Annotated in this window: 49 protein-coding genes, 1 tRNA gene and 1 pseudogene; 18 read left to right on the top strand and 33 right to left on the bottom strand. The window is 41.8% G+C overall.

Annotated features, from left to right (window positions below):
- Window positions 1–253: 253 nt before the first annotated feature.
- A complete protein-coding gene (gene fdxB, locus V7K44_RS12355; protein WP_069068483.1) occupies window positions 254–547 on the bottom strand; it encodes a ferredoxin III, nif-specific in 294 nt (97 codons plus the stop codon).
- 1,199 nt (window positions 548–1,746) lie between these two features.
- Here fdxB and V7K44_RS12350 point away from each other — a divergent pair.
- On the top strand, window positions 1,747–3,336 hold the full coding sequence (locus V7K44_RS12350; protein WP_334931778.1) for a helix-turn-helix domain-containing protein: 1,590 nt from the start codon (window positions 1,747–1,749) through the stop codon (window positions 3,334–3,336).
- Between the two features lie 222 nt (window positions 3,337–3,558).
- On the opposite strand, the gene V7K44_RS12345 is transcribed toward V7K44_RS12350, so the two are convergent.
- Entirely contained in the window at window positions 3,559–4,536 is a 978-nt protein-coding gene (locus tag V7K44_RS12345) for a sucrase ferredoxin (protein WP_334931777.1), read from the bottom strand.
- Between the two features lie 1,101 nt (window positions 4,537–5,637).
- Between V7K44_RS12345 and V7K44_RS12340 the strand changes: the two genes are divergently transcribed.
- From V7K44_RS12340 to V7K44_RS12330, 3 genes are all read left to right on the top strand, one after another.
- A complete protein-coding gene (locus tag V7K44_RS12340) occupies window positions 5,638–6,390 on the top strand; it encodes a Mut7-C RNAse domain-containing protein (RefSeq protein ID WP_334932017.1) in 753 nt (250 codons plus the stop codon).
- Window positions 6,391–7,365: an ROK family protein gene (locus V7K44_RS12335; protein WP_334931776.1), complete on the top strand. Its 975-nt coding sequence runs from the start codon at window positions 6,391–6,393 to the stop codon at window positions 7,363–7,365.
- A gap of 280 nt (window positions 7,366–7,645) precedes the next feature.
- Entirely contained in the window at window positions 7,646–9,328 is a 1,683-nt protein-coding gene (locus tag V7K44_RS12330; protein WP_334931775.1) for a right-handed parallel beta-helix repeat-containing protein, read from the top strand.
- 66 nt (window positions 9,329–9,394) lie between these two features.
- Here the strand turns inward: V7K44_RS12330 and V7K44_RS12325 are convergent, their stop codons facing one another.
- The 13 genes from V7K44_RS12325 to V7K44_RS12265 all read right to left on the bottom strand — a co-directional run bounded on the left by V7K44_RS12325 (window position 9,395) and on the right by V7K44_RS12265 (window position 20,691).
- Window positions 9,395–10,120 (bottom strand): hypothetical protein, encoded by a 726-nt coding sequence (locus tag V7K44_RS12325; RefSeq protein ID WP_334931774.1) that lies wholly within the window; start codon window positions 10,118–10,120, stop codon window positions 9,395–9,397.
- Between the two features lie 18 nt (window positions 10,121–10,138).
- Entirely contained in the window at window positions 10,139–10,516 is a 378-nt protein-coding gene (locus V7K44_RS12320; RefSeq protein WP_334931772.1) for a hypothetical protein, read from the bottom strand.
- A gap of 224 nt (window positions 10,517–10,740) precedes the next feature.
- Window positions 10,741–11,331, bottom strand: coding sequence for a Uma2 family endonuclease (locus V7K44_RS12315; protein WP_334931771.1), 591 nt, complete (start codon window positions 11,329–11,331; stop codon window positions 10,741–10,743).
- A gap of 52 nt (window positions 11,332–11,383) precedes the next feature.
- The gene (gene proB, locus V7K44_RS12310) at window positions 11,384–12,493 is read right to left on the bottom strand and encodes a glutamate 5-kinase (RefSeq protein ID WP_334931769.1); all 1,110 of its coding nucleotides are present in this window, start codon (window positions 12,491–12,493) and stop codon (window positions 11,384–11,386) included.
- 356 nt (window positions 12,494–12,849) lie between these two features.
- Window positions 12,850–13,389 (bottom strand): YqeG family HAD IIIA-type phosphatase, encoded by a 540-nt coding sequence (locus tag V7K44_RS12305; protein WP_069068441.1) that lies wholly within the window; start codon window positions 13,387–13,389, stop codon window positions 12,850–12,852.
- Between the two features lie 54 nt (window positions 13,390–13,443).
- The gene (locus tag V7K44_RS12300) at window positions 13,444–14,070 is read right to left on the bottom strand and encodes a hypothetical protein (RefSeq protein WP_334931767.1); all 627 of its coding nucleotides are present in this window, start codon (window positions 14,068–14,070) and stop codon (window positions 13,444–13,446) included.
- Window positions 14,071–14,297: 227 nt separating this feature from the next.
- Complete coding sequence (locus tag V7K44_RS12295; RefSeq protein WP_334931765.1) at window positions 14,298–14,870, bottom strand: DUF3727 domain-containing protein; 573 nt, start codon at window positions 14,868–14,870, stop codon at window positions 14,298–14,300.
- Window positions 14,871–15,013: 143 nt separating this feature from the next.
- On the bottom strand, window positions 15,014–15,511 hold the full coding sequence (gene ruvX, locus V7K44_RS12290; RefSeq protein WP_334931763.1) for a Holliday junction resolvase RuvX: 498 nt from the start codon (window positions 15,509–15,511) through the stop codon (window positions 15,014–15,016).
- Window positions 15,492–16,748, bottom strand: coding sequence for a GNAT family N-acetyltransferase (locus tag V7K44_RS12285; RefSeq protein ID WP_334931761.1), 1,257 nt, complete (start codon window positions 16,746–16,748; stop codon window positions 15,492–15,494). Before V7K44_RS12285 ends, ruvX begins: the two co-directional genes overlap by 20 nt.
- A 209-nt stretch (window positions 16,749–16,957) precedes the next feature.
- Entirely contained in the window at window positions 16,958–17,164 is a 207-nt protein-coding gene (locus tag V7K44_RS12280; RefSeq protein WP_334932015.1) for a hypothetical protein, read from the bottom strand.
- Window positions 17,165–17,288: 124 nt separating this feature from the next.
- Entirely contained in the window at window positions 17,289–17,780 is a 492-nt protein-coding gene (locus V7K44_RS12275) for a hypothetical protein (protein ID WP_334932013.1), read from the bottom strand.
- A 122-nt stretch (window positions 17,781–17,902) separates the two neighbouring features.
- A complete protein-coding gene (locus V7K44_RS12270; protein WP_334931759.1) occupies window positions 17,903–20,044 on the bottom strand; it encodes a pentapeptide repeat-containing protein in 2,142 nt (713 codons plus the stop codon).
- A 308-nt stretch (window positions 20,045–20,352) separates the two neighbouring features.
- The gene (locus V7K44_RS12265) at window positions 20,353–20,691 is read right to left on the bottom strand and encodes a hypothetical protein (RefSeq protein ID WP_334931757.1); all 339 of its coding nucleotides are present in this window, start codon (window positions 20,689–20,691) and stop codon (window positions 20,353–20,355) included.
- A gap of 298 nt (window positions 20,692–20,989) precedes the next feature.
- Here V7K44_RS12265 and V7K44_RS12260 point away from each other — a divergent pair, with 298 nt between their 5' ends.
- Window positions 20,990–21,427 (top strand): hypothetical protein, encoded by a 438-nt coding sequence (locus tag V7K44_RS12260; protein ID WP_334931755.1) that lies wholly within the window; start codon window positions 20,990–20,992, stop codon window positions 21,425–21,427.
- Window positions 21,428–21,462: 35 nt separating this feature from the next.
- Here V7K44_RS12260 and V7K44_RS12255 read toward each other — a convergent pair whose 3' ends face one another.
- The 6 genes from V7K44_RS12255 to petB all read right to left on the bottom strand — a co-directional run bounded on the left by V7K44_RS12255 (window position 21,463) and on the right by petB (window position 27,110).
- Window positions 21,463–21,834 carry a hypothetical protein gene (locus V7K44_RS12255; protein ID WP_334931749.1) on the bottom strand — a complete coding sequence of 124 codons (372 nt, stop codon included), beginning with the start codon at window positions 21,832–21,834 and terminating at the stop codon, window positions 21,463–21,465.
- A gap of 84 nt (window positions 21,835–21,918) precedes the next feature.
- Window positions 21,919–23,100: a glycosyltransferase gene (locus V7K44_RS12250; RefSeq protein WP_334931747.1), complete on the bottom strand. Its 1,182-nt coding sequence runs from the start codon at window positions 23,098–23,100 to the stop codon at window positions 21,919–21,921.
- A 10-nt stretch (window positions 23,101–23,110) separates the two neighbouring features.
- The gene (locus V7K44_RS12245; protein ID WP_334931745.1) at window positions 23,111–24,100 is read right to left on the bottom strand and encodes a GDP-mannose 4,6-dehydratase; all 990 of its coding nucleotides are present in this window, start codon (window positions 24,098–24,100) and stop codon (window positions 23,111–23,113) included.
- Window positions 24,101–24,624: 524 nt separating this feature from the next.
- Window positions 24,625–25,068 carry an ATP-binding protein gene (locus tag V7K44_RS12240; RefSeq protein ID WP_094352726.1) on the bottom strand — a complete coding sequence of 148 codons (444 nt, stop codon included), beginning with the start codon at window positions 25,066–25,068 and terminating at the stop codon, window positions 24,625–24,627.
- Between the two features lie 658 nt (window positions 25,069–25,726).
- Window positions 25,727–26,209: a cytochrome b6-f complex subunit IV gene (gene petD / locus V7K44_RS12235; RefSeq protein ID WP_094352635.1), complete on the bottom strand. Its 483-nt coding sequence runs from the start codon at window positions 26,207–26,209 to the stop codon at window positions 25,727–25,729.
- 253 nt (window positions 26,210–26,462) lie between these two features.
- A complete protein-coding gene (petB, locus tag V7K44_RS12230) occupies window positions 26,463–27,110 on the bottom strand; it encodes a cytochrome b6 (protein ID WP_099102529.1) in 648 nt (215 codons plus the stop codon).
- 407 nt (window positions 27,111–27,517) lie between these two features.
- Here petB and ctpA point away from each other — a divergent pair, with 407 nt between their 5' ends.
- On the top strand, window positions 27,518–28,762 hold the full coding sequence (ctpA, locus tag V7K44_RS12225) for a carboxyl-terminal processing protease CtpA (RefSeq protein WP_334931743.1): 1,245 nt from the start codon (window positions 27,518–27,520) through the stop codon (window positions 28,760–28,762).
- A gap of 266 nt (window positions 28,763–29,028) precedes the next feature.
- On the opposite strand, the gene V7K44_RS12220 is transcribed toward ctpA, so the two are convergent.
- Entirely contained in the window at window positions 29,029–29,412 is a 384-nt protein-coding gene (locus V7K44_RS12220) for a hypothetical protein (protein ID WP_334931741.1), read from the bottom strand.
- 78 nt (window positions 29,413–29,490) lie between these two features.
- Window positions 29,491–35,877 (bottom strand): ATP-binding sensor histidine kinase, encoded by a 6,387-nt coding sequence (locus V7K44_RS12215; RefSeq protein WP_334931739.1) that lies wholly within the window; start codon window positions 35,875–35,877, stop codon window positions 29,491–29,493.
- Window positions 35,878–36,349: 472 nt separating this feature from the next.
- Here V7K44_RS12215 and V7K44_RS33185 point away from each other — a divergent pair.
- Window positions 36,350–36,483: pseudogene (locus V7K44_RS33185) on the top strand (IS701 family transposase); the annotation flags it as partial.
- A gap of 106 nt (window positions 36,484–36,589) precedes the next feature.
- Here the strand turns inward: V7K44_RS33185 and ylqF are convergent.
- From ylqF to V7K44_RS12190, 5 genes are all read right to left on the bottom strand, one after another.
- Window positions 36,590–37,471 carry a ribosome biogenesis GTPase YlqF gene (gene ylqF, locus V7K44_RS12210; RefSeq protein WP_334931738.1) on the bottom strand — a complete coding sequence of 294 codons (882 nt, stop codon included), beginning with the start codon at window positions 37,469–37,471 and terminating at the stop codon, window positions 36,590–36,592.
- 31 nt (window positions 37,472–37,502) lie between these two features.
- Complete coding sequence (locus tag V7K44_RS12205) at window positions 37,503–37,913, bottom strand: VOC family protein (RefSeq protein ID WP_334931735.1); 411 nt, start codon at window positions 37,911–37,913, stop codon at window positions 37,503–37,505.
- A gap of 99 nt (window positions 37,914–38,012) precedes the next feature.
- The gene (locus V7K44_RS12200; protein ID WP_334931733.1) at window positions 38,013–38,591 is read right to left on the bottom strand and encodes a Uma2 family endonuclease; all 579 of its coding nucleotides are present in this window, start codon (window positions 38,589–38,591) and stop codon (window positions 38,013–38,015) included.
- Between the two features lie 329 nt (window positions 38,592–38,920).
- Window positions 38,921–38,993: transfer RNA gene (locus V7K44_RS12195), tRNA-Arg, on the bottom strand.
- Window positions 38,994–39,037: 44 nt separating this feature from the next.
- Complete coding sequence (locus V7K44_RS12190) at window positions 39,038–40,225, bottom strand: murein hydrolase activator EnvC family protein (protein WP_334931731.1); 1,188 nt, start codon at window positions 40,223–40,225, stop codon at window positions 39,038–39,040.
- Between the two features lie 159 nt (window positions 40,226–40,384).
- Between V7K44_RS12190 and V7K44_RS12185 the strand changes: the two genes are divergently transcribed.
- Window positions 40,385–40,672 carry a hypothetical protein gene (locus V7K44_RS12185; protein ID WP_322694718.1) on the top strand — a complete coding sequence of 96 codons (288 nt, stop codon included), beginning with the start codon at window positions 40,385–40,387 and terminating at the stop codon, window positions 40,670–40,672.
- Between the two features lie 99 nt (window positions 40,673–40,771).
- Here V7K44_RS12185 and trmFO read toward each other — a convergent pair whose 3' ends face one another.
- The gene (gene trmFO, locus V7K44_RS12180; RefSeq protein WP_334931727.1) at window positions 40,772–42,088 is read right to left on the bottom strand and encodes an FADH(2)-oxidizing methylenetetrahydrofolate--tRNA-(uracil(54)-C(5))-methyltransferase TrmFO; all 1,317 of its coding nucleotides are present in this window, start codon (window positions 42,086–42,088) and stop codon (window positions 40,772–40,774) included.
- Window positions 42,089–42,452: 364 nt separating this feature from the next.
- On the opposite strand from trmFO, the gene V7K44_RS12175 reads away from it, so the two are divergent.
- From V7K44_RS12175 to V7K44_RS12165, 3 genes are all read left to right on the top strand, one after another.
- Window positions 42,453–42,707 (top strand): hypothetical protein, encoded by a 255-nt coding sequence (locus V7K44_RS12175; RefSeq protein ID WP_334931725.1) that lies wholly within the window; start codon window positions 42,453–42,455, stop codon window positions 42,705–42,707.
- Between the two features lie 454 nt (window positions 42,708–43,161).
- Window positions 43,162–44,433, top strand: coding sequence for a ribulose bisphosphate carboxylase small subunit (locus V7K44_RS12170; RefSeq protein WP_334931723.1), 1,272 nt, complete (start codon window positions 43,162–43,164; stop codon window positions 44,431–44,433).
- A 161-nt stretch (window positions 44,434–44,594) separates the two neighbouring features.
- Window positions 44,595–44,840, top strand: a complete 246-nt coding sequence (locus tag V7K44_RS12165; protein WP_334931721.1) for a helix-turn-helix domain-containing protein — start codon at window positions 44,595–44,597, stop codon at window positions 44,838–44,840.
- 165 nt (window positions 44,841–45,005) lie between these two features.
- Here the strand turns inward: V7K44_RS12165 and V7K44_RS12160 are convergent, their stop codons facing one another.
- From V7K44_RS12160 to V7K44_RS12150, 3 genes are all read right to left on the bottom strand, one after another.
- On the bottom strand, window positions 45,006–45,935 hold the full coding sequence (locus tag V7K44_RS12160) for a DUF4351 domain-containing protein (RefSeq protein ID WP_334931719.1): 930 nt from the start codon (window positions 45,933–45,935) through the stop codon (window positions 45,006–45,008).
- Window positions 45,936–46,109: 174 nt separating this feature from the next.
- Window positions 46,110–46,859, bottom strand: coding sequence for a hypothetical protein (locus V7K44_RS12155; protein WP_334931717.1), 750 nt, complete (start codon window positions 46,857–46,859; stop codon window positions 46,110–46,112).
- 362 nt (window positions 46,860–47,221) lie between these two features.
- On the bottom strand, window positions 47,222–47,617 hold the full coding sequence (locus V7K44_RS12150; RefSeq protein ID WP_334931715.1) for a hypothetical protein: 396 nt from the start codon (window positions 47,615–47,617) through the stop codon (window positions 47,222–47,224).
- A gap of 1,142 nt (window positions 47,618–48,759) precedes the next feature.
- Here V7K44_RS12150 and V7K44_RS12145 point away from each other — a divergent pair.
- From V7K44_RS12145 to V7K44_RS12135, 3 genes are read left to right on the top strand one after another with little or no spacing between them, the layout of a single operon-like run.
- On the top strand, window positions 48,760–49,857 hold the full coding sequence (locus tag V7K44_RS12145) for a Gfo/Idh/MocA family protein (RefSeq protein ID WP_334932011.1): 1,098 nt from the start codon (window positions 48,760–48,762) through the stop codon (window positions 49,855–49,857).
- Window positions 49,858–49,864: 7 nt separating this feature from the next.
- Entirely contained in the window at window positions 49,865–50,110 is a 246-nt protein-coding gene (locus V7K44_RS12140) for an HNH endonuclease (protein WP_334931713.1), read from the top strand.
- A gap of 38 nt (window positions 50,111–50,148) precedes the next feature.
- Window positions 50,149–50,394, top strand: coding sequence for a hypothetical protein (locus V7K44_RS12135; RefSeq protein WP_334931711.1), 246 nt, complete (start codon window positions 50,149–50,151; stop codon window positions 50,392–50,394).
- Window positions 50,395–50,643: 249 nt separating this feature from the next.
- Here the strand turns inward: V7K44_RS12135 and V7K44_RS12130 are convergent, their stop codons facing one another.
- Window positions 50,644–53,361 (bottom strand): DUF3536 domain-containing protein, encoded by a 2,718-nt coding sequence (locus V7K44_RS12130; protein WP_334931709.1) that lies wholly within the window; start codon window positions 53,359–53,361, stop codon window positions 50,644–50,646.
- 583 nt (window positions 53,362–53,944) lie between these two features.
- On the opposite strand from V7K44_RS12130, the gene cax reads away from it, so the two are divergent.
- The 4 genes from cax to V7K44_RS12110 all read left to right on the top strand — a co-directional run bounded on the left by cax (window position 53,945) and on the right by V7K44_RS12110 (window position 57,527).
- Window positions 53,945–55,036, top strand: coding sequence for a calcium/proton exchanger (cax, locus tag V7K44_RS12125; protein WP_334931707.1), 1,092 nt, complete (start codon window positions 53,945–53,947; stop codon window positions 55,034–55,036).
- 453 nt (window positions 55,037–55,489) lie between these two features.
- A complete protein-coding gene (locus V7K44_RS12120) occupies window positions 55,490–56,632 on the top strand; it encodes a serine/threonine-protein kinase (RefSeq protein WP_334931705.1) in 1,143 nt (380 codons plus the stop codon).
- 64 nt (window positions 56,633–56,696) lie between these two features.
- Window positions 56,697–57,185, top strand: coding sequence for a hypothetical protein (locus V7K44_RS12115; RefSeq protein ID WP_334931703.1), 489 nt, complete (start codon window positions 56,697–56,699; stop codon window positions 57,183–57,185).
- A gap of 12 nt (window positions 57,186–57,197) precedes the next feature.
- On the top strand, window positions 57,198–57,527 hold the full coding sequence (locus V7K44_RS12110; RefSeq protein WP_334931701.1) for a hypothetical protein: 330 nt from the start codon (window positions 57,198–57,200) through the stop codon (window positions 57,525–57,527).
- Window positions 57,528–57,671 lie beyond the last annotated feature (144 nt).

Raw genomic sequence — 57,671 nt, 5'->3', positions numbered from 1 at the left:
CCCCCTGCTTTCAGAAAAGCTAGTTGTTCCAAGGGGCACTGTTAGTCCTAATATTGATTAGGCTATATTAGCAGCAAGTTTAAATTTGTTAATAGCGAACAATTTACGATTTACGGATTTGTTTACTGTAAACTTTTGATTGATTCCAGTAAATATTTAATATTCCCCTCAAGTTACCTTGCCTAGCGCCTTGGCGCTGATTAAAAACAGTGCCTCCTTGAATTAACAACAATTTTGACTAACTCCAAAAACCTTAATTGTTTAATACAACATGGGTGTAGCAATTCTTGGGGCAAATCCGCGAACAAGCTTCACAACCAATACAATTTTCTGGAGAAGTAACTGCCATTACTTTTCGTTCAATTTCTTCATCATCTTCATCTTCCACAAATTCGCCTTCTTCATTGAGTGCTTTCAATCCAAGCACATTGTAGCCGCATACTTTAACGCATCTGCCACAGCCGATACATTTATCTTTGTCAATTTCCTGAGCAAATTTTGGTGTCCAAGCCTTACCGCCAAATGTCAAACCTGTTAGTTGTGCCATGAATAAATCCTCGACAATTTTGCCTGTCAATCTGTTTGTGCATTAATCATCATACTATCCTAATCTTTGATTCTTTTGTATTCAAAACTTACTTTTATATCATCAAATTTCGATGACTTTGAACACAATCCTAAATTGTTTTTTATTTCAAATTGTAGATGAAAATTATTGCCAATAATTATTATAAATCTTTCTCATTCCTCGTTCCTATGCTCTGCATGGGAATGCCTTCATCAAGTCTCTGACTCAATATCTGACTGGAGGCAGCAGCCCACAATCAGCCATTTACATACAGAGCATAAATAAAAAGTTGAGGATTTGAAACCTCTACAGGTGACTAGGGACTTCCAAATAAAAAAATATGCAATTAACTCTTGTGGGGTGGGTATCTCGCCCGCCCTATGGACTGAGCGCTCATGTTGCCCACCCCACAATATTGGATAATTTATTTCTTGGAGCTTCCCTAAAAGTTCATCTATATGTGGTTTAGAACTGCCGATTTAACTATTATTTCCAGCAAATGCAACTATATCTATAAGAGTAATGATATTCTTTTGCAAATATTTTTAGATTTAAGCAAATAATTTCATATAAACAGTATACATATATACCAGACTAGATGTTCATCGGTTACATTTCGATATCTGCAATATGTAGTTTATAAAGCAACAATTTTAAAGTTATTTTGATTCAAATATTTAGATAAATGGTGACAAAAGCAATATTATTACTTGACCTGAATAAACAGAATTAATTTATGAAGGAACTGTAAACTTTATGGCAGAATATTGTCATACATTAAATATTAAAATTGTTAACAAATCAGATGAAGTGCAATTTTCAGAGGCTTATTTTTTTCATAGAAAGACTTTGGATAAGGTTTTCTGGTCAAATCTAAATTGTTCATCAAATACGTAATTAAATAAATGTTAAGATTTTTTTCTAAGCTCGACACGAACAAATTAATCATTTTTTTCATGAAATGTATAGTTAATAAGAAGTTTTATTAGGTCTGCTTTTAAAGCCTTAAATAGCTTCCAATTGGATACAAAGCCAAATATGGATGTGGGAAGTAAATGTGGTGAGAAAAGATTATTCTCGCCAGAAGAATAATGTGGTAGCGAGTCATGAATAAACAGGACTCATCCAGGGGAGACCTGATACAAACATCTCAACGATTAGAGTGGGAAAAGAGCCAAATGCCTTATACAATTCCTAACAACAGTTGCGTTGGATGTGACAACTGCCGCCCCCAATGTCCTACGGGTGCAATCAGAATAGAGGACAATGAATACTGGATTGATCCTGGTCTTTGTAATAATTGTGAGGGCTATTATTCCGAACCGCAATGTGTAATAGCTTGTCCAACTAATTCTCCCATTCCTTGGCAGTCTAAAAAGGGAAGATGCAAAGTTGAACCAAGAGATGCTAGCAGCTTAGACTTGTTTTCTAATGGTAAGAATAATCCATTTGCTTCAGCGATCGCAATTTGGGAAGCTTGTAATGTATTAGCGCAGCGCACATCCCTACATTGGGAAACCGATGAAGAAGGCTACATCAGTTACAGCCGACAAGTCAATCAAGGCCGAGGTGCGATCGCATTTCATATCCAAGATCCCTTCAAAGTGAACGACAAGGCCACAGATATAGCAGCAATTGAGGGGCTTGACATCAGAGCCGCTTGCATACATCTAATTTTTGCAGCTTATGCTACAGCTTTAGAACAACCTTGGGAGCAAGAATTTGCGATCGATGAGCGCCAAATCGAGAAATATTTGGGGATGGAGAAACGCAAAGATTTAAGCAAAGCTGCCAAGCTAGCTTTAATGAAAAATATTGTCCAGCAAGCTTGCTCCCTAATTATCTCCATTGACTGGCCCCAACAAGGCCGAATTAATGGATTCTCTCTTGTCGGCAGTCGCTTATGGCACTTAGTAGATATTCAGCACCACTTCCAAGAAGACAATCTCGGATGCAAATATCTTATTGGGCTAACTTTTAAAGTAAAAGCAGGTTTATGGGCGCAATATTTCTTAAACAAACAAGCGTGTAAAGAGCGAACCGCATTCTATCAATACGGCAGTCTCCCCAAAACGCTACTAACCACAGTCATGAGTATTTGGCAGCAACATGAAGGCGCAGTTCGACTAATGCTGTGGTTGCTGTTTAAAACTAAAATGGGCAAGGAACAACGCATTACCATTCCTACACTGCTGCGTATTGCTTACGGTGAAGAAAAAGTCGCTCTTGCATCCAGACAACGAGAAGAACGCAAACGTCTGCTGCGAACCTTTGAAAGCGATTTAGAAATTCTCAATCACTATGGAATGAAACCGCTTTTCGATCCAGTTACTTACCCACCAGAAATTCAACCTTTGTGGGCAAAATTAATCGATCTTCCCGAAGATCCAGATGAAGCATTAGAATTTTGGACTAATGACGGTGGTGCTGAAACTCGCCTCACAGACACAGGCCCCCGTGGTAAATGGAATCTGCTAATGAATGCGCGGATTTTGGCTTTTGAACTCCCACCAGAATGGGAACAGCAAATCTCAGAATCGGAAAAAAAGAAAACAAGAACTGCCAAAGCCAAAAGGAAGCCCAAAGCTACAAACGATTTGCTAGGCGAACAAATTTTGCAAGCGCGAAAAAACTTAAATCTCTCCCAAAGAGAATTGGCAAAACTCACAGGTAAAAGCCAAAGCTGGATTCGAGATATTGAAAATGGTCGTTTAAAAGCCAAATTAGAAGATCAAGTACTGTTACGAAAAGTCTTAAATATGGCTTAATCTTGATTCAATATTTGCAATTTAAACGCACAGGGGCGCAGATATTTTATTACGAATTTGTGCAGCATTATACTAAACACAGTATTTAATTAATTCGTAGCGAACTAAACTTAGTAATACTCTGCGTCCCTCTGCACTTCCCTTTGCGTGACGGCAGTCGCTACAACGGCGGGAACCCCCGCAACGCGCTGCCTCCCCTCTGCGTTTAAAAATTTTCCCTTTCTATGTACTATAACTAATTACCTTACTAGAGGCAATCCAAAGACTACCAACAGCATATTTAGTAACTACCAACTCTCGTGTAGCATTGCACGAACTCTTCAGTTGTTGAGTCTTGGTTTCATCTTTCACAAGTTTAGCCTGATAAGTGTAGAGAGAACCACAAGGTTGTTCAAAACTAATTTCAGCCAATATAGTATTATTGTCTAAACTTTGCTCTAAAATTTTGCCTGCAACTTTGTAATTAAACCAATCCCACCCTTTATAAAGAATTAACTCTCTTTCCAAAACCTGAAGTGCAGCAGGCAGAATTCCCCAGCCTCGATAGACTTGATGTAAACATTGAATATCGCCAGTACGAGTTAAAATCGATCTAAATGAATCTCGATCGAGACGACCGTAATATCTTCCCTCTGGCAAGTCTATGATTGTTGGTGCAAACCGATGTCCACCAAAGTGCGATGATTTCCAAATTCGCACATTCTCTAAGCACAAATCAGCATTACTCGCTGTCACATAGAAGTAAAAAGGAGCGCCATATCTCGCACAACACTTATCATGGCTACCGTGGGTACAAACTAAAATATCTCTAGTTGTACTAGTTTCTACTTCCAAATTAGAATCGATACCCCATATCCATTTTTGGACAACTCCTGCTACTTGCTCAATATTTGCTAGCTTAAACTCTTGCTTATGGTATCCATTACTTAGCCCCTCTTCTTTTTGATAAATCAAAAGCGTAGTGTGATTTACCTTGTGTGATACATCATTAGCAATTAATAGGAATCTAATCGGTAGTTTAGCACGCTTCACTTCTTCTACCAAAATCCTCAAATTTTGGGGTACCCATTTCGAGTTAAAGGCTTCTGATGTCCAAGGTAAAGGACACTCAACTAAAATATAAGTTTGATAATTGGTGGCACTACCAATAACATCTTCTCCTACTTGCCGTGAATCATCAGAACAAAAAAAAGTATTCATCTCGCTGTACTCATTAGCGTATTTTATGGACAAAAGGTATTACAAAATACAATTGTGTTCTTAGCTACAATATCCTTGGCTAAAGGAGATAAAAAAGAACAATATTCATTTCCTAGTTAAAACTAGGTAGCCACTTTATAACATCATTATTGATCGAGGTCTTTCCGGTTAATAAATTCTCCACAATAAAGATAAACAGTGTCAAGATAGATTTTTCCGTATCAGTGGCGTTAATTTTGTATCTAGTTTTATTGTTATTTGGTATTTCATAAATTTTCATTTGCGGAAACTCAGTTTTTATGAACTTGGTTCCTTTGGCAAAATCAAATATATTAAACCTGCTATATAGACGCAAAGCAACTTGGAGAGTTAGCGATGATTAACTTGCTGACAATATCGATGTAGCTGACACTACAATCAAAAATATTCCTAGCAGCAACCTAGTTATTTAAAGTTTTGCCAAAACTATCTACATAGCTAGTTACATATCCTGTTTTTACACATAAAAATATAATTTTGTGCTACCTTGTGAAAAATTTATTCCTAAAGATAGATGCGGAAATATTTAATCAGCAGAAAAGGCTTTAGTAAGCCAACACTGTTTTAAGACTTCTTCCACACTATCTGCTTTTAATGTATTTATCGATCTAGACATATTGCAAATAATTCTCAATAAGTATAGAAAAATAAAAACAATCAAATTGGAGGCAAATGCTTTATTGCCTCGGATTCCATGTGCCATAAGTTAATAATCAAAAGTAGTGACTAATTACTAGCAACGTCACTGACATCAACAATTAACAAATTTGGTATTTAGCGTTTTACCTAATCTAACTTCCTGAAGTTAGTGTCAGGGTTTGATGATAGGCGTCTGCTTTGACTGTAACTGAAGTCAATAAGAAATGCAAGTATTTAAGAATCTTTATGACTTCTTTACAGTTTTTTGTCTCTAGGATCTTTGTTAAATGAAGATGAACAGGTATTTCATAGTATAGCCCACTACAACAAGCATTGATAGTTTCAATATAATAGATAAAGTTTTGCAATTGTGACAAATTGTTGCTAGTAAAGGCGCACTTATTAGTCCAAATATCTGTAGCTATGGCGATCGCATATTTTTACTTTCATGCAGAATTGAATCATTTTTTACCACGGCATCACAAACAGATGAGAATCTCTCATTTGTTTGAGGAAAAAGCCTCAATTAAGGACATGATTGAGTCGTTGGGTGTCCCTCATCCAGAGGTAGATTCTATAAACGTTAATGGTGAATATGTAAATTTTTCTTACATAGTTTCTGATGGAGACACTATCAATGTTTATCCAATTTCAGCTAGGAATGTTATTATACCAAGCATTTCTGTTCTGCCAAAACCTCTCAGTATTATCCGCTTTGTTTTAGATATTCATTTGGGGAAGCTTGCGACATCTTTACGACTTTTAGGTTTTGATACTTTATATCGTAATGACTACGAGGATGAGAAATTAGCCCAAATATCCTATACTCAAGCGCGGATTCTCTTGACTCGTGATAAAGGTCTATTGATGCGTAGTTTGGTAACGTATGGGTATTATGTTAGAAACACTAACTCTGAACAACAAATCCTAGAAGTACTGCAACGCTTCGACTTGTTTGAATTAATCTCACCATTTAAACGGTGTTTGCGTTGCAATGGATTATTAGAATCTGTAGATAAACAATCCATTATTGAACAAGTGCCAGAAAAGGTGCGATTGCAGATTGATGAATTCCAACGTTGCCAAGACTGCCATCGTATTTATTGGAAAGGTTCCCATTATGAGCGATTGCAACAGTTTATTGACGAAGTGTTGAACTCAAGAAAAGGTGAGTGAATGACATTAATTTTAGCTCTTGATTTTGGCGGAACTAAGCTGGCGGCAGCATTGGTAAATGTTGGTTCAAGAAAGTGGTTGCGTTATGAACGTCGTCTATCGCCAGTAGGTGCAAATGCTAGCACTGACTTGGAAATTATGCGATCGCTAATTTACTCTTTGCTACAAGACGCAAAACCTGCTGCGATCGGTATTAGCTTTGGCGGCCCAGTTGACGCTTCCACGGGAACGGTGCGACTATCTCATCATGTGGCTGGATGGGAAAATATTCCTCTCAAAGCTTTGTTGGAAGAGGAGTTTGGCGTTCCTATTGATGTAGATAATGACGCGAATATTGCTGCTTTGGGAGAACATCGCTTTGGTGCGGGACAGGGATACGATAGCCTGTTTTATATTACTGTCAGTACTGGCGTGGGTGGTGGTTGGATACTCAACGGCCAGCCTTGGCGGGGTGCTGGTGGGATGGCTGGCGAAATTGGACATATCGTTGTAGATCCGGCTGGGCCAGTTTGTTTATGTGGTAAGCGGGGATGTGTGGAACGTTTGGCTTCAGGGCCTTATATGGCGCAAAATGTTAGGGAAATTTTGGAACTCGAACCGCAGAGGCGCGGAGGACTTAGAGATGGAGAGATTTTGAGGGGTTTGGTGGGGAATAATTTAACGTTGCTGACGGGACAGTTGGTAAGTGAGGCGGCGGCGGCTGGTGATGATTTGGCGAAGGAAGTTTTACACAAGGCTGCTTGGGCGCTGGGTGTGGGTATTGGTAATGTGGCGAATTTGATGAATCCGCAGCGCTTTGTGTTGGGAGGTGGTGTAACGAAGGCGGGTGAGGATTTTTGGCGGGTGGTGCGTCAGGTGGCGCGGGAGACGGCTTTACCGGAGGTTGATTTTGAAGTTGTGCCTGCGGTACTGGGGGATGATGCGCCATTGTGGGGGGGTGTGGCGATCGCTTCTATGACAATCCCGAATTTGTAAATGAGTGACGTGTGGAATGCATAAGTGCAAACAGAACTGGGTAGAAAATGTAAATTTAGGCGAATAAATCTTAATACTCAGGTGAAAGATGGAATGGTAAGTTTTTTACAGTTTATCTATCGATAGGTACTAGACAAAAATTTCCAAGTAGCCTTTTTTCCTGCTTCCAGAGACGAAAAAGATTTCGCCGCCGTAGTATTTCTTACGGTAGAAAACATTCTATTCTCATTTCTTTGCTCCCTTCCGTCCATCCATCGCCTTTCCCTCCCTCCTTTGAGTAATGATAAAGACTCTACGCTCCCTTCTTTCCTACGCAGCTTTAGCTACTATTGTTTTAGTAGCTGTAGTCACAACCCATTTAGCAACTACGCAGAAAACTGTGGCTGCCCAATCTACCACGAGCTTGTACGTCTACGTATCTCCCACGGGAAGCGATACTGGAGGCGATGGATCGCTAGGCAAGCCATTGAGGACGTTGGCGTATGCAGCAAAACAAGTTCAACCGAATCAAAACTACACGATTTATTTGAACCCAGGCGTCTACAGGGAAACGGAAGCGACGGTACTTCCACCGGGAGTGAATATCGAGGGAGCAGGTGAATCAAAGGTGACTATTACTAGCAACGGTGCTATTCCGGCTCCAGGAGTAAATACTGGCAGCAGTGACTGGAGTCTTTGGCATTATGGAAGCATTATTCAGCTTGTCTCGCCTAGCTACTCCGGCTCGAACCCTCGGTACGGATCTCCTTCCGAGATGATTGAAGCGACAGACGGCAATCAGACGTTAGGCGGCTTCACCATAGATGGGAACGGCAAAACCATCAAAGCCGGTATCTGGGTAGAAAATCGTAACAATGTGACTACGCATAATGTCACATTCAAAAACTTCCAGCACAGTGGTGCAGTTTTTACCCGTGGCAATATGTGGTGGTACGTCCCGCTTCCAGAGGGAAAGTGGATGAAGAACACAACGATACATGATTGCACATTTATCAACTCCGCAGCGGATGGAGTATCGGGAGCATCTACCGGGAACTTGAGACTTGGAGGGCTAGATGGCGCTGACATCTACAACATTACTATCCGAGAAAATAAAGGATACGGCATAAAGTTCATGCATGTAGGTCATATACGTAACGTGAAGATTCACGATTGCGACATCCAGGTTCCAGAAGTTGATTCGCAGTGGAGCGAGGATGCTTCCATTGAACTTTGGAATTTGAGTTATGGAAACGAAATCTACAATGTTAACTGTAATACGTGGTTATCGATGGTCAATCATTCAATAATGAATGAATACCAGCCGACAGCTACACGCCCAAGCAATCTCAAGATACGAAACTTACGAATAAAAGATATTGACGGACACAGTGTTAAGGAGTCAATCGAAGTTGCCTTGAGCGGAGTGGAGATATCCGACTCCTACTTTCAGGATAAGGGCTTCGGTATTGCGATCTGGGGAGGAAAAGCATGGGGCGGAAGTATAGAAAATCACGACATCAATATCCACAATAATATTTTCGCAAATGTCGCTCGTAAAGTTCAATTTGGTTTCGGGAACAGTGCTGCCGTCTTCATTCCCGATCCAGCTTCCAACATCAAGATTCACAACAACGTGTTGGATACTTTAGGGAATAGCCTACAAATCAACTCCGCAGACAGGATATCGATCAAAAATAATGTGTTCTTGAACTCTCAAGGAGACGATGTGCAAGGAGGTAAGAACATTGTTTTCACTAATAATCTCCGCAGAAATACGAACCCAGCAAAGCCAACTTGGCAGATCCAATTCGCGGTTAATGCGACAAACATCCAGGGAGATCCAAAATTTACAGGCACGGGCGATCGTTGGAACTCTTACTACAAGCCGACTTCGCCACGCAGTCTTGTGGTGGATAGAGGAACTGATGTTGGACTTCCTTACTCCGGTTCGGCACCTGACATCGCTCGATGGGAGTGGTAAGGAACGTTGATTTAATAAAATCCAAATTTTGGGATCGGAGTATAGCAAGCAATAAAAAATAGCAAATTACCTTCTCGGTTTTCGCCTGTAATGCCCATTTAAATTCACCAGCTTACCATTTCTCTCATAAGGCCCGATATATACATAATCACTTGTATTAGAAATTGTCTTATACTCTTTTGGCGTAATTCTTTCCTTTGTTGCCCTTCTTAGAGGCTTTGGTGGTTTTTTTTGCAGAGGTGGGTATAGTGGAATTCGTTGTACCGATTTTTGAGATGGCGGTTGAGATAAGTTTCTCAGAGGAGGTTGTGCTTCTTTTTTCGGCGGCGTGTATGGGGGAGTTGCTTGTGCTGGTTTTGGAGATTGTGGTTGAGATGAGCTTTGAAAAGGTGTCTTTGTTTGTTGATTAACCCGTTGTTTGAATTTAGCGGCAGAAGTAGCTCTGATGTTACTGACTTTATATCTTAGTTGATAAAAAACAGGAAACTGATTTGTAATCTCAGGGTTTCTGTGAGCGAATTTCCCAAGTAAATCTTGAGCCAAAGCTGAGGTTGCAATTACCTTTTGAAGTTTGTATGTATCCTCAACAGCATTTAAATCTGCTAGTTTTTCACAGGAAAATTCATAAAATAGACCGAAGCTACCGGCTAATCCTCCAAACACCACCATAGCCCAGTACAATTGAGCGAGTTGTCCCAAAGTTATATAACCGACCATACACAAAATAGCTAGTGTCCAACTCCAGTCAACTATTTCTTTAATCCGTTGAAAATGCTGGCGCAGTGATAACATTTAAGAATACTGAAAAAGTTAACTATTAGGCTTAGACTTATTTTGGGGTACTAAGCATTTCAAGAAAATAGGTTTAGGTCTATCTGGGTTACTTTTCAAATTTAAGTCTTGCTTATAAGGCTCACAAGAATTTTTATATATGCGAACTTTAACGTAATCTGTAGTTGGTATTTGAACTCGGAAAGCGCCTAAATTATCAGTTGTATCTGTATCAGATCCACCTTCAGATTCCATTATTACTTTTGCTCCAACTATAGGAACTTGAGTTGCTTCATCGAAAACGCTAACTTTTACACTGCTTGAATCTAGTACTGTAGAAGGTTTATTTTCAGCGCTTTCTTTATTTGAGCCATTCAGTTCTGGAACGTGAGTTGCAGCACCATAGCCTATAGTCAACAAGAGAAATCCTGTAAGAGCGTACCAAATAGGTTTCGGTATATTACTCAGATCCATATAGTTGGCAGATGCGGATGTGTATTGATTAGCAAAGTTAAATTCTAAACATACTCATACTACCGCACGGCATGAATAGTTTATAGAGTCTTCACGAAACAAGCCCGTCTGTGAAAAACTGGTTAAGAATATGCTGAATTTGAAAAATCACTAGTCGTTTTACCTGACTATTGCTGCTGAATACCCTGGCGAAACTCTCTAATCGCTTCCAAGGGAGACGATAACAAAACACAACGATTGAGCAGGGATAAATCTAATTCTACTAATAGCTCACTTTGAACAACTTTCTCATATTCTTGTTCTCGTAAGCAGTAAACTTCAATTGTGCCATCTTCCCAAAACCAAACTTCCGGGACTCCCATTAATTTGTACTTCTGTAACTTTATGGGACTACCGCTAGTGATGACTACTTCAATACAGAGGTCTGGTATAGGTTTGTCCGTTCCAAAGCAATAAGATAAATCTGCTTGGTATTCTACTATCTCAGGAATAACCTGGCTAAAACTCCCACTGGGAAAAAATTCAATACCCTGTTCCACAAAATACTGTCCTAGGAGTAAACCAGTTAAACACTTAATCGCATCATGCGGCTTACCAATACTCACAATTTCTAAAATTCCCTGACAATAAAACAACCGCACACCTGGTACATTTTCAAAGCTAGCTTGAATCGCTTTAAACTGTTGCCAACTTAACCCATGTCGAAAGAAGCGTTGTTCTTCTGGTAAGTTAACAGCATTTTCTAACGTTTGAGTCATAATATTTTTTACTCTCTGAGTTAATAGTCACAAAATTTATCTAATTTTTATTTTAGGTCAAAACCAAATTATCCCGATGAATAACGGTTTCTGCCCCGGCATAGCCTAAAATTGTGGAAATTTCTCGTGAATGACAGCCGCGAATCTTTTGCAATTCATTGCTATTGTAATTTACAAGTCCTCTGGCAATTTCATTACCGTTGGTGTCACACAATAACACGGCATCCTGTGTATCAAACTCTCCTTCTACTAGCTTAATTCCCGCTGCTAATAACGATTTTCCTGCTAGAGAAATTGCCGCGATCGCACCTTCATCTAAATACAATTTACCCGCAGGTACAAGTCCGTAAGCTATCCAACGTTTACGCGCCGAAGTTGGTTCTGGTTGCGGTTCAAAATGCGTCCCAATCAGTTCACCTTGGATAATTTTTTCGATATTCCGGGGAAATCGCCCTTGGGTAATTACGGTACGTACTCCCGCCGTAATGGCAATCCTGGCAGCCGAAATTTTTGTCGTCATCCCACCAGTACCCCACTGGGAACCTTGGGAACCTGTTTGTATTTGTAATTGAGCTAATTCTTTAATGCTACTAACTAAAGCGATCGGTCGCGCATCGGGTACGGAACGCGGATCGGCTGAGTACAATCTATCAACATCGGTGAGCAAAAATAGCCAATCTGCTTCTACTAAGCTGGCAACCAATGCTGAAAGGGTATCATTATCACCAAATTTTAGTTCGTCTATTGCTACAGTATCATTTTCATTGACTATGGGGATCACCCCCAGTCCCAGTAATTCCTGAAAAGTATTGTAGGCGTTGAGATAGCGGCTGCGCTGTACTAAGTCACTGCGTGTCAATAATACTTGAGCGATCGCCTGTTGCAAAGTAGTAAATAAATCATCGTATATCCGAATTAACCTACCTTGTCCAACTGCTGCTACAGCCTGTTTCAGTGCGATCGCTTTAGGACGTTCAGTTAAACCCAACCGCGCACAACCCACGCCCACAGCGCCAGAAGAAACCAAAATCACCCGATGTCCTTGGCGTCTTAAATTGCAGAGTGTTTCCGCCAAGGTAGCAATAGTAGAAAGTGCTAATTGTCCCGTTTCTGGTTGAGTTAGGCTAGAAGTACCGATTTTGACAACAATTGTTAATGACATCTTTGAATTTTAGATTTTAGATTTTAGATTTTAGATTACAGATTAGACATCTTGCATAAGTTTCTTTAGACCCCTATCCGAAAGCACACGCCATCCATGTGAACAGACTAAAGCCTATGGAAACACCTAAAGAAGTCTATTTTAGATTCAATCCAAAATCCCAAATCTAAAATCCAAAATTGTAAAGCGCCAATCCCTCTATAGTGAAGGTTGACGCTTTACGGAAGTATATTTACTTAGTATGAGTTAGGATCTTTTTTGGCTGACCCCATGTTATTAATACTTATGATCCCCGATTTTTTGGTTCAAATATGATTCCTTAACTATTTCTTTAGATTTACTTTCCTGACGATTTCTTAACTTTTGTGAATCTTGGTTTTCTTGGGGGTAATAGAGGCTCCCAAAATTTCAGATATCCAAACTTCAAAGTTGCGGACGGGATGAGAGCGCAGAGCTGCGTCGGCATGGACAATCGGTTCAACTAAAATGGTAAACATTCCCAAGCGATTACCTGCGATGACATCGGTAAACAAGCGATCGCCTACCATTCCCACTTGATGTACTGGTAGATCCATTCCTCTAAGTGCCGCTCTAATTTTGCGTCGGGAAGGTTTGGCTGCACCTAAGTAGTAAGGTAAGTTGAGCGATCGCGCAATTCCACCAATTCGTGCTTCACTGAGGTTGTTACTCACCAAGCAGAGTGCAGTACAGGTACGGATTTGCTCTACCCACTCTCGTAGTTCTGGGGAAGCTATCCCGACTGTAAAGGGTACTAAAGTTTCATCTACATCCAATACCAGCCCTTTAAGCCCGTATTTTTGGATAATATCTGGTGTTAGGTTTAACACTGAACCCTCTAAAATCAAGTCAGGCTGTAAAAGATTGTTCCAGACCATAAGTCAACAGTCAAATTTAGATAGCTAAGACAAATGAGCATAACCCAATATAGTTTAGTTAGTCGAAGTCCATCCTGGAATGTCTCCCTGAACATTTTGAGATAAAATCCCTAAAATCTTATCTATTTCTTTGATGTAATAATTACTCAAATCAATAAATATATCGTTTTCTTCTAACTTCAAAAACTTCCAAATGTCGCCTGTTGTTACCGCGCCATAAATTTTACTAATTTCATTTCCTTCTTGTTGATTAAACAATTGTGCTGCCAACATTGCAGCCGCACATTGACCTAATCCACCTTTAATATTTTCATTTTTTGCTTCAATAATCACCACCACTGGCACATTAATTGTTAGCTGCTCTTTAGAACGACTAATGATAAAGTCACAGTATCCATTCAGACCTTTTTCTGCATCTACATTAAAATCTGTTCCTGAAAACAAACTAATTGGATAATTAGCTCTGCGTCTTACCTCCAACAATATCGGAGTGATAATCATTTCTGAACGAGCTTTTTCAGTATTAATTGCTAAAGCCAATTCTGTAGTTTCTTCTAAAGAATTTTTGAGTTTATCACTTGCCTGTAAAGGTGCTATGTCAGCACATAAATCAGTTTCTTCATCAATGCGGATGCTGAACGACTTTTTAAATTTACTTAATGTAAAATCGCTATAAGCCATTTTCAGCACCCCATACCAATTTTAGATTTAGATAATGGAATTGAAAATCACGACCAAACTACTTGTTCCAGAATCTTAAACAATACTAATTGTCCCAATTTCTTATCAATGTTTCATAGCTTCCACATTTAATGGGACATGGTAAAAGGTTTAGGTAGATTTTGATTACAATGAAAATTCCCAATTAAAAATTCAAAATGTAATATTTTCATTTTGAATTTTTAATCTTATTCCACTTCATTAAAAAGATGTTCTTCTAACAAAGGTTGCACTTTGCGGAACTCCTCTGGAGAAAGCAATTCAGGTTCACCTGTTTTTGTTATCCGTGCAAAAAACAACAGAGGATCTAGGGGTGTATAAATTGCATACTCCTGATCTTCCTCATAAAAGCTAGCAAGTAGCTGTAATTGTTCTGGCTCTAAATCTTCCCCTTCATCTTCGATTTCTAAGGTGAAGAGTTCTGATTCTTCAACTGGCGGTAAATCACCTGCAACTGTCAGAGCATAAGCTGTGTTCTTCAATATCAAATTCTGCTCAGATAGTACAGCTTGGGCATTAGCAAAAATTTGCTCAATAATGGCGTCATCTTCTACCAAAACTGCTTCTTCTTCCTCACCGTCACCTTCCCAAGAAAAAATTTCTACAGGTGAGTCTACAGGAAGAAGCAAAACGTATTCTTGTCCATCTACCTCCAGGGAATGCTCTATATAACAGTCGAGCGATCGCCCTTTGTCATCGGTTAAAGTGATGGAACCCGCATGAGCGTTATCATTTTCTTCAGGAAATGGAGAGGAAAACATAGCCGAAATGTAGAAATTTAATAAATACCAGCAAGTTTGAAAATCGCTTAACTATAGTTAATGACATATTATGTCAAGCAAATAGCTTTATACGTAGATACAACTGCTGGCTAATCGTTTTCAGAATATCATGTTAAAAGGTATCAATATTCAATAGCCGCAACTGAACTGCGAGAGTTGGCACGCTTAACATCCAGCCATTGTTGCAAAATCAAAGCGGCTGCCTTGCGGTCAATCAAACCTTTATGGCGTGACGGGGAGCTGTTTTCAGCTATCAGCAGTTGCTCTGCTTGAAATGAAGTTAATCGCTCATCCATATATTCCACAGGCAAGTTTAGTGCTTTAGCAAGTCTTGTAGTAAATTTTTGAACTTGACGAGCCTGAAATCCTAGCGAGCCATCCATTGAATAAGGTAAGCCCATAACTAGAACTTGCACCTCACGTTCATAAACTATTTGTCGGATTTGCTCGACATCCTGCTCAAAAGATGTGCGCTCAATTGTAGTGATACCCGTGGCAATTAAACCCGTGCGATCGCACCCAGCCACACCAATCCGCTTGCGACCGTAATCTAATCCCAAGGCTGAAATAAACGGTTTTGGTTGCTCTTGGGATATCACACTAATTCTCCTGCTGTGCATCTGCTGATTCAGTAATCGGCGATGTTTCTATACTAGGGTTTTTTACCGAAAAGTTAATCGGTTCTGGCTTGCTTGGCAGAGGTTTATCTGACAATGGCAACTTTCCTGGTTGTATCCATGACATCCCACCTGGTATAGGTTTACGAGTCGGTTGTAAACCTTGCAGCATATCAGTCCACTGGATTCCTTCTAAGGAGACGAATTTAGACTCCCGTAGCTTGTGCCACACAGAGCGAGACATCACTAATGTATGTTCTATGCGTTTTGCCCCAATTCGCTCCAAATACTCTTCTCGCTCTGCTTGATAGTCTGAGGAGGCTAGTTGTAATCCTTGCTGGGGAAAATCTTGGGCAATCCGAGCTAGCTGAGATAGTAATTCTGGATACAGCCAAGTGTAAGCAGGATGAACTGTCAGCGTTGCAGTATGGGGAACTTCACCCTTGCGATCGAGTTGTACCTGAAAATAGCCGATCGCAGCTTTGCGTTGCGGTTCAAATACGTAACCACTGACTACTTCTGTTTTAGTCAGCCATTGCTTTACTGCATCAGTTAAAGCGCCGAATAAGCTGGTTTTAAAGTCGCGGGTATTACGGTCAAAAACCTGACGTACCAGAGGTGGCATTGATGCCGTATCTAGTTGATATAGCAACTGGGCATCAGCATTACTTACTGGCAAGAGGTTGGGCAAGTCTGGCTCTGCTTGTGCCAATTCAGCCAGTAATTCTGGGCCAATTTCCCAGTATGTCATTTCTGCCAAACGCTGGAATCCATTTTGCCGATATAGTGCCAGCGCCTCTATGTCATTGATATTAACTTCTAATAGCCAAGTGCGAGCTTCCAAAATCGACTCAAAGCAATGACGCAAAAGTTGCGAACCAATTCCTTGTTTATCGACACCACGCTCTAGTAGCACTTGATCGATCCGCCAAGTGCTACGTGTACGGTTAAAGGGTGAGACTTGAATCATTCCTAAAAGTATCCGCCCTTGCTCCGCGACAAAAGTACAGAGGCGATACTGTAGCGGGTTAGGAAACCAACTTAAAAATTTGAGTAATCCATACCAGCGACGCAGCCTTTGCATCTGGCTGATAGCAAAACCTGCTCCCTGAGGAGTGAGGGCTGCGAATGACTCTTGAGTTATGCGCTCAATTCCGTCCAGATCCCGGTATTGGACTGGTCGGATAACAACGCTGAGGTTTCTGGGAAGTAATGAAGTCATTTTTATTCGAGCCGCCATTTAGCCTTAACTAACTGCTCTTGAAAGGAATAAACTGCTTGCAATAATCTTAACTAGTTTCTGCTCTCTACTATTGTGCCAAAAGTGTGATTTTAGTAACTTAATACTTAAAAAGCAGAAAAAGCAGACCTTGTGAGAACACCATTGGCATTGACCCAACAACATCTGCCCTTATTTTATTTGAATTTTGATTAAAATTTGTATATATTTTAGAACCCTTGCCGAGAAACTAGCTTTTCAAAGTTGGCTTGGGTTTGATGGAGTAATTGGTGGCGACTATCTACAAGTGTTTGCTTCAGCGTTGGAACAAGATTACGAGCTTGCAGAGTCATGTGAAGTTGCAGATTGGCGACATATTCACTGAAATCTTGATTCACTTCATCTGCGCCCGCATCTGTTAATAAATTTGATTCCATTGCCACTGTGTTCTCCTGTGTTAATCCTGTGCTGTCTCTCTTCATGACCAAAAACTATCACGTTGTTTGGACTAACTTCTTAATTTGCAATGAAGTTTAACGCTTCTTAGGGATAGCATACCCCTTAAAATCTTAAACCAACACCACCTTGTACGGAGATAGCTGTACCACTGCTATCTCGGTAAGCATCAAAAGCAATAATAGCGTTGCCAAAAAGGACAGTATTGCTATTTGGGATCATATAATCAATGCCTGGTTGTAAAGCAAAACTAATTTTGTCGCCCACAGGAGAAGAACCACCACCACCAGCCAACACTAATCCAGCGCCCAAGTAGGCATCAGCTTGCCAGTTGAGGGGGAAATCGTAAGAAACCGTTGGTACAACAGCCGTATTATTACCAATTAACACTTGAGCGCGCAGTGAAATTGGTGCTTCCAAAAGCTTGTACCGTCCCGCTATCACCCCCCCAAATTGGATACCATCGGTAATACCAACAGTAGGGCCGATACCAATATAACTACCATAAGCTACTTGAGCTTCTGCTGGTTTCGTACTCGCCAGACTCAAGACCAAACCAGCCCCCAAAACTGAAACCAAAGATGGAATATACTTCATAACCAACTCCTCACACCAATTTGTCATTTGTCATTTGTCATTGGTAATTGGGCATGGAGCATCGGTTATTCTCTCCCTGCCCCTCTACCCCTCTGCTCCCCTGCTCCCCTGCTCCCTCCATTCTACGGGCAACGCGGATGAATGCCTCCTTGAGTACAAATGTATGCTAATTGCTTGGCATCTAAATTTTTGGCTTGAGAAAAATCAACCCCTTGGACTACGGCAGATACTGAGCCTAAATCTGGGGTTTGGACAAATTGATCTGCTGGATCTTGTTTGCTAGGAGCGAGAATTGCCCCCTTAAAATCTGCTCCAGCGACATTTGCCCCGCGTAAATCTGCAAGGCTCAGGTCAGCATTTTGCAAGTTAACGTTTTCCATTTGGGCAGAGCGTAAAACAGCACCAGCTAGACGAGTGGCGCTGAGGTTAGCATTGCTGAGATTAGCACGATCCAAATAGGCTCCTGATAAATCTGCCCCTTGCCAATCAGTGTTAGTTAAGTTGGCAAAAGATAATTGCGTTCCAATCGCAGTAGCGCGACCTAAACGCGCTGCATATAAATTGGCTTCGTTCAATTTAGCATCGCCTAAATCTGCCCCAGTCAAGCTAGCTTTTTCCAAAACTGCGTTTCGCAGATCGGCTCCTACTAGTTGGGTGCTGTTGAGTTTAGCATCATATAGACGCGCGTTGGATAAGTTGGCTCTGTTAAGAGTGGCACGACTCAAATCAATCCGGTTCATCAAGACGCGACTGAGGTTAGCATCAGTAAGATTGGCTTGCTGCAACTGAGCTTGGCTTAAATCAGCCATTACATCATCGTAGGTATCCCAACGTCCATCTTCACCCACACCCCGGAAGCGGCTACCCTTAAAGCTGGCTTGGTTAAGATTGGCAGATTTAAACTTAACTCCTGATAAATCAAGATTGTCCAGTACCAAGTTGAAGAAGGAACTTCCTGGAGTACCGCTTTGACCTAATTGGGTGCTACTAAGGTCAACACCCTCAATTTTTTTACCGCTATAAACAGAGAGAATCTTGTTGATTGTCCGCTGGTTTCTTTGTAGTCGCCCTTGCCGTAATTCCCGCTCTTTGGTTGCAATGCCACCCACAGATTCCAGTTCGCTAACCAAAAACTGATTCTTATTTTTGAGTTCTGGGATGGCTTGGGGCCCGACAGTTGTCAAAGCTTGTTGAATAGTATCCAGAACGCTGGGATTAGTTTCGCTAACTAATAAATCCGCCAGAAATTTAATTGATTGTGGGTCATTAAGACCACCCATAGCCAGAATTGCACTTTGACGTTGCTCATTAGTAGCCCCAGAGTTGGGAGTCAATTGTTTGACTAGTTCGAGGAATTGTTGGCTGTTGATTTGCTTGGTTGCTCGCTGGGATTGTTGAATTTGGATATAAACTTGAGTGCCAATTAAAGTTGCCAACACAGCAGTCATACTCGTCAGCCCTACCCCAAATAAAGTAAGATTGGGATTTTGCTGTATCCGCCGCCACAAATTATGCGATTGGCTGGTTTCGACTGCCGCAAATTCTTCACCCTCCTGCTTTTCTTCTGCTTGATCGTTACCGTCAGCAGACTGAGCTTGTTTGTTGCTAGCTAAGACTGCATCAATTGTATAAGTACCTGCGAGTTGATCGTGTAGTGCGCGACGCCCCCGACGCGACGGTAAGCCAATCCCTTCACCCACAATCATTAATAAAGACAAAAATGTGAATAATCCTAAATTGGGAAAAGCAAAGCTGTAACGCCACAGTAGATAGGCGATGGAAATGGGTACTGTCCAACGCCCAACTCCTTCTCTAATTACAACTGCCCCCAATCCGGGCGGCTTCCCTTGCTCGTTGACAACCCGCACTTTTAACCAACGTTTCCCAATTGTGCTACCAGTCTTAGCTAATAAATACAATTGCCACCACGAGAGAGTTACAGGCGCTAACAAGGCGATTGTCCACAAAATATTAGTCGGCCATGCGACGTTACGGATGCCATAGCTCACAGGTAGAGCTAAGGGTCTGGCGATCGCTCTTTCTGTTACTACCAGTACGGGGTTCAGCGGCACTCGATTCAGATCGCTTCTAGAATTGGCATAGACACCAATGCCGAAGGGAATCAACCCACTAGTAACCACTAGTGTAATTTCAGCCGCCCAAGCAGCAAAACGCCTACTTGCTAGCAGCAGCGAATTGGCTCTTTCCGATTTTTTTGACTGACCAGATTGATTACTAGTTCTCCTGACAATTGGTGAGGTCATCGTATAATTTCCTTTGATATTATTTCTACGCCGCGATCGGCACAATTAAAATAGACTAAGCTCGTCAGCAAAAAGAAAAGCATATTGAAATAGGATTTAGGAGTAATACAGCAGAATTCAGAATGGGCTACGCCCCGCTGCGCTAACAGGAGTCAGAATTCAGAAGTAAAACAGGCTTTATACCTAGTTTTGACACTTTGTTTCTGTACTCCACCTTCCTTGAAATCCTCTGTAAGTCAGAAGCCGTTTTTATTCCGGCTCCTGACTCTCGTAACTCCCGGCAAAGTGCAAAGTAGATGCATATCAACTTATTGCTTACGTTGAAAGCTACCAGACACAAAAAATTTGTATCCAACATACACTAACACTGCCAAAAGTGCCAGACTGATTACAGATGCAACTAGTTTAAACACTGCTTGCAGTATCGCCAAGCCTACTAGCACTGTCACACCCGCAACTACCAGCTTTTTCACACCAGATAAGCTGTTAAACCAAATCTGAAATCGCTCTAGTTGCAAGTTGAAGCTGGCAAAAACAGACTGAGGCGTTTGTTTTTGTTGTTGTGAAACCACCCCAGGCGGGGAATTAATCTCTGCCTCTAGCTTATCGAGGCGACGCTGCAAGTCTTCTTCTGGTTGAGGATTCATCAATCTTCATTACCTCATTAGCATACTTATTCAACAATAGACCAACCAAATTCTATTTTTGGTGGTTGTCTTAGTGATTTTAGCTAATGTTTGTGGGTGCAAGACCTTTCAGACATCAATTCTAGAGACGTTGCAATGCAACGTCTCTACATACACCTATCAAATCTTCACAAATAATCTTTAACTGACTAGTATTACTTTATACGGCAGCTTTCGGAACCAAGAGGTATTGCTGTCGTCTACATAAATCAGACTGTATAACAATATTGCTCAAAAAAAATCTGGAGCATTAATTAAAATGAAGACGCTTAGGCTACTTGCAATTATTCCCACAGCTTTGGCGATGAGTTTGGTTTTCACTGATGCTAATTTGGCACAGACACCAACAATCCAAATTAATCGCAATTCCCAACCCGATCCATTAATTTTGAATGGAAAATCTGGGGGATCTGTCAAGAGTAATTGTGGCAATATTACTACTGAACCTAGTCAAGTTATCCAAGTTACAGAGTCACTACCTTATTTGCGATTAACAGTAGAAAGTAAAGGCAAGCCAACACTTTTAATCGACGGGCCTGGAGGGCGCTTTTGTGTATTAGCAGATAGTTACTCTGGAGGTAAGTCAGAACTTTCTGGTTATTGGCAGCCAGGAAAATACTCGCTGTATGTGGGCGAACTATCCCAGCAACAGTTTACTTACACCCTCTCAATCTCGCAAAAAAATAATAGTCATTAGTCATTTATGCTTTGCTAATGACTAAAGATTCTTGACTATTCTTCCAGTGATTTGGCTGGAACTTCGACAGCAGTGACATCAATTGTGCCTTCTGGTGTGAAGCGCTGAAAATGACTATTTTGTACTAACACTAATTCCTGACAGTTAGGACATTGCAACTGACTGTTATTTAAACCTGTAAATTCATATCCACAGACGGGACATTGATCGGCAACTAAGTTGCGTTGCAGCCACCAACGAAAGCCAAAAAAAGCCGCAATAGGTGCCAACAACAGCAACCCGAAAATAATTAGCACTGAATTAACTAACCAACCCAAGCCCACTGATGCCAGCAACCAAATAACTGCCAGCAGAGTGAGCCAAGGGCGGAGATTTAAAAGATTCAATTGAAATGACTTAAAGCTCATTTTTAATAAATTTTGTCCTGCTCTCCTTCTAGGATAGCGATTTTAGTCATTAGTTATGAGTCATCGATCGTTTGTCATTTGGACTCAAATGGACTTCATTACTGAGGATAGCAGCATTTTTTGTAAGTGCTGTTGGAAAGCATTGATGCCAAACAGAGCGATCGCCTGTTGTCGCAGCCACTCTCCATCACATCGCTGGTCATCCCCTTGAAGCATTTCTATACAAGCTGCTGCTACAGCATCAGGGCTGCGGTGTGGGACTCGCCATCCCAGTTTACCATCCTGCAAGGGGTCAGCGGAACCATCGTCGTCACCGGATAACACCGGCACTCCACAAGCCATTGCTTCTAGATAAACTATGCCAAAGCCTTCTTGTGAAGGCATAATATAGGCGTCAGCAAGGCGATAATGTTCCATTAATTCTTCTGTGGCAACGAAACCAGCAAATACAACGCGATCGCTCACACCTAAATCTTTTGCTAGCTGCGCCAATCGCGGTTGGTCATCGCCGCGACCAATTACCAAATATTTCACTTCTGCGAAAACTTGAGCGATTTGTGGTATCGCCCGAATGGTGACATCTACACCCTTGTAAATATCTCCTGACCATAACCGCGCTACTGTCATTAACACTTTCGCACCAGTTAAGCCATACTTCTGGACTAATTCTGGTTGTTTGGAACCAGGAGTAAATTTATCTGCATCAATTGCACAAGGCATCATCTGTACCATTTTTGGGTTTAGACTATTAGCAACACAAGCGCGATCGCGGCTGTAGCGACTAATTGTCCAAATTCTCTCTGCTGATGTCAGGGCGCGACGTTCTTGATTTTTCAAAGGTTCCCAGACTTCTTTGCCGTAAGTTAGCACGGTGTAAGGAATCCCCAAGGGCTGGCAAAGAGTTTGGATTAATACTGCTAAGTTAATATGACCGCAGAAAACTTGCTCTGGACGACTCTGCAACAGACACTTTAGTAAAGCTGCTGCCATTTGCAATCTCCCCAAATAAGGAGACTGATTTTTAAAGTAATGAAATTTTAAGTTCTCGTCTTCAAAGGGATTTAAGCTATCAGCACTATCTCGCAGTAAAAAGACTTCTGCCTTGTAATCTTGGCTCAATCCCAGATAGGCGCGAAAAATATCTTTTATATATGATTGAATACCACCTTCATGAGCAAAAATTTCTAAAAACACGAAGACATGGTTAGTTTTTTTATTAACTTTATCACCTAAATTCAGGTTTTTTGTCACTGTAGTGATGTACATATTAGATTATTTACACTTGCGGTAAGGGCGCGATGGCACCGCTTTGTAACCGCTCCAAATCTGTTTTTACCATTTTTTCTAAAAGTTCCTCAAAGCTTACTTGGGGTTCCCAGCCAAGATTTCTTTTAGCTTTGCTGGGGTTAGCTACTAGTTGAAAATGCTCATCTTGTCGCAACAAGCTAGTATTTAAAACTATATGCTGCTTCCAATCCAAGCCGACAGACTCAAAGGCTGTGGCAACTAAATCTCTCACACTGTGTAGTTTACCAGTGCCAATCACATATTCTTCTGGCTCATCAATTTGCAACATCAGCCACATGGCCTCTACATAATCACCTGCAAAGCCCCAATCACGTTTGGCATCCAGATTACCCATTTCTAAGGTGTCAGTTAAACCCAATTTAATTGATGCAGCCGCTAAAGAAACTTTGCGTGTGACAAACTGAGGTGCGCGTAGGGGAGACTCGTGATTATATAAAATTCCGCTACAGGCAAATAGTCCATAGCGTTGTCTATGATGCACCATCGTCCAGTGGGCGTGCATTTTAGCCGCAGCATAAGGATTTTTTGGACGAAAAGCGGTTTCCTCATCTTGAGGCGAGAGGAATATATCGCCAAACATTTCTGAACTGCTGGCTTGATAAAATCTGGTAGACAAACCAACTTTTCGTACTGCTTCTAAAAGCCTAGTAGCTGTACCAGTTATTAAATCCAGAGTTCCCAATGGGTCGTTCCAGGAGTCGGGTACAAAACTGGGAGCCGCCAAATTATAAATCTCTTGGGGACGCAGTTGTTCAACTGCGGTCAACAGTGCCGTATTATCCCTCAAGTCAACCGTAAAAATTTCTACCTGATTTGCCAGTATTCCCAGTTTTGTCAAATTAGGTTGTCGATGTGGGGGTACTAATCCGACAACTCGATAACCACGGTTGAGGAGCAAATGGCTGAGATAGTAGCCATCTTGACCAGTAATTCCTGTAATTAGGGCTGTCTTAGTCATATTTTGTCCCCTATTCTGTCTATCTCTTTAAGCACGAAATGGCACTTGTTGGAGAACAAACATTAAGACTCTCAACACTGCTGACAAATCTTAACAAGGGAGCTAGTGTAGCTCGAATGCTATTTTTACTATATTTACTAGTTATTTTTATACAAAAATCTTACTTAAGATTTTACAAAAAAATCATAATGAATCAGCAATTTCACGTAAAAAATATATTTTTCCAATTTAAATAATATTGAAAAAGGAGTATACTTTTATCAATCAAATAACTATGTATTTCAGCAAAAACTGCTTCTGTTCGAAAGTGTGTAGCTCAACTTTGGGCAAAGTCTTCATTACCTTGGTGACGGCTATATGAGAAGTTTTATTTGTTTGACTCCTAAATAAATACAAGAGAGTATTGTAGAGAAGAAAAGCCCTCGTTTTTTGTTGATACTCCTTCCCTACGCTCCACTCCGCTCACAAGCCAAAATTGACATCAGAAGTATTCTTACCTTCCTTTACCCTTGACTATTTCACTGTTACTTTTGTGCTTCTACAGAGTACTTGACAATGAGCAGGCAATTTCTACCATCCGCACCACGTTCGTATACAACCTTGTCAGCCAACCGCCGGAGGAGAAACCATCCATACCCACCTACTTGCAGAGTACCTGGGACTGGCTCTGCGATCGCATCAGGATTGAAAGGTTTTCCATAATCCCAAATTCTAATCTCTAGTCGGTCAATCCACAGATAAACGTTAATCTCAATGGTTGTTTCTGGCGGTAAAGCATGATGAGCATGACGAACAGCATTGGTAAAGCCTTCTGCTAATGCTAAATTGAGGCGATCGAGTTGAGTTTTTGACCAGCCAAGTTGAGACAAGTGTTGCAGACAAAATTGCTCAAACCATTCTTGCACCTGGTTTAAGAGCCTGAGTTCGCTCTTAACCGTCAGATGGTCTTGCTGCACTATACTAAGCATTAACTGTGAGTTGAATATAAGTAAACCCAAGTTACTAGTTATTAAATTCTGCGCTGTTCGCAAAATTTCTCTGACATAAAAAAATCTAAATTGACATATTCTATGTACCAAAATACAAAACATGAATGATTTTGGCATTCTGAGGGTTGTAACTAGCAACTTACGTTAAGTAAGTAAGAAATGTTTGTATTTGTTGACTTTTGATGATTTGAGATTTTGGAATAACTTTTCTATCCAAAACTGCAAATCCCAGAAGCAATCTGAACTATTGAAGAAGAATTCAGAATAGAGAATTCAGAATGGACTAAACCCTAGCTATCCGCTAACAGAAGGAAATCAGTGAGGGATACACTGCGGGATTTGGCTACACATCCAACACTATCTTGTTGACCACTAAAAAAAGCAAGCATATTTAGTGGGGAACTTAAACCCATTTATGCAGACACTATCTATAAGACGCTATGCATAACTTGCTTTCCCGCAAGATACACGGACTCGCTTTGGGTGGCGTTATCCGCTTTTTCGTTCACAATTTAATTCTGAATTCTGGCTTCTGAATTCTTTCCTGTTAAAATTGACGCCTGTTGATTGTTTTCAAAAGCACATCTGCATCTGCTCTTGAAACTCACAGGCGTCAAAGCACTTTGTGATGACTAATTTAGAATAGTCCCAAGGTCAAAGATTTATCCAATGGCAAAGCAGCACCAATACCTAGCCACAAAGTGACAAGAGTACCAACAAGGAATACTGTGGTTGCAACTGGACGGCGGAAGGGATTTTGGAACTTATTCACGTTCTCAATAAAGGGAACGAGGATTAGACCTACTGGTACGGAACCCATTGCTAACACTCCTAAAAGTTTGTTAGGAAGCGATCGCAAAATTTGGAAGACTGGATACAAGTACCATTCTGGCAAAATTTCCAATGGTGTGGCGAAAGGATTTGCTGGTTCACCGGTCATTGCGGGATCTAGCACGGCTAGAGCCACAATCGCAGCGAAGGAACCCATGATCACAATTGGAAAGACGTAAAGTAAGTCATTAGGCCAAGCGGGTTCACCATAGTAGTTGTGACCCATGCCTTTAGCGAGTTTGGCTCTTAACTGAGGATCGCTCAGGTCAGGTTTTTTTTGTGTTGACATTTTGAAATGTGCTCTCCTGCTTAAGTTAAATTAAAGCATTTGTGAAAGCTATCAGCTACTAGGCAACCAACAGGCGGCAGCATTTGTGTCTATCTCCAGTCAGCCGCCTAGAAGTTTTCTACAGCTTTCGGCTTCAGATACAAGTATTTGTTTTTTGGAACTTATGTGCAATTAATTTCTTGTGTTTCATAAGTTTAAAACAAACAACTTCATCTGAAAACTGACAAATGTTGCCTTTCGCTAATAACTGAGATTACAAAGGCCCGGAAATGCCTTGCTTGCGGATCATCAAGAAGTGAAACAGCATGAAGACTGCAATCAACCAAGGCAGTACAAATGTGTGTGCGCTGTAGTAACGAGTTAGTGTTGCTTGACCAACACTAGAACCGCCGCGCAGCAGGTCGGAAATCAGAACGCCAACCACGGGAATTGCTTCTGGTACGCCGCTAACGATTTTCACAGCCCAGTAGCCAACTTGGTCCCAAGGTAGGGAATAGCCGGTGACTCCGAAGGAAACGGTGATCACAGCTAGGATGACACCACTTATCCAGGTCAGTTCGCGGGGCTTTTTGAAACCACCAGTCAGATAAACCCGGAAGGTGTGCAAAATCATCATCAATACCATCATGCTGGCAGACCAGCGATGGATGGAGCGAATTAGCCAACCGAAGTTGACTTCATTCATGATGTACTCCACTGAGGAGAAAGCTTCAGTAACTGTTGGTCTGTAGTAGAACGTCATGGCAAATCCAGTAGCAAACTGGATGAGAAAGCAAACCAGGGTAATTCCACCCAGGCAGTAAAAGATATTGACGTGGGGAGGGACGTACTTGCTAGTGACATCTTCAGCGAGTGCCTGAATCTCCAGGCGTTCCTCAAACCAGTCGTAAACGTTGGCCATACAATCTCAAGTTCCTAAAAGTCGGTTGCGGTTGATAAATCCCGAAGTTCTGAATCGGCAGAAGCCTTCGCTCAGACTTCTCTCCCAAATAGTAATTTTGGGATTTTAGTAAAGGGGAGTTTTTTTGTTTGCTTTTCAGCTTTTGGCGTGCTAAGAGACTTCAGAAACTTTACACTCTGTAAAGATGGAATATATTGCGATCTCTTTACGCCCCTACACACAAAATGGTGGACACAAAGTAGATTTTATCCTTTGGTGAGTGGATACGATGCATCAGTTGACTGAACAACTTGATGAGAAAAATGCACCACTTCTATAAAAAAAGTAACATAATCGAGAGATAGATTTCATCAACAACAGGGGAAGTAGGGATTATCTAAGCAATTTGGGTTGAGGTGGAATTGATAATGGGGTTCATGAACAAACAAGTCTTTCGGGTTGGATTTTCATTGTTAATGGCGTTTTGCTTGGCGTTGGGTACGCTCACTCATTCGGCAGTGGCTTTGACCGGCGAACAAAAACTGGTTTCGGAAGTTTGGCGAATTGTTAATCGTACCTATTTAGATGAGACATTTAATCATCAAAACTGGGCGGCTGTGCGGCAAAAGGTTCTGGAGAAGCCACTGGCAGACTCAAATGCCAGTTATGAGGCAATTGGGAAGATGCTCAAGAGCCTCGACGATCCTTTTACCCGCTTTTTAGATCCAGAACAGTACCGCAGCTTGCAGGTCAATACTTCTGGGGAACTGACTGGGGTAGGATTGCAAATTGCTTTGAATTCTGAGAATGGGAAGTTAGAAGTAGTGGCTCCTATCGCCGGCTCACCGGCAGATAAAGCGGGGATTCGACCACGCGATCGCATTCTCAAAATTGAAGGCGTTTCCACAGAAAATCTCACCCTTGATGAAGCTGCTACCAGAATGCGCGGGCCCAGTGGCAGCCTTGTGACTCTCCTCATCGAACGGGACGGAGAGGCAGAAACGGAAATTAGACTGACACGCGATCGCATTGCTCTTAACCCTGTGGTTTCAGATTTGCGTGTTTCTGCTGAAGGTACACCCATTGGCTACCTACGTCTTACCCAATTTAATGCCAACGCTTCAACTGAATTGGCACACGCTATTTCTAGTCTAGAAAAAAAAGGCGCTGCTGCCTACATTCTAGATTTACGAAATAATCCTGGGGGGCTATTGCAATCAGGAATTGAAATCGCCCGTCTGTGGTTAGACTCCGGCACTATTGTCTACACTGTTAACCGACAAGGCATTCAGGGTAGTTTTGAAGCCTCTGGGGCATCCCTAACAAACGATCCTCTGGTTATTTTGGTGAATCAAGGAACTGCCAGTGCCAGTGAAATTCTTGCCGGCGCACTCCAAGATAATGGTCGCGCTCAACTGGTAGGCGAAACCACCTTTGGCAAGGGCTTAATTCAATCTTTATTTGAGCTATCAGATGGTTCGGGTTTGGCAGTAACAATTGCTAAGTATGAAACTCCTCAACACCGGGATATTAACAAACTAGGCATTAAGCCAGATAAAGTGATTTCCCAAGCAGCCATTAACCGCGAACAAATTGGCACCCAAGCGGATCTGCAATATCAAGCAGCACTGGAACTTTTGATCCAAAAGTCGGTGGTGGCGGGGAAGGCATGAAGAGTGCTGAGTGCTGAGTTGAAAGACAACCTAGAAGGGGTGGGGCATTTACCAAGTGCGAAATCACTGAGTACTCTTCTGACTCAGGATTGAGTACGTTTTTTGTTTCCCCTTTCCCCTTCGCCTTAAGACCAAAGGTTATAATACAAACTTTTACTTGCTAAAAGTGCTTCTGCTGTATTGTGGCTCATGGGTTTAGAGATATAGATACCCTTGACCGAATTTGTAGCCAAGGTGTTGTAGGTGTTCCAGTTGTTCTTGAGTTTCTATGCCTTCAGCGATCGCAAAATCAAGTCTGTTTGTACCTGGATCGCCTGGGGGTAGCGGCGTTCACTTTTCACCAGGGTATTTTCGACCATCTGCTGTTCTAAATGCTGGCGTTTGCGATCGCTAATATCTTGAAACGCCACAATTGCATACGTCACCTCACCCCGATCGCCAAAAATCGGAGTCGCCCAAACTTCCAGAGGAATCACTCGATCGCCACGATGAATTTCTAGATCGTCAACCCAAATCGTTTCCCCAGCCAGAGACCGATTACTGGGTAAGGCTTCCAAGGGATAGAGCGCCTCAGTGCCCTCACGGTAAACTTGAAAGACTTCTGAGAGTTGGTCTGGACTCAGTTCTAATGGGCGATCGGTGTCTAGCAATGCCTTGTACTGAGCGCAGTCGAAGTAGTCGAGATGCTCACCGTAAACTCAGTGACCAACTGAATTTTGACTTCTTCTTCAAGCCGAAAAAGGTAGCTGAATCACAAATTCAGTTCCGTCGCCAGGTTGAGAATTCACTGCGATCGCTCCGCTATGTTTTTCGACAATGATTTGACGAGCGATCGCAAGTCCTAATCCTGTGCCTTTACCAACAGCTTTCGTTGTAAATAAATGGTCGAATATTTTTTGTTTTACCTCTTCCTCGATACCTTTACCATTATCAGCGATTGTAATTTTAACTAAATTAGTTGCTACTGTAGTGGTAATTTTAATGCAGTTCGGATTTGCTTTAATTTCGGCAAAACTTCGGCTAATATTCGATTCTTCCAAGGCATCAATAGCATTTGCTAAAATATTCATAAATACTTGATTTAATTGTCCAGGGAAACACTCAATTTGAGGCAAAATGCTGTATTCAGTTATCACTTCAATTGCTGGACGTTGATCGTTAGCCTTGAGACGATGTTTCAAAATTAAAATCGTGCTATCGATGCCTTGATGAATATTAAACGGTACTTTATAATCTTTATCGGCACGCGAGAAAGTTCGTAAACTGGTGCTGATATTTTTTAGCCTGTCGCACGCCATAGACATGGCATCAATCATCTTAGGCAAGTCTTCTAAGCTATAATCCAAGTCAATTTCTTCAGCATGGTTTTTAATTTCATCATTTTTGTGGGGGAAACTTTCTTGATAAAGCTTTAAGTGTTCAACAATATCAGCAACAGTGGGTTTAGCTTGCTTGAGACTGGCAGCAATAAAACCAAGGGGATTATTCATTTCGTGAGCCACACCAGCAACTAAGTTGCCCAGTGCTGACATTTTTTCACTTTGAACAATTTGTAATTGGGCGTTTTGTAAATCGTTCAATGCTTGTTGCAAATCAAGTGATTTTTGCTGCAAGGCAAGTTCAGCCTGTTTGCGTTCGGCTTCAAGCCGCGCCCTTTCGCTAATATCTCGCATTACAACGACTGCACCGAGTTTGTTACCCGAAGAATCGAAGATCGCTTGTCCGCTAGCTAACAAAATTCTCTTAGAACCATGCTTCGGTGCAATTACTATTTCAGCGTTTTCGACTATTTCCCCTTGCAAGGCGCGAAACAAAGGAATTTGCGTGGTTGATAGAGGTGTTTGCCCATCTGGTTGATAGAGATCGAAATGTTCTGTCCACTGTTCTGCTGGTAATGATTCTAGTGGTAAGCCATGAAAGTCACGAGTTGCTTTGTTAAATAAAGTCAATTTGCCACTAGCATCACAAACAACAATTCCATCAGTAATATTGTGAATGATGGCATTCAAAAACTCTCGTTCTTTGGCTAGAGATTCTTCAGCCTGTTTGCCATTGCTAATATCAATCATCACCCCATCCCAGATGATTGCCCCATCGGCTTGTCGCTCTGGCCGAGCAGTAGATCGAACCCATTTCACAGTTTCTGAAGGCAAGATAATGCGACATTCTACCTCAAATGGCGTCAGAGTTTGGGCAGAGTAGGCGATCGCTTGGGCAATAAATTGGCGATCGTCAGGATGATTCATGGCGTAAAGGCTATGCGTCCCTGCCATCACCAACTCTGGCTCTAACTGATACAAGTCGAAACAGCCAGAACTAACGTAGGGTGTTGAAGTTGAACCATCTACCTCCAAACGGAATTGGTACACCATCCCAGGAATATTATTTGCTAAATTTTGGAAGCGGATTTCACTAACCTGCAATTTGCCTAGAGATTGTGCCAATTGTTGGGCATAGTTCTGAGAATTTTGGTAAATTCGGGCATTGTCCAAAGAAATTGCGGCTTGGGTACAAAGTAAGTTCAGCAGTTCGACGCGATCGCTTGTAAAGGCTCCGGTTGCCAAATTATTTTCTAGGTACAATACGCCCAGCAATTTACCCTGATGCAAAACTGGGCTGCACAAGATACTCTTGGGCTGCTGTTGCTGAATATACGGGTCATTGAGTAGTTGCGGATGCGCCGTGGCATCAGTAATTACTACTGATTGTAAGTTGCGTTTGACATTATTAATTAAGCCAACTGGCACATCAATTGAGTCTTCAACAGGCTGTGGGTTGAGCAACATTGAGTAAAAATCGACGGCAGCCTGATTCTGTACACCGCTCAGGGAAAGCTGTGCTAACGCCTGAACTAGCAACCGATCTGACTCCAAAAGCATGAATACACATTTATCGGCTCCAGCATTTTCAATGACAATATGCAGCAAAGCTGAAAGCAGCTTTTCGAGTTCGATTTCCCCAGAAAGAGTTTGGGAAGCTTTGAGAATGGTAGCTAAATCTAAAGCAACAGAGACGCTGCTATTATCGGAAGTGGCGGAACTGGTGGAGGTGAGACTCCCCAATGTGAAGATAGTATCGTTAGTTGAGAGGGGAGAACGGGTTTGCTCTAAGATAGGGGCGAGGAGTTGGGGATAGCGTCGTTCCAAGTCGGCGACTTTGGCTTTAGCGCCCCAACGAGCATAGCCATAGTAGGCTTGAGTCATATATGACTGAGCAATCTGCTCTTTGCGCCAATTGAGGTAGAATTTAGCTGCCAGTTCATTGGCAAGTGCTTCTTCTTGGGTGTAACCGTGTTCTTTAGCGAGAGTTATGGCGCGATCGTACAAATCTATTGCCTCTGATTTCTGCCCTAACACTCGGTATCGGTCGGCTTCAACTAAATAAAATTTGTGCAGGTAATTTTCTGGAGCACGATCAGCCCACTTTTTCATTTTTTCCTGATTTTTAGCCACCCGTTGCAGAATATGTTGCTGTTGTGCCTCACAAACCTGAGAATAGATTGCCAGATTGGCTAAAGAATCATAGGTGTAGCAGAGCGGAACTATGAATAAGCCTGTAGCACCACCTATATAATTTTCAGCGGCGATCGCCGCTTCTATCGCCAACTCAAACTTGCCAAACAGATAACACAGACCAAGTTGGTTAGCATAGAAATAATACAGCGCAGTCTGATCGCCCGAACGCTGGAGGGCTGGCACAATTTCCTCTCGATTAAAGGCATTTCCAGTCAGCTGCCAAGGTTCAGCAGAATCGCCAAGCATATTCAAAATTGGTTGCTGAAAAACGGTCAGATGACTGGTAAGACCTTCTTGGTTGAGCTGCTTGAGCTGATCTCGAAAGGCAGCACTCTCTCGGCTAAGATCGCTTAATTCTTTGCCCAGAAACCAACAGTATGAGATGTAAATGAATCCGCAAATAGCAGCCGATTCTAAATCTCCCGTTTCCAATCCAACTTCGTAGCCTTCCCGGAGAAACGGTAAGGAGTTCTTGAGCGGCTCTTTCCAATGCCACACGCAACAGTAAATTCCGACATAGACTCTGGATTTCAGTTCTTTGGCATTGAAGTGTTCCAGCAACAAGTGTGCTAGTTGTGCAAACTCATACCCAAAGTCAACCTCTCCTGTCATTCCACAAAGTATCATTCCATAGTAGCCATAGCCAATTGCCGAAAATGAACTATTGCCATATTGAACGGATAAATTGACCTGTTCGAAGACAATAAACGGTAAGAGCGCTGGAGTGACAACAAAGGCAGCAGCAGAGACAGTGGCAAGAATCCGTACAACTGCTAACTTGTTAGGATCTGTCATTTGGGGCAAATTGATTAAATCCAGCGGTTGCCTTCCAGCCAAAATGGATTTAGTCGTCTCGAATGCTTTGGCAATATCTGATTGACTGGGTTGCTTTGGAAGGCTGTTTCCTAAACGCTCCACACTCTTGAGGGCAATCTCTACTGCTTCTATAAATTGATGTTGGGCTTGAGCTGCTTGAATTTGAACTTCATAGACTTTAATCGTATCCAACAAATTTCTAGAGTGTTCTGTAATGATTGCCGCCAATTGTGTCATCTGCTCAAAGTTGCCGCTCAAGTAAGCGGCTTCAGTGGCAGCTTCGTAGAGGGCTAAGGTTAACTCATACTGCGTTTGCCACATATCCTCAGCTAACAAGGCGATGCCTGTAGTGAAATACTCAAATGCGGCTGTATAGGCAGTTGCGGCTCTGGCTTTTTGTCCAGCTTTCAGATTGAGTTGGGCGAGTTCTATTTGCTTAGATAAATCGACAATTAGGGATTTGCCGGTATTAAGTTGGTTAACGATTTCAAATAATTTTTCGTCTTGTTTGGCAACAGGCGTATGAGTCAGTAATAGTTGCCCAATTTTTAGGTGAGCGATCTGTTTTTCTGCTTCTGGAATCAGGAAATAAGCAGCTTGCTGGACGCGATCGTGCAAGAATTTGTAAACCGTCATTTGTCCTCTCTTACAAAGTTCTGATCGGAGGTTTCCTCCGATCAGACTTTGCGCTTTGTCACTTGTCATTTGCAAATGACCAATCACCAATGAGGAATCCTGATAAAACTTGTAAATTTCATTGGTAGGGATGATAAATCCTTCTTGCAATGCTTTCCACAAGTCTGAAGCGGTTTCTATCTGGGACTTTTCATAAACGATCGCTAACGTCGCCAAATCGAACTGATTGCCGATACAGGCTGCCAGTTTCAGAACATTTTGAGTGATGTCGGGCAATTTTTGAAGTTGTTGTGCCATAAATTCCACCACATCATGAGTGAGAGCAAGCGATGTCTGACGACAAGCCGCTACGCGTATACGCACTTGTGCTACATCACACTGCCAAAAACCTGTCTCCCAATTAAAGGTAATCAGCCCATCCTCATGTAGCGCTTTCAAAAACTGAGTTGTGAAAAAGGGATTGCCTTTGGCTTTTTGATAAACTAACTTTGTTAACGGTAATGCTTTTTCAGTTGCACAACTGAGCGAATCGGCGATTAAATGGTTGACATCTGCTTGACTCAAGGGATCTAGACTCAAGGTGTTGACGCAGGAGGATGCCTTTTCAATTTCATCTACCGTTAACATAAGTGGATGAGCCGCAAACACCTCGTTATCCCGGTATGCACCAATAATGAATAGATAGCCGCAATCGCTCTGAGACATTAACAATTTCAGCAAATTCAGCGATGCCGAATCTGCCCACTGCAAGTCATCGAGAAACATCACCAACGGATGCTCTCTTGTCGCGAACACCTGAATGAACTTTTGGAACAGCAGATTGAAACGGTTCTGTGCTGCACCGCCTGATAGTTCAGCGATCGCAGGCTGTTTGCCAATCATTTGTTCCAGTTCAGGAATTACCTCGATCAGAAGTTGTCCATTCTCCCCAACTGCCGCTAAAATCTTGCTCTGCCATTGCTTTAGCTGAGTATCGTTTTGACTAAGCAACTGTCCCATTAAGTCACGAAAGGCTTGTACAAAAGCAGACAGAGGAATGTTGCGGTTGAACTGGTCGTATTTGCCCTTGATGAAGTAGGCGTTCCAGCGCACAATCGGTTTATGCACTTCATTGACGACTGTGGTTTTGCCAATACCAGAAAAACCTGCCACTAGCATCAGTTGAGAGCCACCATTGGCCACATAACCAAATGCTTCTAATAGTGTCTTTACTTCCGATTCCCGCCCGTAGAGTTTTTCGGGTATGAGAAAGCGATCGCTGATATCGCGTTGTCCTAAATCAAACCAGGTGTGTTTGCCTGTTTCTCGCCACTGTTCTAAGCAGATAACAAGGTCATGTTTAAGTCCTAGCGCACTCTGATAGCGGTCTTCGGCGTTCTTTGCCATCAGTTTGCGGATAATTTCGCCTAGCATCAAGGGCAATTCGGGGTTGAAATCGCAGAGGCAGGGTGGAAGTTTCGCAATGTGGCAATGCACCAACTCCATTGGTTGATGGGATTCAAAGGGCAATTTTCCACTCAGTAATTCAAAGAAAGTCACACCTAAAGAATAGAAGTCACTGCGGTAGTCAATGCCTCTGTTCATCCGCCCGGTTTGCTCTGGCGACAGATAGGCTAGCGTTCCCTCTAGTCCATTGAGACTCTGAAGTTCCTGGGTTTCTCGTGGTAAAAGCGAGGCAATACTAAAGTCAATCAGCTTGATTTGGTTCGTGTCAGGGTGAATCAAGATGTTGGCTGGCTTGATGTCTTTGTGAATGACGCGCTGTTGATGTAACTGGTGTAAAATTTCTAGTAGTTGCAGAGCAATGGGTAGAAATTGCTCTAATGTCAGTGTTTTTTCTTGAGTAAATTGCCGCAGGGAAACACCACCAAAGTCTTCCATGACTAGGGCATAGCCATTGTGATGGGCTTCTAGGCTGTAGGGTTTGATAATGCCGGGAATATTTAGGTTTTTAGCGATCGCATATTGGTTGCGAAACTGTACTAATTCAGTAAAAGTTGGGAATTCTCGTTTTAAGAGCTTGATGACAACTGGTAGACGATTGCATTCTCGAATTGCCCGATACACTTGAGTCCGAGAACCTGAATAAAGTTGCTCGATGATTTGGTAGCCAGCAATCCTTAAAGTTCCATCAACTTTTGCGCTCATAAATTTTCACGAAAATTTACTTGATATTAGTGTTATAATTCCCATTACCATATCTTGGTTAACAAACGTTAGAAAAGTTGCATTAGGTATGGGGCACTGGAGGTAAAAAATAGGAATGCAAAACACCTCCATGTAAAAATGGCGATCGCTTTTTGATGATTTACCAAAGTACTATCAAAACTCCGTCAAAGAGTTTTCGATCTGACAAAGAAAGGCATGAAGCAACAGCAAAGAAGTATTAATTTAGTTGGTGAGTGGCAAGAACATCTGCGGACATAGTTTTACTGGTACTGCTCATCCCAAAAAATAATGCCGTAATGCTCAAGCCGCGAGTACTTTTATTGGCAAATATCCATTTTTCATAAACCGTTAGTCGCTGTTGTTTATGTAGTATTAAGTCGTTTCAAGTGGCTCTGATATCTAGTGCGATCGCATTTTTCAGTAACTATGTGCTACTCCAATAAATCAATTAATTTTAGTCTGGTTTAAGCTCAAATATTTAGCTGATAAAACTGGTCAAACAATTTATCAAATCAAGCATAGGTTGTTGTCAAATTATTTAGCTCCGCAATTAAAAGTCAAGACGTTACCATGTTTATCGCCTAGTTGTTTGGCGCGCTGAATGCTATAGCCGCGCCATTGCTTGTGACAGTTGTGTAAGTCCTGTTAAAAATCAAATAAGTTTCCTAATTTTTACTATTTGAATTTAGATTTAATTAGGTGGCAATTCCAAACTCATTTCACCCAACAACCCCTTGCGAAAATCTGTTAAAAGTTGCCTTGCTGCTCGCTCTACATCACCTTTATAACGATGTTCTGCTAAGGCGTGTAAATAGGTATCTCCGGTGTCTGATGTTGAATCGAGTTGGTAGCGAGACTGTAATGGTTTTTTTGGTAATAAATCTCCTGCTACAGCTTCTAAATAGTTGAGTAAATCCACTAGGGCTGCTGCTACTAGCTGGTTATCGTAAGATGCTTCACCGATATCATCACAAATAGCTAATTTCAAGGCTGCATCTTGGTCTTCTAATCTTAGAGGGATGACACCAGGAGCATCTAGCAATTCTAAATGTTCGGAAATTCGCACCCAGCGTAGTTGGCGAGTTACCCCAGGACGGGCTGCACTTTCCACGACTCGCTTTCCCAACAAGCGGTTAATTAAAGCTGATTTACCGACATTGGGAAAACCAATCACCACAGCCCGCACTGGACGGGGTAACATCCCGCGATCGCTTCTTCTTTGATTAAGTTCTACCCCAGCGGCTTGCGCTGCCCGCGCCACTTCTGCTATACCTTTACCATGTTGAGCGTTGGTAAAATAGGGGACTTCTCCTTGACGTTTAAACCAATCGATCCATAGCGATCGCATTTGTGGCGTAATCATATCTACTCGGTTAAGTATCAACACCCGTGCCTTACCTTCTACCCACTCACCTATTTGGGGATGGTGAGTCGCTAAGGGAATCCGAGCATCTCGTACCTCAAACACCACATCTACGCGCTTCAGCTGTTCTTTGAGCTTCCTTTCAGCTTTCGCTATATGACCTGGATACCATTGAATCAGGTTTAATCTATAGTTTTGAGTTATAGCCATAGTTAATTACCAAATAAATTATTATCACTTATCAATTATCATTCACTATGGCTTGATGTAAAATCAGACGATTGCCATCAGGGTCATAAGCATATATTTCTCTGCCGTGGGAAGCAATGGAAATGTTTCCTGGTGGAGGATAGCCCAAAGCAGTTAGGTAAGCGATCGCATCTTCTAAGTTAGTTACTTCTAAACACAAACTTATCTTACTTTTGGCGTAGACACAAAGTGGCTTGTCGTCAGACATCGCTTCAAATTCTGATTCTTTTGTGTTCTTTGGTTTAAAAATACCTAATCGCATACTAACTAAATTAAACTCAGCATAGACGTTCGGAACCAAAGGAACTGGCTTTTGCTCTAGCAATTTGGTATAGAAATTCACTAACTTCTCAAAATTAACCGATGCTATGGTGACAAATGCGTTAGTGTACTGAAAAACCATATAAGCTTTGAGTTATTTGATTTTGTTGAGACTATCACTTTTATAAAGTTCTTACACTCAGCACTTGCGGCGGTGTTGAATCTTGTGGATAAATGACATCTATGCAAAAATCTGCTGTAAATTTAAAACAAAACCAGGGAGAACATCTTCACCCGATAAACTTGTAGGAGATTGTAAAACTTCTGGTGCAAGATTTGGGCGATAAATTATTACTTGTTTATCTTTAGGATTAATTAACCAACCCAGTTGTAAGCCATTTGCTAAGTATTCCTGCATTTTGGCTTTAGTATCTTCCACATCATCAGTTTCAGAAACTAATTCCACTGCAAAATCAGGACACAAAGGGAGAAATTTCTTTCTTTGTTTTGGGGTAAGAGCATTCCATCTTTCTATCCTTACCCAAGAAGCATCAGGGGAACGAGTTGCCCCATTTGGCAGTTTAAACCCAGTAGAAGAATCAAAAGCTTTTCCGAGTTTATTCTGTCTGTTCCAAACTCCTAAATCAAGATACAGCTCAAAATTACGGTTTCCCGTTTCTCCTCCAGTAGGTGACATGATAATTAATTCCCCTTCAGCAGTTAACTCTAGTCGTAATTCTTTATTCACGGCTACAATCTGTGCAAATTCCTCATCAGTAAATTGCAGATTAGAAGGTAATTGTAAGGTTAAAGCAGTCATAATTAATTGCGCTCCACAAAAATCCTAGTTGCATCAAACCCATCTGCTGCTAATAGGGACGATTTAGCCCCTACCTCTACTTTAGGAATTCCCCCCAACAAATGCCCCATTGTTTTATTTTTTAAAACAATTTTGGGGTAGGTAATAGGGGTGTGAGAGACTAAATGAGAAAACAAAATCTCTAGTATAGTGTTATGTCAACTACCACATACGTACACTAATTTTTGTATTCCAGACTATCCGTTGCCATTCTTTCTCATGATGTAAACTAGGTTTATCCCATGAGAGAAAATAACCTCTCGATTTTGTGGTTAGTCTTGTAAAGGTAACGAGCGCGGAGGGATTTGAACCCCCGACCCACAGAACCGGAATCTGTTGCTCTATCCACTGAGCTACGCGCCCTTAATCTTCAATATTATAGCACGTCTGTGATAAAATTCCCAGCTTTAAAGATAATTAGCTGGGTCTACGGGTGTACCATTGCGACGGACTTCAAAGTGGAGGTGGGGGCCAGTTGAGAAACCTGTAGAACCAACAGCAGCGATCGCTTGTCCGCGTTCAACTGCTTGTCCCTCAGAAACATATAACTCGCTGGTATGACCGTAGAGTGTAGTTATGCCATTACCGTGATCGATAATTACTGCTCTACCATAGCCACCATACCACCCAGCAAAAATTACTGTTCCCGAATCCGCTGCTCGAATTTTACTACCATAGCTGGCGGCAAAATCTAACCCAGCGTGAAAGCGACGATAGCCAAGAATAGGGTGTATCCGCCAGCCGAAGGGACTGCTAGTAGGAGCATCGCTAGGATATGCCATTACCCCAGTTCCTCGAATGATGATACCTGTTCGGCTGTTGGTTTTTCCTTGGGCTTCTGCTACCTTTTGTTGAATCAAAACTTCCAGATTTTTAGATTCCCTTTCTAGCTGATTTTGCGCAGCTTCTAAGGCCAAGCGATCGCTATTCAGGCGTTGAATCAATTCTGATTGTGATTGTGCCTGGGTTTGATAATCGGCTTTTTGTGCTAACAGTTGCTCGCGAATTAAGCCGATTTCATTTTTTTGCTGTTCTACTTCCGTTTTTTGTTTATCGATTGAGTTTGCTTGGGTGTTGAGTTTGACCAAAATTTTCTGATCTGCTTGAAACACTAACTTCAACTGATGACGACGGCTGAAAAAGTCGCTGATATTTTCACTTTCGAGCAAAACTGCCCATCCCGCAAAAGCAGGCGATCGCTGAAGATAACGCAATCGTGCTACTGTTGCAATTTGCCGCTCCTGATATGAACGTTCTGCCACATCTAAATCAGTTTCTAACTGCTGGAGGCGTTGGGTAGCGAGTTGTAATCGTGATTCACTCTCTAGAAGATAGCTATCTGTAGTTTGCAGATTTTGCTTTAAACCAGTCAGGTGTTTTTGGGCCTCCTGTTGAAGATTTGTTAAGCGATCGCGTTCTCCAACTACACCCTGACGCTGCTGGTTCATTTGTTGCTGCTGTTGTCGTAGAGTATCAATAGACCCTGTAGACGTTGCGTCGGCTGGAATTAATGCCAAACAAATCCACAAAATACAGCAAAATGCAATAGATAAACAGCAATAAATCTGCTTTTTTCCGAGAAATCGCCCTCTCATAGTGCGAACCTAACTAAAACGATGCTTTCAAACACTATGAGGATTATTCCCAAAATCTGATTCACTCACTCCAACGCATTATTAAATTGGCCTGCCAAGTTGTAACACAAGGATTCTAGCTATGTCAGCATTGAGCAGGTATGTCAGCGGGTGAGGTGTATGAACGCACGTATAGCAATTCTCTTAATTACCTTGGTTTTTCCAGGTTTGGCAGTGGTGGGAGTATCGTTGTATTGGTTTAATCTCGATTATGCAGCACTTATTAAAGCTGAAAAGTATGTGGAAAACTTGGTAGAGGTTGGAAAAGTAAATGATAGACAGTTAGAGTATGCCTATCATCGCACCTACATTCATCGCATCAATGTATTTGCCGATGGTACCTGGGGATTACTGGGAGGTGTAATTACAGCACTAGGCATACATGGATTAGTCACTATTAAAAAATAGGGAGTGGGGAGTGCGAGACAAGCGGACAAGGAGTTAAACAAAACTCAGCACTCAGCACGGGCTAAACCTTAGCTATCCGCTAACAGCACTCAGCACTCATTAATTACGATTAGCTTTCCAATTTGCCAAATCAGCTAAAGAGCGATCGCGGTAACGTCCATAACGCTCTGGTTTACTTTTGATTTTCATTCCTAAATCGGGAAAAATCCCAAAGTTAGGCGGCATTGGTTGGAAATGCTTCGGCGAAGCAGAACTAATAAATTCTAATAACGCACCCATCATGGTTGTTGGTGGTAAAACCAAAGCTTCTTTACCCAAAGCTAACCGCGCTGCATTAATTCCCGCCAAGCAACCACCCGCAGCCGCAGCAGTGTAACCTTCAGTACCAATCAATTGCCCAGCTGCTAACAATGTTGGACGCTCTTTAAATTGCAAGGTAGGATGCATTAACTGAGGAGCATTAATAAAAGTGTTGCGGTGCATCACTCCCAGTCTGACAAACTCTGCTTTTTCTAAACTTGGAATTAATTGAAAGATTCGCTTTTGCTCGCCCCAACGCAGATTTGTTTGAAATCCTACCATGTTCCACAACTGACCAGCTTTATCTTCTTGTCGTAACTGGATTACAGCATAAGGACGTTCCCCTGTGCGAGTATCTGACAATCCCACTGGCTTTAGGGGACCATAACGCATGGTATCTTCCCCGCGCTGTGCTAGTTCTTCTATGGGTAAGCAAGCTTCAAAAAATTTTGCCGTTTCTCGTTCAAAACCCTTGAGTTCTGTTTGTTCAGCTTTACAGAGTTCTTCCCGAAAGTGCAAGTACTGCTCTTTATTCATTGGGCAGTTGAGATAAGCGGCTTCACCTTTGTCATAACGTGATGCCATAAAAGCAATGTCACGATTAATCGATTCTCCCACGATAATCGGGCTAGCTGCATCAAAAAAGCTGAGGTATTCCATCCCTGTAAAGCGTTGCAAATCTTCTGCTAAGTCGGGACTGGTTAAAGGCCCCGTTGCTAAAACCACAATCCCTTCAGGAATTGCAGACACTTCACCCCGGCGAAACTCAACTAAAGGATGACTCGCTAAAGTTTCAGTTAAATCTTGGCCAAATTGTCCCCTGTCTACGGCTAGCGCCCCACCAGCAGGAACGGCGTGTTCATCAGCTTTCGAGATGACAATCGAACCGAGTTGGCGTAACTCTTCGTGCAATAATCCCGCCGCGCGATCGCTTGCCATTGCCCCAAAGGAATTACTACACACTAATTCTGCTAAATGTTCTGTATGATGAGCCGGACTAAATCGCTTTGGACGCATTTCATGCAGAATTACTGGCACTCCAGCTTGCGCTATTTGCCAAGCTGCTTCTGTCCCAGCTAGTCCACCTCCAATTACTTGTATCGGTTGTGTTTCCATAGTTAAATTTTAATTCCCATATTATAAGTATCCATCAGCATTACAGAAGTAAAATTAAATCAAAAGTGATGTTAAACCACAACTAGTGCAAATATATTAGGCCAATTGTAACGTTGAGAATAAGCTCTCAAGGTTTTTTACAATCGATTCTGCTGTCACACCAAAAGCCATCGTCAGCAGTGTGCCTAACACTTTCCAACTGGCACATTGCCAGCAAGTGCGATCGTGTCCTCAGCCCTTGCCTAATTCCATGAATCAAAAAAGTAGGATGTTTTGTATAAACCCTTGATTTTTCCTTTTTCCAGATGATACATTCAGTATGCATTCAAGAATTAGTTAACAATGCGTAATTGGGACGTGATTTATGATTAAAAACAAAATCAAAGATAATGTCGCTTTAAATCTAGCGCCAGTTATGTTTATTGAGGAAGTAACAGATGATGATGAATTAAAAAGTGTATACGGTGGCGAAACGCCTCCTGATTCAGTACTAAACAGTAAGATTAATTCTGCTCTTGTAAATCACGGTATTCCAATTTATAACGATCCTAACAACCCAAATATATTAACAGAAGAGGCGGTGTTTGCTTTCAAAGGAGTTGCGGTTAATGAGACGTAGTAGATACAACCGATTTCCATTAACTATAGCAATATGCAATACTAGGACGTGTTTGAAAACACGCTGTATTCTCAAAAATAGGCTAATCTAGGTAATCCTGGAATTATACAAATGGCTAATCTAAGTCATTTGATATTGTAATCAAATCTTTGGCACTACTAAATAACAGCAGTTTTCACGAGTCCATGCTTGGGAGCGCGTTCAATGGCAACAGACAATAGACTTCTTGGCATTGTGGGGAAAAGCGGAAGGGGTAAAGGGTAAAGGTATGAAATTTTCCCTTACCCTTTACCTTTAACCTTTCCCCAACATCTTACAAAAGCTACTTTTGCAAGATGTCTAATCAACCCAACAAATTAACAAACACAACCTTGTCTGAAAGAAAAGCGATCGCTATCCCCAAAAAAAAATTAACATTAACCTTAGAAGTGTTAATTTTTCATCACATAAACTCATGGGTTACTACATCGCTCCCCGCTTTTTGGACAAACTTGCTGTCCACATCACCAAAAATTTCCTGAAGCTTCCTGGCGTGCGAGTTCCCGTGATATTGGGTATTCATGGACGCAAAGGAGAAGGCAAAACATTTCAATGTCAATTAGTCTTCGAGAAAATGGGTATCGAAGTGACTCACGTATCTGGCGGCGAATTAGAAAGTCCAGATGCGGGAGATCCGGCGCGGTTGATTCGGTTGCGCTATCGGGAAACAGCTGAACTGATCAAAGTACGCGGCAAAATGTGTGTACTGATGATTAACGATTTAGATGCTGGTGCTGGACGCTTTGATGAAGGCACTCAATATACTGTAAACACGCAGCTGGTGAATGCCACACTGATGAATATTGCTGATAATCCCACAGATGTGCAGTTGCCGGGAAGCTATGATTCCACACCCTTACATCGTGTGCCGATTATTGTCACAGGTAATGATTTTTCTACCCTCTATGCACCGTTAATTCGGGATGGACGGATGGAGAAATTCTACTGGGAACCAGATAGAGATGATAAGGTGGGAATTGTCAAGGGGATTTTTGAACCGGATGGACTGTCACAGAAAGAAGTTGAACAGCTAGTTGATACTTTTGTCAATCAGTCTATTGACTTTTTTAGCGCTTTGCGATCGCGCATTTATGACGAACAAATCCGCAACTACATCCATAAAGTAGGTTTTGAGCAGATATCCTTGAATGTGGTTAACAGCACTCAAGGGCCACCAGAATTTAAAAAGCCAGATTTCAGGCTGTCTCACTTAATCGAGTCTGGTAATTTCCTCGTTGGCGAACAAAAACGGGTGGAAAGTTCCCATTTGGTTGATGATTACAATCGACTCAATCGAGGTAGAAATTCTCAATCAGCACCACCTGCTGCTGTGACACCAACTAGTCAGCCGTCAAATGGCGCAACCAAAGAAGTAAAAACTAATCAATTCCAGAAACAGGAAGCATCAAGTCCACATTTGACTCTAGACACACAAGCTCAAATTAGACAATTATTATCTCAAGGTTACAAAATTAGTATTGAACACGTAGATGAGCGCCGCTTCCGCACAGGTTCTTGGCAAACTTGTGTTCATAGCCACATCGATGCCGAATCTGATGCCATCTCAAATTTGGAATCAACTCTGGCAGAATATAGCGGTGAATATGTGCGCTTAGTAGGTATCGATCCTAAAGCCAAGCGGCGGGTGGTGGAGACAATTATTCAGCGTCCAAATGGGAACAATTAGGGGCAGATGCAGCAGAATCCGGGAGTTAGAAATCGGAAGTTAAATCGACGGTTAGAAACTGCATCTAAACAGACCAAACCCGCCCACGCGGGTTTAAAAAGGTTTATTTTCTATCTTAATGGAGCAAGAGGACTCCCGTTAAGTCTGGCGACTGTAACGGGATGATGAATTGCGACCAGTATAAAACTGAGTGTAGCGAATCATTGTTATTGATGTTAGATGTACTGAAGGTCAGAATTTACCCAAACAAAGAGCAGGAAATATCCTTAGCTAAAAGCTTTGGATGTTCCCGCTTTGTTTGGAATTTCTACCTCAATAAAACTAATACTCAATACGAAGAAACGGGTAAAGGTATGACCTATATTCAAATGGCTCTACAGGTAGTGCCAGTTTCAGTCGGGGTTTAAATCCCCGTCTAAAAATGTCTTTAATTTTGAATTTTGTTAGCGCAGCGTTAGCGAGTCCGCGTACTCTGTAAGAGTTGCAAGCTACGCTTTTAGCGTCTCGTAGAGAGCGTCATTTTGAATTTTGAATTGTTAATGCGTCTTTTTGATCTTCCATCAATAAATTTTTTACGTTGTTTGATTTGCTTCCAGCCAGTTAAGTAAATCCTGAATGGTTGTAAAATCCAATAAAGCCTCGCCAAGTGCTTCTAATTGCTCTAGAGAAAGAGTTTGAATTTGTCCCCGAACCTCTTGTGGTAACTCTCCTACTCGTTTTTGTAGTAGCCGTAATACGAGTGTTTGTCCTTGTTCCTGTTTTCCCCGCTCGTAACCAATGCGCTCACCTGTGGTAATGTAGCTCATAGTCCGCTCCTGCTCATATTGCTTAAACTCTTGCCAAAATTCTGCTTCCAAGGCTTTTGGTAAAATCATAACCCAATCGATAAATCGGTAAAGGTTACGAATATCTTTTTCTTGCAATCCTAATTCATACAATCGGCGAATCAAGCTAAATTTCCAAGCTTTGCGTTCTCCTGGCTTTTTACTTGTTTGCTGCGTCTTCAAATGCGCCATTACTACAGTTGCAAATGGGTTGTCGCTGGCTTCTAATTCTGTCCAACGATTTTGATAATCCAGCAGCTTGACGGTTCCAAATTCAAAGTTAAGCCTGGTATTGGGATAATTATAACTATATTGATTGGGTCGCCATTTCGGGTCTGTATCGCACAAAATTGCCAAACTTATGGCAGGTTTCCCAAATCTGTCAAAAATCCGCAGGTTGTAGGAAAACATTCTTTCTGCAAAGGTGTCTTCTGATTTTGCTTGGATTTCTACATGGATTAATAGCCAAGTTTCTTGTCCTTGAATTTGCCAGACTTTAACTAATTTATCTGCATATCTCCTACCAAGTTCTGCTTCACGGGCTATTTGTTGAAATTCCTTGTCGAGAAATTCGTGGGGACGTTTCCAATTAATTAGTTTTGCTGTTTGGGGAAAGTAAGCTTCTAAAATTTCTTTCCAGGGGCTATCATTATCTGCTCTTTCCAGTTCCTCGTTCATTAGTTGATTGCTATACCATCTAGTAATCCTAAATCATTTGTGAACAACAAGATACCCAACTTCTTAGAGAAGTCAGGTATCTGAAGCTGCGAATTAGATTGCCAGATTTTTTGTTAATTCTTAAACAACTGGAAACAATATGTTTCCTTAATTTGAAAGCTGAATTTTTACCTTTTAACTACAAGTATTGGCTGAAGCTGAGGTCATCGTTCTTAAATCGCTTGTAAATGCGGCTGTGTATTGATAAGGTGATGAACCAGAGCAATTCATGGAATTTGTATTAGTGCCACGAGGAGTCCACCATGACTGAGCTTTCACAGTTAAATTTGTGCCATTCCATGATAGAGAATTGACAAGTAAAGAGTTTGTTTGTCCATTATCTGGCTTTTTAGAAGATAAAAATGTGGCATAATCAACCTGGCCATTAGATGGATTAATCCGGGCTATAACTGCGGCTTTTGGCCCGCCTCCATTACCATAGCTAGGCAACCACCGACCACTGGCAAAACGGCTAAAATCATTACCTGTTTGACTACCTGTAGAAGAGTAAATGCCATATAAAACATCACTTCCATTCCAATACAATCCGTAACCTGTACCATCGTCACCTGTTGTCTCGTAATCATTACGACACCATGCTTTTATCCCATTATTAAAGCGGATAGTTACAGGGTTTTTGTTATTTGATAATTGCTCATAACCAATGTAGATTTTTGCTGTTCCATTAACTACTTTTGGGCCATTTTTAGCTGCAACTGTCGCTTCACTATCATTGCAACTGAATGTCACAGCATCGCCAACCGATGTATTTATGGTTTCAGCTAAAACTGGAGCAGTTTTTTGTGTGAGAACTAAGTCACCTACTACAATTACAGACAAAGAAATGCCCGCAAAATACTTTTGTAATTTGCCAGAATAAATCATGTTATGAATCTGCCGAGACAAGGAACGGAAAACACCGTATCACTATAAACTCTAATCAGTATTTAGACAAGTAAAATGGTTGAAAACACTATGCAGCAAGAGTCTCAGTATTAAAAAATATTAGTTATGACTACAAAATGCCCGATCTAAGACGCATAAAGATGCATGATAGTAGCTGTATATAATTGTTGTTTATCAAAGAGTATTAGTACATATAAAAAAATGCAATAGGTTATGCTTTACCATAAACAATTGCAGTAATTGATAAAATAATTTTAATCAGCCAAGTGCCTTTGTTCGTTCTCTACATCCCTTGCAAGAACATTGTTTTCCCTCTGTTTTATGCTTTTATCTGGGCTGTATTAGGTAGTTTTAGGATTTTTATCTGAAGCTTCTCCAGCAACACCTTTCAAGCGGCTCAATCTGCTTTTGCGAATCCGTTCGCTATCACGAACCCCACCCGCCATTTCATATTCGCTGCTATCTTTGCCATATTTAAAAGCAACCCCTCTCACCATCTTGTCTGTAAGATTACTTAGGGTTTTCTCCATCGCATCAATTTTAGTTTTAGAAGAATCAATTACAGTTAACGCAGTATTATAAGCATCAAGCATGGTTCTTAGCTGTTCAATTGCTTGACTCAAGTTTTGCAAATCGCAATCATTACCAAAACTCATATTTGAATCAATTGCTTTTAGTCCAGCGGATCTCAACTCAGCTTTTTCGAGAACACGGGATGTACGTTTTTTACGAGACATCAATATATTCCTTAGAGAGGTTTCTAAAGCTACTTTGGCTTACTAAAGCTGTTTTTTGGTTCAGTAAAATTAGTGATAATTATATTTGTTAAAAAAATCCCAACTAATCTGAGTAATTTCTCTATATTTCCAGTTTTTACCTATTTTTCTTTACAATTGCTTTAATGTTGATGAGGAATATTGCAATGTTGATGAGGAATATTGCAATGTTGATGAGGAATATTGCAATATTTATGAAGAACGTTGCAATGTTGATGAAGAATATTGCAATTTTGATGATAAATATTGCAATCTTGATGAAGAACGTTGCAATGTTGATGCGAATACAACCGAGATAATCTATCGGTATACATTCATCACCCAATGTTGAAAATTCTTGCCTCGATAGCCGCCATTAACCCAAATTGTAATTAGTTGATGGCAGAGATGCCTACAGCAACGCATACATCAGACATAAAAAGCAAGCTAAAAGTATCAGTAATTACAACAGTCAATCCATGTACTACTGTTAGCTGATATAATTTAATACAAGAGGTTGTTTGAAAATTCGTTGGCTGTGATTTTAATTGCATTCTTACCCCCCTTATAAAGGGGGGAAACCGGAAAATCTAGTTCCCTCCCCAATATATCGGCTACGGTGTACACACAAGTCTTCTAGAGTTGCGCCACAAGCTTTTGATCCCCCCAACCCCCCTTAAAAAGGGGGGCAAAAAGCTCTCAAAGTCCCCCAATTTATCGGGGGATTTAGGGGGATCAATACACATTTTGCACCCAGCAAAAAGATGTGTGTACACCGTAGCCTTTCTAAGAGGAGGGTTAGGGAGGGGTAAAAAAATATTTGATACATCAATCATGACTTTTCAAACATCCTTTAAGACTTATGTAGGTTAGGTTGAGGCACGAAACCCAACATCCGCATGAGTTACTACGTTTGATTCCATCCACTTATTTACCAGGAGAAAACATAACCTGGCAAATAATATCATGTCCGCTTGATTGCTTATTAAACCCGAAGAACCCCACCCCGCCAAAGCTACGCTTTGTTTCCCCTCCCGAAGAGCGGCTATCTATTACCCGGATATTTCTTAAGATTTGTGAGAGTATTGACTCAGGCTTTTAATAAATATGGGGATAAAAATTATATGATTGGAGTTGCGATCGCAGGTACTGGATTTGGTCAAAAAGTCCACATACCCGGATTCCAAGCACATCCTCTAAGTGAGGTAGTTGCTGTTTATCATCGAGATATAAATAAAGCCAAAGCTATAGCACAATCCCATAATATCCCCCACGCTTCCGACTCGCTGACAGATATTGTGGCATTACCAGAAGTGCAAGCAGTCAGCATTTCGACGCCGCCCTTTTTGCACTATGAAATGGCAAAAACTGTACTGCAAGCTGGAAAACATTTATTACTAGAAAAACCGACAACCTTAAATGCACTTGAAGCGAAAGAACTTTATCAGTTAGCTAAAGCAAAAAGCGTTATTGCAACTGTAGACTTTGAATTTCGCTTTGTACCAGCATGGCAATTGTTTGCAGAGTTATTGTCAGAAAACTATGTGGGTGAGTTACGCTTAATTAAAATTGATTGGTTAGGTTCTTCTCGTGCTAATGTTTCACGCCCTTGGAATTGGTATTCTGATAGAGAGAAAGGAGGCGGTGCATTGGGATCTTTGGGTTCTCACGCCTTCGATTATATTCACTGGTTATTTGGGCCAGTGCGTAGATTAAACGCTCATTTAACTACTGCTATTCCTACACGAGTTGACCCGATTAGCGGGGAATCTAAGGCAGTGAATACAGATGACAATTGTATATTAACGCTGGAATTAGCTAATGGTACACCTTGCCAACTTTCTATCAGTGCGGTGATTCATGCATCAAGAACCCATTGGGTAGAAGTATATGGCGATCGCGGTACATTAGTTGTGGGCAGTGAAAATCAAAAAGATTATATACATGGTTTTCGTGTTTGGGGTTCCCAGCTAGGTAAACCTCTAACAGAAATAGAAATACCGAATCGGTTAATTTTTCCCAAAAATTATGCTGATGGGCGCATTTCAGCATTTATCCGCGTAGTAGACCAATGGGTGCAAGGAATTGAACGCAATCAGGAAATTACACCATCACTACGCGAAGGAATTTATTCTCAGTTGTTGATGGATTTATCTCATGAATCGCATCAAAAATCAAGTTGGTTAGATGTACCCAGTTTGGAAGAATTTCTGAGTAATTAGAAAACAAATGAGCAAAACTCCCCGCATTCGTATCCCGCCGGAAGTCAAAAAATATGTTTTTCAACGCGACCAATATCAATGCCGAAGTTGCGGTAAAACTAATATAGAAACTAACCTCAGTATCGATCATATCATTCCCCTCGCTCGTGGGGGTCAAAATGATATTAGTAATCTCCAAACTCTCTGTTTTACCTGTAATCAGCAGAAAACAGATAATATCGACCCGCGTTTTAGGCGATATTTTCAGCTTTAGGTTACGATGGTATGAGCTATTAGTTTCTCCTCATTTCTATGTCTCAAAATCACAATAGCAATTCTCGAAGATTTCCCAACATTAAAACTACAATTATCTACCTCTTCGCTATCACAGCTATGTTAGTAGTAGCCTTTCCCTGGTTATATGAGATTAAAACTAAAGCTGGGATCGATATATCACCTGGACGCCATGCAGGAACATTTTTTGAAAAACATACCCGTGGACTCTTTAAGTGTGAGTGGCTTTATCCCTACCATTGCGATCGCTCCCACGTCAGGTAAAGAAAGTTACAGCATAATTCAGAATTCAGAAGTCAGAATGGGCTACGCCCCGCTGCGCTAACAGTAGTAAAACTAAGTTGAAAACTACATCGGACAGGCATTTTGCAAATCCCTCACGCCCTCATCCCCTAACCCCTTCTCCCAAAGGAGAAGGGGAATTGAATGTCTAGCTCCCCTCTCACGGATGGGAGAGGGGCTGGGAGTGAGGGCAAAACGTTGACACCAATGTACTGCTGTGCGCCACTACATCTATCCCAACTGATTGGAGATTGAGCTAACATCAACCGCTAACTTTTTACCTAACTTGAGCAACTGAAGACACTGATTATCTCCTTCATTACCAAGGCTAGTAATACACACCGGGGCTATCTGACTTTGCAGACAACTAAAATATAGTTCCTGCGATCGCTGTAGGGAAATATCAATATTTAGTTGATCCCCGACATCAATCAATCGTTCCAATAGTTGGATATCTGCATTAAAACTACCATTGGCATCGTTCAACAATTGCCAGAGCGATCGCGCAATTAATTGTTCTAACATCTGTTTACCGTCGGGAATATTCAGCCGACAACGCAGATGTTTTGCTTCAGTTGCGATCGCTTCCAATTCTAAGATGTGATTCCAACTCTTTTGGGGATCGGCAATCTCTTGTTCAAGCGATCGCAATGTCATCAGACAGCGATGCCCTAAAGCAATATCTGCTGCAACCTGCAATTCTTGCGGTACTGCGATTTCATCGCGATGAAACGCCATTAGCACACCATAATTATCACGGTAGGCTTGGGTATACAACTGTCCTAAACGTGTCAGTGTTTCTTGACTCAGCAGCCCCATGATCCGGTGGCGTTCTTCAGCAAATAGATTTTGCAAGCTGAAAGCTTCTTCTCCAAATAGCTGCGTCATCGCCAAGATCGTATGAGCTGCACTAGCTTGTTTTAGCGCCCCAAACAGCTTTTCTTTTAATTGGCTATAATCACGCCGCCCGGTAAATTGCTGAATGCCGCAATGAAAATCCCAGCCTCCCAAATGCAGAACCGCAAATACCAAATGCTCACTTTCCCAAGTAATCTCTGATACCAGCTTTAAATTTCCCACAGCCAGAGTTAGCGATCCCATCCGTTGCAGTTGGTAATCTAACTCATTGGCAGCGTAGCAATAAACCCGCTTATGGTAACGCTGAGACTGTTTGTCAGCAGCATCTTTTCTCGGTAGGGAATTGTGTGTCTCTGCTGGTTTCTGGCTGGTAAATAGGGAAGTAATGGCGTAATGGGCTGCAACTTGCTTAAAGCCAAGCTGGGCAGTTAACACGAGTTGCCGATAAATTTCTGCACCGTGTTTGAACTGATCCACATTACTGGGGGCTAAACCAAGACGTTTGACAAAGCCTTTTTCCAACTGCACACCTGCCACATCCCCTGCCAATTCCAAAGCACGGGCGGCGTAGCGCAGAATTTGTGTCCCCTCGGGACGGGAAATTTCTTCAAAAAACCAGCCGCAACTAGTGAACATTAACAACGCATGACGCTGCATTTCTAATAGGCGGAGAGCGTCTACTTGTTCGGCTGCGGTTAGTTTGTGGGTTTGATGACGGGCGAGGAAATGGTTGACATTAGTAGCAGAGCGATCGCGCATGACTTGGATATATTCATCTCGCGCTAGCCAGGGATCGCGAAATAACTGTCTACCATGTTCTTCATACACTTCAGTTAACTGATCCCGCAGCCAATTTAGGGCATCCCGCAGTGGACGACGCCATTTCTGATGCCAAACACCACCTTCCCCACCACAACCACAGTCATCCTCCCATCTACCGACACCGTGGGCGCAACTCCAGGCTGTGACTGACTTTAATTCCACTTCCCAACTGGGAGAATTTAAGCTCAAATAGTGGGCGAAGTTTGTCACCGTCCAACCCTGTTGAGGAAACTCTTTGGTAAAGGCGTAGGCTAAAGTTTTCTCTGTTCCCTTTTTGTGGTGTCCAAAGGTTTCCCCATCCGTCGCCACAGAAATCAACTGTGCCAGACGATGATCCCCACGCACCGCCGAACCAATACGTCCGGCAAAGTGACTGGAATTATAAACGACATCACTAAAACCCATGTCCCGCGATATCGGCCCATCGTAAAAGAAGATATCAATGTAGGGTAATTCTTCTGTACTACTATCGTTGGGGCTAGTGGCAACCGCACTCAGAGGTGAAGATGAAGTATCTAGTGTTGGCTTCAAATAACAACGATAAGGACGGGTGGAATCAATCTGACTACCACCGACTTCGATCCATTCAGGATGGGGACGATCTGGAGTGGGGAGAGGACGGCAACGCAGTGCTTGAGACGGTGCCAGGACAATGAAGCGAATACCTTCAGCAACAAGAGCTTCTAGGGTGGCGTAGTCTACAGCCGTTTCTGCTAGCCACATTCCTTCGGGATCGCGGCCAAAGCGGGAGCGGAAGTCTTCTTTACCCCAGCGAATTTGGGTATATTTGTCGCGCTCGTTCGCCAGAGGCATGATGATGTGATTGTATACTTGCGCGATCGCATTGCCGTGACCATGCAAGCGATCGCTACTCTTGGCATCTGCCTCTAATATTCGCTGATAAACTTCCACATCGTAGCGTTCTAGCCACGACATCAGCGTTGGCCCAATATTAAAACTGAAATACTCGTAATTATTAACGATCCCCACCACTTCACCTTGGTCATTTAAGACTCTGGCAAAGGCATTTGGACGATAGCATTCCCAATGAATCCGCTCATTCCAATCATGGAAAGGTGCAGCGCTCGGTTGGCGTTCAATTGCGTCCAGATAAGGGTTTTCCCTTGGTGGCTGGTAAAAATGACCATGCACCGTCACATAAACACCATTAGCCTTTCCCAGGGGATCGGTTTCTTTGGTGTTATTGGGATCTGAATGTAATGTTAACGTTGAGCCAGAGCTAGCTGGCATTTGGGCAGCAGAAGTCATGTATATTTAATCCAAAACAAAAAACTTGCAGTTGCACCAAAAACATTGTGCGTAAACCTTTCTACAATAGTTTTCACACAAAATCCGGTATAAACAACAACTATGAAACCTAACCAAATTTTTGACAAAGCGGTTTTATTGTAGTGGGAAATCTGCGTTATCGCACAGCGCAAAGTCCGTTAGGCGGCTCTGCCGACTTGAAGGAACTTTGCAAGACAGCCCTTTCCCTGAAGGCTCAAAGTAATTAGCCATTGAACAAAGCCTTAGTTAGGGGTTTTCTGTTATTAAGCGCCAATCAAAATTTTAATTGTCTTTTAATATATTAAACCCCATTTTTGATGTAATACTTTGGCTCAAATTCATACTTTTGCAACAAAAGATTACAAGAACTCATTATATCGCAATTTTGCTTTACACAACATCCACAGCGGTAAGCGGAAAACAGTACAATTTCTGAATTGCTCTACAGGCGGTTGAGAGTATCCTATGGAAGTGCTGAGTGAAAGTGATTGTTAATTCAACACTCCAAATTTGAAACTTAGGATTGCTCGCTGTGAATGATACCCTCAACTTAAGACAACAAATGTCAACCAAAAACATTATTCTTTTCGTTTTACTACTATTTATCCCGGTTTCTGTAGCAGCCCACTTTCTGGAGTGGGGAGAATTGATAGTTTTTATTACAGCTGGATTAGCAATTCTGCCCTTAGCAGCTTGGATGGGTACAGCGACAGAAGAAATTGCTGTCGTAGTGGGACCATCATTGGGGGGCTTGTTAAACGCCACCTTTGGCAACGCTACAGAATTAATCATTGCCCTAGTAGCCCTGAACGCTGGGTTAATCGATGTAGTCAAAGCTAGTATCACGGGATCGATTATTAGCAACTTACTACTGGTGATGGGTTTTTCCATGCTTTTGGGAGGACTGCGCTACAAAGAACAGACATTTCAGCCAATTGTGGCGCGGGTGAATGCTGCTTCGATGAATTTGGCAGTGATTGCCATTTTGATGCCAACAGCAATGAACTATACTTCTCAAGGAATTAACGAAGAAACACTGCAAAATCTTTCTATTGCTGTTGCCGTAGTTTTAATCTTGGTTTATGCCCTAACGCTGCTATTTTCGATGAAAACCCACTCCTATTTGTATGATGTGGGTGTAGCGGAGACAGAAGAAGAAGAAACCCCTCACGCGAAACCAAATATGATGTTGTGGGTTGGTGTGCTGCTAGTATGTACCTTACTAGTGGCAATTGAGTCAGAAATGCTAGTAGATTCTCTAGAAGTGGCCACATCTCAGCTAGGTTTGACGGCGCTGTTTACAGGGGTGATATTGGTTCCCATCGTCGGTAACGCGGCTGAACACGCTACAGCAGTCACCGTGGCAATGAAAAATAAGATGGATCTTTCCCTTTCGGTAGCTGTGGGATCGAGTATGCAGATTGCCCTATTTGTTGCACCCGTGTTAGTTATAGCAGGGCGGATATTAGGTAAACCAATGGATTTGGATTTTAAACCCTTTGAATTAGTAGCTGTGGTTGTGTCAGTGTTAATTGCCAACAGTATTAGTTCCGATGGTAAGTCCAATTGGCTGGAAGGCACTTTGTTATTAGCTGCTTATACAGTATTGGGGTTCGCCTTCTACTTCCACCCAGTGATGGAAGGTATGGGGTAGTACCGCAAGGCGGAAATCAAAAGTCAAACAATTTTGGATTTTAGATTTGCGATAGCGCAGCGTTAGCGAGTCATCGAGCGTCTTTTGGATTGACTGGGCCCACTCTTGAGACACAGCTTGAGGATTTTAAATTGACTGTCTTCGGAGCGTTAGCGAGTCTACGTTCGCGCAGCGTCTCGTAGAGAGCGTCTTTTAGATTTATTCCACGCCACTTGCGGGTAGGGCTTGTACCGAAAATAATCCAAAATCTAAAATCTAAAATTGGCACGGTCAAAAGCTTGTATATCAAGGCTTTTGCAAGTTTTCAAATGTTGGTTTAATTTCCGCCACGCTGTACTAGTTAGTAGTGCCTAGGCGTAGCCCATCGTAGAGATCGCTCATATTTTAACGGATTCGCAAAAGTCTCCACCCTTAACGCCAGTAAAATAAAGAGATATAAGAGCGATCGCCTGTATGAGCTACTGCCTTAATCCCCATTGTCCCAAGCCGGAAAATCCTGATGATGTTAAGTTTTGCCGGACTTGCGGTACCAAATTACTCCTCAAAGAACGTTACCGTGCTATCAAACCAATCGGACAAGGTGGTTTTGGCAAAACCTTTTTAGCAGTGGATGAGGATAAACCCTCAAAACCACGCTGCGTAATTAAGCAATTTTATCCCCAATCCCAAGGCACTAGCACGCTTGCCAAAGCCGTAGAGTTATTTAACCAAGAAGCAGTGCAGTTAGATGAATTGGGCAAGCATCCCCAAATTCCCGAACTACTGGCATATTTTACCCAAGAAGCTCGGCAGTATCTTGTACAAGAATTTATCGACGGGCAAAACTTAGCCCAGGAATTGGCACATAAAGGTGCTTTTAGTGAAACACAAATCTGGCAACTATTAAACGATTTATTGTCAGTATTACAATTTTGTCACGCCAGACACGTCATTCACCGCGATATCAAACCAGAAAATATTATTCGTGAGAGCGATGCCCAACGCAAACTAGTATTAGTAGATTTTGGTGCTGCTAAATCTGCCACTGGCGCTGCCTTAAATAAAACTGGTACTAGTATTGGTAGTCCAGAATATGTAGCCCCTGAACAAATGAGAGGTAGGGCTATTTTTGCCAGCGATATTTATAGTTTGGGTGCTACTTGTATTAATTTATTAACAGTGCGATCGCCCTTCGATTCTTATGATACCAACAACGATACTTGGATATGGCAGCAGTACTTGCAAACTCCCATCAGTAATCAGTTGAGTCGCATTCTCAACAAGATGCTAGAAAGTATCCCAATTCGGCGTTATCAAACAGTAGACGAAGTTCTCAAAGACTTAAATCAACAGCCGAAAGTAGCAGCTACGCCAGCGATACCGCCAAAACCTATCCCTCAAGCCCCACCAAATTCTCCAGCCGCTTTTGTATCGAAATCTCCTAGTCAACTTGAGAAAGAGTTAGAAGAAATGAAAACCCAATTTATGGGTAACAGCAAACCTCAAGCAAATAAAATACAGCCACCAAACCCCACATCTCAGCCTTCTAGTACAAATAAAATAGATGAAGAATTAGAAGAATTAAAAGCCAAATATCTTGGTAAGAATAATCCTTAAAATTCATCTACTCAAATAAACGCTATATTTCGCGTTAATAATTTTAAGTATTAGGAAGTTGGCAGTGTTTATCGAGTTCCGAAATTACATTACTTGTATTCAGTCAAATAATTTAGATTCAATCGAACTGGCCATAACCCGCATCTTTGAGCTTGAAGGTTGCCGTCGCATTTCCCAACCACCTCAAACCTTATCAAATGAGGAATTGCGCCAAACTCCCTGGCTGCTATTACCCGACCTATGGATTGTCGGACTGTTCGTTAGCACTCCGGGATGGACTATAGTGAAAACTCAACCGAATGAACTACTATGCCGTCGAGCTAGGGGTGCTGCTCGCCCTCGGCTATCAGAACTAGCTATGCAAATTGGTTGCAATGCTTTTCACGTCGGCGCATACGGTCACAATGGTATCCTTCTGGAAGCAGATACTATGGGTCAGACGTTTATTTCTGGTAGCGTTGACCGTATAGAAGAAGAAGAAAACCAGTTTTATGAAGAACAGATTAATGCAAGTGGGTACTCACAATTCTTCTTACTAGATGTGCCAGAGTAAATACAGGCAGTTGTGAAACCTCCTTCCCCTGAACAGCAACAGGAAGAAGAAAGAAGGTTGCAAGAATTAGATATGTTGATAGGAACTGAGGAGGAGCCATTTGATGCCCAGTCAGAAATCGCAGAATTACTCAAGGGCCATTCTTGGCGAATAGATGAAGCTTTAGAGCCTCTGCTGAGGGGTTCCCCCTCTTATTGGCATATCTGGAAGAATAATTTGTTTTATCTAGCTTACACCCAGCAACTGCAACTTGCTAAGAATGGGGCACGGTTGCTGTATTTCCAACCTGCCGAACATTATCGGCAACTTGACCCTCTGTACGAAATTCAAGGAGACTATTAAGATTTATGTGCTTGTTAGTTTGCAAATAGCCAGAAATACCTAGCCACGGCTATACAGCATTTACGGCTCTTATGAGGTACAGTAGCAGCAACTAGCAAACCAGTTTCTTAAATGTTGAGGATTTATTAAATTGAGTGCAACTGA

This window comes from Nostoc sp., from assembly GCF_036917235.1.
Classification (GTDB): domain Bacteria; phylum Cyanobacteriota; class Cyanobacteriia; order Cyanobacteriales; family Nostocaceae; genus Nostoc.
The sequence above is the reverse complement of the archived record's forward strand: the minus strand, read 5'-3'. Positions and strand labels throughout refer to the sequence as shown.

Excerpts from the sequence above, each read along its gene's own strand:
- V7K44_RS12240 (WP_094352726.1), bottom strand. The coding sequence starts at position 25,068 with ATGCTTAGTATAGTGCAGCAAGACCATCTGACGGTTAAGAGCGAACTC.
- V7K44_RS12120 (WP_334931705.1), top strand. The coding sequence starts at position 55,490 with ATGAGCTACTGCCTTAATCCCCATTGTCCCAAGCCGGAAAATCCTGAT.
- V7K44_RS12300 (WP_334931767.1), bottom strand. The coding sequence starts at position 14,070 with ATGGCTTATAGCGATTTTACATTAAGTAAATTTAAAAAGTCGTTCAGC.
- V7K44_RS12165 (WP_334931721.1), top strand. The coding sequence starts at position 44,595 with ATGATGAATTGCGACCAGTATAAAACTGAGTGTAGCGAATCATTGTTA.
- V7K44_RS12315 (WP_334931771.1), bottom strand. The coding sequence starts at position 11,331 with ATGACTCAAACGTTAGAAAATGCTGTTAACTTACCAGAAGAACAACGC.
- V7K44_RS12155 (WP_334931717.1), bottom strand. The coding sequence starts at position 46,859 with ATGATTTATTCTGGCAAATTACAAAAGTATTTTGCGGGCATTTCTTTG.
- V7K44_RS12130 (WP_334931709.1), bottom strand. The coding sequence starts at position 53,361 with ATGACTTCTGCTGCCCAAATGCCAGCTAGCTCTGGCTCAACGTTAACA.
- V7K44_RS12280 (WP_334932015.1), bottom strand. The coding sequence starts at position 17,164 with ATGGAATCAAATTTATTAACAGATGCGGGCGCAGATGAAGTGAATCAA.
- V7K44_RS12335 (WP_334931776.1), top strand. The coding sequence starts at position 6,391 with ATGACATTAATTTTAGCTCTTGATTTTGGCGGAACTAAGCTGGCGGCA.
- trmFO (WP_334931727.1), bottom strand. The coding sequence starts at position 42,088 with ATGGAAACACAACCGATACAAGTAATTGGAGGTGGACTAGCTGGGACA.
- V7K44_RS12135 (WP_334931711.1), top strand. The coding sequence starts at position 50,149 with ATGTCTCAAAATCACAATAGCAATTCTCGAAGATTTCCCAACATTAAA.
- V7K44_RS12190 (WP_334931731.1), bottom strand. The coding sequence starts at position 40,225 with ATGAGAGGGCGATTTCTCGGAAAAAAGCAGATTTATTGCTGTTTATCT.
- V7K44_RS12160 (WP_334931719.1), bottom strand. The coding sequence starts at position 45,935 with ATGAACGAGGAACTGGAAAGAGCAGATAATGATAGCCCCTGGAAAGAA.
- V7K44_RS12330 (WP_334931775.1), top strand. The coding sequence starts at position 7,646 with ATGATAAAGACTCTACGCTCCCTTCTTTCCTACGCAGCTTTAGCTACT.
- V7K44_RS12175 (WP_334931725.1), top strand. The coding sequence starts at position 42,453 with ATGATTAAAAACAAAATCAAAGATAATGTCGCTTTAAATCTAGCGCCA.
- V7K44_RS12265 (WP_334931757.1), bottom strand. The coding sequence starts at position 20,691 with ATGAATCCTCAACCAGAAGAAGACTTGCAGCGTCGCCTCGATAAGCTA.
- petB (WP_099102529.1), bottom strand. The coding sequence starts at position 27,110 with ATGGCCAACGTTTACGACTGGTTTGAGGAACGCCTGGAGATTCAGGCA.
- V7K44_RS12275 (WP_334932013.1), bottom strand. The coding sequence starts at position 17,780 with ATGAAGTATATTCCATCTTTGGTTTCAGTTTTGGGGGCTGGTTTGGTC.
- V7K44_RS12255 (WP_334931749.1), bottom strand. The coding sequence starts at position 21,834 with ATGAGCTTTAAGTCATTTCAATTGAATCTTTTAAATCTCCGCCCTTGG.
- V7K44_RS12270 (WP_334931759.1), bottom strand. The coding sequence starts at position 20,044 with ATGACCTCACCAATTGTCAGGAGAACTAGTAATCAATCTGGTCAGTCA.
- cax (WP_334931707.1), top strand. The coding sequence starts at position 53,945 with ATGTCAACCAAAAACATTATTCTTTTCGTTTTACTACTATTTATCCCG.
- V7K44_RS12285 (WP_334931761.1), bottom strand. The coding sequence starts at position 16,748 with ATGGCGGCTCGAATAAAAATGACTTCATTACTTCCCAGAAACCTCAGC.
- V7K44_RS12200 (WP_334931733.1), bottom strand. The coding sequence starts at position 38,591 with ATGACTGCTTTAACCTTACAATTACCTTCTAATCTGCAATTTACTGAT.
- V7K44_RS12245 (WP_334931745.1), bottom strand. The coding sequence starts at position 24,100 with ATGACTAAGACAGCCCTAATTACAGGAATTACTGGTCAAGATGGCTAC.
- ylqF (WP_334931738.1), bottom strand. The coding sequence starts at position 37,471 with ATGGCTATAACTCAAAACTATAGATTAAACCTGATTCAATGGTATCCA.
- V7K44_RS12345 (WP_334931777.1), bottom strand. The coding sequence starts at position 4,536 with ATGAATACTTTTTTTTGTTCTGATGATTCACGGCAAGTAGGAGAAGAT.
- ctpA (WP_334931743.1), top strand. The coding sequence starts at position 27,518 with ATGGGGTTCATGAACAAACAAGTCTTTCGGGTTGGATTTTCATTGTTA.
- V7K44_RS12305 (WP_069068441.1), bottom strand. The coding sequence starts at position 13,389 with ATGGTCTGGAACAATCTTTTACAGCCTGACTTGATTTTAGAGGGTTCA.
- V7K44_RS12250 (WP_334931747.1), bottom strand. The coding sequence starts at position 23,100 with ATGTACATCACTACAGTGACAAAAAACCTGAATTTAGGTGATAAAGTT.
- V7K44_RS12205 (WP_334931735.1), bottom strand. The coding sequence starts at position 37,913 with ATGGTTTTTCAGTACACTAACGCATTTGTCACCATAGCATCGGTTAAT.
- V7K44_RS12215 (WP_334931739.1), bottom strand. The coding sequence starts at position 35,877 with ATGAGCGCAAAAGTTGATGGAACTTTAAGGATTGCTGGCTACCAAATC.
- fdxB (WP_069068483.1), bottom strand. The coding sequence starts at position 547 with ATGGCACAACTAACAGGTTTGACATTTGGCGGTAAGGCTTGGACACCA.
- V7K44_RS12145 (WP_334932011.1), top strand. The coding sequence starts at position 48,760 with ATGATTGGAGTTGCGATCGCAGGTACTGGATTTGGTCAAAAAGTCCAC.
- V7K44_RS12140 (WP_334931713.1), top strand. The coding sequence starts at position 49,865 with ATGAGCAAAACTCCCCGCATTCGTATCCCGCCGGAAGTCAAAAAATAT.
- V7K44_RS12295 (WP_334931765.1), bottom strand. The coding sequence starts at position 14,870 with ATGTTTTCCTCTCCATTTCCTGAAGAAAATGATAACGCTCATGCGGGT.
- V7K44_RS12350 (WP_334931778.1), top strand. The coding sequence starts at position 1,747 with ATGCCTTATACAATTCCTAACAACAGTTGCGTTGGATGTGACAACTGC.
- V7K44_RS12340 (WP_334932017.1), top strand. The coding sequence starts at position 5,638 with ATGGCGATCGCATATTTTTACTTTCATGCAGAATTGAATCATTTTTTA.
- V7K44_RS12170 (WP_334931723.1), top strand. The coding sequence starts at position 43,162 with ATGGGTTACTACATCGCTCCCCGCTTTTTGGACAAACTTGCTGTCCAC.
- V7K44_RS12185 (WP_322694718.1), top strand. The coding sequence starts at position 40,385 with ATGAACGCACGTATAGCAATTCTCTTAATTACCTTGGTTTTTCCAGGT.
- proB (WP_334931769.1), bottom strand. The coding sequence starts at position 12,493 with ATGTCATTAACAATTGTTGTCAAAATCGGTACTTCTAGCCTAACTCAA.
- ruvX (WP_334931763.1), bottom strand. The coding sequence starts at position 15,511 with ATGCACAGCAGGAGAATTAGTGTGATATCCCAAGAGCAACCAAAACCG.
- V7K44_RS12150 (WP_334931715.1), bottom strand. The coding sequence starts at position 47,617 with ATGTCTCGTAAAAAACGTACATCCCGTGTTCTCGAAAAAGCTGAGTTG.
- V7K44_RS12260 (WP_334931755.1), top strand. The coding sequence starts at position 20,990 with ATGAAGACGCTTAGGCTACTTGCAATTATTCCCACAGCTTTGGCGATG.
- petD (WP_094352635.1), bottom strand. The coding sequence starts at position 26,209 with ATGTCAACACAAAAAAAACCTGACCTGAGCGATCCTCAGTTAAGAGCC.
- V7K44_RS12325 (WP_334931774.1), bottom strand. The coding sequence starts at position 10,120 with ATGTTATCACTGCGCCAGCATTTTCAACGGATTAAAGAAATAGTTGAC.